A 57,671-nucleotide genomic window follows, 5' to 3' on the forward strand; every position below is an offset into this window, starting at 1 on the left:
AGTCTCTCCCGAGCGTCCAACCGTCTCTCCGGCCCGTCTCCGCCACCACCGTAGCGTCCCAGCAACCACCTCAGCAGCGCCGGTGAAGGGGTATTTACGGTTTGGGTCCGAGACCTGCAAGTGGAAAAAACATGAAACTCGATAAAAAACTGAAATTATTATTTATCCATTACTTATCAAAAACTTAGATCAAGACAAGTAATTCAGTCCTCATATCTTCGCCCCAACTACAAGCGATAGATCGCACCAAAACCTGCTTATTCACACATTTACCCACAGACTCGGCCCCGAGTCAGGCGGAGTCGACCTGCCGTAAGCGGATCAGAAAGGGCTGAATCGGCAGGCGCAGGGCCAACAAGCCCAGAATCGTCGTCAGATAGAGCAATGGTTCGATCTGAAAGCCTTTGGCCAGCATCACATAATGCAAAGCCCCCAGAATCGCGGCCACGTAGGTTAGACGATGCAGATTGCGCCAACGTGGACCGAGGCGGCGCACCGACCAGTTATTTGAGGTGATCGCAAGCGGCAGCATCAGAACAAATCCCGCCATCCCGACAGTGATATAGGGCCGTTTGATGATATCCGCCCAGATCTGGCTGGGGATTTGCACGTCCAGCACCAGCCAGACCAACAGATGCAGCGATACATAAGAAAACGTCAGGATACCGATCGCCCGGCGGAACTTCATCAGATTCAGCCCGACAAAGCGCCGCAAAGGCGAAATCGCCAGACCCAGAATCAGCAGCTGCAGCGCCAACTCGCCAAACTGATGCTCCAATGCCTCAATCGGTTCCACGCCGAGGCCTCCGGTCAGCCCCTGATAGAATAGCCACGGCGCAGGCAGAGCGCCCAGCATGTAAACGGCCCAGACAGGGACCCGGCGCAGGATGTCATTGAGGCGTTGCATGGTCTCAGTAGTATTTGGCCAAATCCATACCTTCGTAAAGGCTGGCGACCTCGTCCTCGTATCCGTTGAACATCAGGGTCGGTACGCGTTTGGCAAACAGGCCGCCCCCTACCTGCCGTTCCGACGCCTGAGACCAACGTGGGTGATCAACGTTCGGGTTCACGTTGCTGTAGAACCCGTACTCGCGCGGGCCCGCCATGTTCCAACTGGTGGGCGGCTGCGTGTCGGTCAAGGTGATGCGCACGATGGATTTGATCGATTTGAACCCGTATTTCCACGGCACCACCAACCGCAGCGGCGCACCGTTCTGGTTCGGGATCGTCCTGCCGTAAATGCCGGTGGCCATGATCGTCAGCGGGTGCATCGCCTCATCCAGACGCAGACCTTCACGATAGGGCCATTCAAGCACCGGGAAAGCAACCCCGGGCATTTCATCTGGGCGATAAGCCGTCTCGAAGGCGACGTATTTCGCACCCTCCTGGACGCCCGCCATATTCAGCAGATCAGCCAGTTCGAACCCATCCCATGGTATGACCATCGACCACGCCTCGACGCAGCGAAAGCGATAGATGCGCTCTTCAATGGTCATCTCGGACATGATGTCGTTAAAGTCATACTCTCCGGGGTTGTCGACCAGACCGTCGATGGTGACGCTCCAGGGCTCGGTCACCAGTGTGTGCGCGTACTTCGCCGGATCATCCTTACGGGTGCCGAATTCATAATAATTGTTATATGATGTGATCTCTTCCCACGTATTCGGCTCCAGCGTTTCCGCCGCTGCACCGGGTCGCGCCATCCCAGCCAGCCCGACACCTGCCAGCCCGGCCATCACTTGCCGCCGGTTCAGAAACGCCGCCCTTGGCGTGACGTCGGCATGTGTCAATGTGTTGGTCCAGCGGTGCGCCATGTAAGTCTCCGTAAACAGTCTGCCTCGGGGTAGAGGTAGTCCGCTCATAGCACAGAGCCAGGGAAACCGGCGTAACGATTGAGCGAAGAGACTGTAACGAAACGGGTGCGGCTTTCGCCCCTTGCAAGAGGAGACCATTGCTTGGCCTTCGCGAGGCTGCGGCCACACGCAATGGTTGCATCTCAAAGCACGGGTGCGGTCCCGTTCACCAATCGCTGCGCATCATCGTAGATTTCGTTGACAATGTCAGCCGCAGTCATAACGCGACGCACCTGCGCGACCCCCTGCCCGGCCCAAAGCGACATGGCCTCGATGTCGCCCGTAGTGCCGGTCAGCGGGGTGTAGCTTTGATAGCGCAGCACATCTTCTCCGGTCGGGCGGTGTCCGATAACCTGTCGCTCGTCAGGGCGTGTGCCGGTTTCAGGGCGACCCGCCTGCCGCCACCTGTCAGAGGTCGTGTTGGCCAGAGCGCGATGCGGCGCATCCGGCCAGCCGCCGTCATAGAGATCATGGTACCATTCGGTCTGGGCCTCGGAGGCCTGCAATATCCGGTCGAGATAGGTTTGATGGACCGTTGCCTCGCGGCTTGCCAGAAACCGCGTCCCGATCCAGACACCGGACGCGCCCAGCATCATCGCCGCCGCCATGCCTCGGCCATCGGCAATACCGCCAGCGGCGATCACCGGGACCTGCACCGCATCGGCAACGGCAGGGATCAGGGCCATCGTTGACACCTGCCCCCATACATGGCCTCCGGCCTCCCAACCCTGTGCCACAATCACATCGGCGCCCGCATCGGCGGCCACTTTGGCCTCTTCGGCGCTGCCAATGCTTGCCAGCACAACCAAACCGCCGGCTTTGGCAGTTTCGATCGCCGCAACGTCCATACCCCAGAACAACGAGACCGCATGGACCTGCCGGTCAATACAGGCCCGCAACTGGTCCTCATAGGGAAACGAGAGGTTCAGGTTGACCGCAAAATTGCGGTCCGTCAGCGCGCGGATTTGATCAATCCCGATGTGCACCTGATCGACCGGCCTGCCCCAAAGCGGGATTACGCCATATCCTCCCGCGTTCGAGACCGCCGCCACCAGCTCAGGCCCCGCCGCGCCTGCCATCGGGGCCGATAGAATGGGTTTTTCAGCATTCAGGATGTGGCGCAGCTTTGCGTTCAACAGTCTTCTCCCCAAGATCAGAGATGAGCATTGGCGGCAGGGAAACGCGCGTCAAGCTTATCTTCGGGCTCGCGTCACCAAAATCTGGGCAAGTCAGGAACTGCAGGCAAAAGAAAACCCCGCTCTGTGGGCGGGGTCTTCCGAGTATCACGTTTTAGTGTACCACAGCATCATCCGGACGTGGTCGGTCCGAGGTGCCCAGCCTGTCGCCGATGATCAGGCCATCTGGCCCGGCGGTCACGGGCACTGTCTCGCCGTCCCTAATCTCACCGGCAAGCAAGGCTTCGGCCAGCGGGTTCTGCAAGGCGCGCTGGATCACACGCTTGAGCGGGCGGGCACCGAAGACCGGGTCATAGCCTTCGTTCGCCAGCCATTCCTTGGCGCCATCGTCCAGCGCCAGCTCGATCTTGCGGGCGGCCAGACGTTTCTGCAGGCGTGCCATCTGGATATCGACGATCCCATCCATATCAGCCCTCTTGAGCCGGTCAAAGATGATGGTCTCGTCCAGACGGTTCAGGAACTCAGGCCGGAAATGTGCCCGGACCGCGTCCATCACATCCCGTCGCGCCTGTGCGCTGTCGGCCCCTTCGGGCAGTTGGCTTAGCGCCTGCGAGCCAAGATTCGACGTCAGGATGATCAGCGTCTGCTTGAAATCCACGGTGCGGCCCTGACCATCGGTCAGCACGCCATCGTCCAGAACCTGCAGCAGCACGTTGAACACGTCCGGGTGCGCCTTTTCAACCTCGTCAAACAGCACGACCTGATAGGGTCTGCGCCGCACCGCTTCGGTCAGCACACCGCCTTCGTCATAACCGACATAGCCCGGAGGGGCGCCGATCAGACGGGCAACCGCGTGTTTCTCCATGAACTCGGACATATCGATACGCACCATCGCGTTGTCGTCGTCGAACAGGAAGTTCGCCACAGCCTTGGTGAGCTCAGTTTTCCCGACGCCTGTCGGCCCGAGGAACAGGAAGCTGCCCAGCGGGCGGTTCTCGTCATTCAGGCCCGCGCGCGCACGGCGCACGGCGTTGGCAACGGCGGTCACCGCCGCATCCTGTCCGATCACGCGGGAATGCAGATCGTCTTCCATCCGCAGCAGTTTCTCACGCTCGCCTTCCAGCATTTTCGAGGTCGGGATACCCGTCCAGCGTTCGACCACCGAAGCGATCTGTTCCGGACGCACCGTTTCCTCGGCCATCATGGCGTTACTTTCGGCGTTTTCGGCCTCAGTCAGCTTTTTCTCAAGCTCGGGGATGACGCCATAGGACAGCTCGCCGGCTTTCGCCAGATTGCCCTCACGCTTGGCGATCTCCAGATCGGCACGCGCTTTGTCGAGCTGTTCTTTCAGATCACGCGCGCCCGCAAGCTTGTCACGTTCGGCCTGCCATTGGGCGGTCATCTCGGCGGATTGCTCCTGCAGGTCGGCCAGATCCTTTTGCAAGGTGTCCAGACGATCTTTCGATGCCGCATCATCTTCCAGCTTCAGCGCCTCTTCCTCGATCTGCATTTGCAGAATCTGGCGATCCAACTGATCGAGTTCCTCGGGCTTGGAATCCACCTCCATCCGCAGACGCGAAGCCGCCTCATCGACTAGGTCGATGGCTTTGTCGGGCAGGAACCGGTCGGTGATATAGCGATGCGACAAGGTCGCCGCCGAAACCAGTGCAGAATCCGAGATGCGAACGCCGTGGTGCAGCTCGTACTTTTCTTTAATGCCGCGCAGGATGCTGATCGTGTCCTCGACGGTTGGCTCGGCCACGACAACGGGCTGGAACCGGCGCGCAAGGGCTGCGTCTTTTTCGACGTATTTACGGTACTCATCCAGCGTGGTCGCGCCGATACAATGCAGCTCACCCCGGGCAAGCGCGGGCTTGATCAGGTTGGCGGCATCCATCGCGCCGTCGGACTTACCGGCGCCGACCAGCGTGTGCATCTCATCGATGAACAGGATGATCTCACCGGCGGCCTCGGTCACTTCGGTCAGAACAGCCTTCAGGCGTTCTTCGAACTCACCGCGGTATTTCGCGCCAGCGATCAGCGCGCCCATGTCGAGCGCCAACAGCTTTTTGTCCTTCAGCGATTCAGGCACGTCGCCGTTCACGATGCGCAGGGCCATGCCCTCGGCAATCGCGGTTTTACCGACGCCGGGTTCCCCGATCAGAACCGGGTTGTTCTTGGTACGGCGTGACAGAACCTGCATCGAGCGGCGGATTTCCTCGTCGCGCCCGATGATCGGGTCGATCTTACCCTCAGCCGCAGCCTCGGTCAGGTCGCGCGCGTATTTCTTGAGCGCGTCATAGCCTTCCTCTGCCGACGCGGTGTCAGCGGTGCGGCCCTTGCGGATATCGTTGATCGCCTCGTTCAGTTTCTGGGCGGATACGGCCCCGGCCTCCAAAGCGTCCTTGGCTTTGGATTTCACCATGCACAGCGCCATCAGCACCCGTTCGACCGGCACAAAGCTATCGCCCGCCTTGGTGGCGATCTTCTCGGCTTCGTCCAGAACCTTGGCGGTCTGGCCGTCCATGTAAATCTGGCTCGCGTCACCGCTGACCTTGGGGATCTTGCCCATCGCGGCATCCAGCGCCTCAACCACGCGGTTCGGCGCGCCGCCTGCGCGGGTGATCAGGTTGCTGGCCAGCCCCTGATCGTCATCCATCAATGCCTTGAGTATATGTGTGGGCTCCAATCTTTGGTGCCCTTCGCGCAGCGCAATGGTCTGCGCCGCCTGCACGAAGCCTCGTGCCCGCTCGGTGAACTTGTTCAAGTCCATATTATTCTCCTTTTCCAAGCGCCCTGAATTTGATGCGCCCGCTTGGCGGCACGCGTCGGTCTGGGCCTCACATTCAATCTGGGTAATATCGACGTGTATTCAAGAGTGTTTTGTCACAATTACGCAGTCAAAATTCCGCGCTTGCAAAACCCTAGCCGTTTGTCACAAAACAATGATAAGAACTCGGCTTCTAAAGCGGCACCCACTGATCTTGTTGACTGAACTCCGCACCTGTTTGACACAACAATGGTCGCCCACAATTGGCGATCCCAGCCTGATCGGATGGCTCACCGTTGCGGCCTATGCGATCGCCGCACTCTTGTGTCTAAGAGCCCTACGTTCTTCAGGTGCCCGCTGGTTCTGGCTGATCCTGTCGCTGCTGTTGTTTGCGCTCATGATCAATAAACAACTTGATCTGCAATCAGCCCTGACCGCAACAGCACGATGTCTGTCGCAGCTTCAGGGCTGGTACGACGATCGCCGCTCGGTCCAGATCGGCTTTATTATTGTCGTATTGTTCAGCGGGGCCTGGGCCGCACTTGTCAGCCTGTGGCTGCTTCGCAAGCATCTGCGCGAAGTGGGTATAGCGCTGATCGGGTTCATCATTCTGATCTGCTTCGTTCTCATTCGCGCAGCGGGGTTCCACAATTTCGACGCTCTGATCAGCGCCGAAATTCTATCGATCCGCATCAACTGGTTGCTGGAGCTGTCGGGCATCACCCTGATCGCGCTGAATGCCGCATGGGTTGCCCGGCGAACTTAGCCGCGCGGTATGGAATAGACGGAATAACCTCCGGTCTCAGCCATTTTCCGGGCGTCATACATCTCGACCAGCGATTGCTCGGCGCTGCTGCCGGTGGGGCACGAGACGAGATCGGCGGTGTGATCCAGGAAGTCGATGGTAAAGGCGCTTTCGCCGGTCAGCTGGCACCAGTCATCCTCGGACCGGTAACCGCCCGACAGCGGCAGGTTGTCATTGGTCGGGGCCGGGGCGGCGCTTGTTTCCGGCGGATCGCTTTCGGGGGCATCGTCGCAGGCGGCCAGCATCAGGGCTGCGCCGATCACAAATATCTTCTTCATCACTGTGTCCCTTGTTTTGAATGCTGCCAACATAACATAGCGGCGGAAATTATGCGTGACCTGCGTCACCCAGATGGACAGAGCACGCGGAACCCGTTAGGACGCAGACGTTTGCCAAAAAGGAGCCCGCCCATGTCCGATGATCGCCTGATCGTAGCCCTTGATGTTCCCAACGCCCTGCAGGGGCTGGCCATGGCCGAGCGGCTGGGGGATGCCGTATCCTTCTACAAGATCGGGCTGGGGATGCTGACGGGCGGCGGGCTGGCGCTGGCCAATGAGCTGAAGCAAGATCACGGCAAGCGCATCTTTCTGGACATGAAGCTGTTCGACATCGGCAACACGGTGGAAAACGCCGTGCGCGGGTTGGCGCAGTTCGATCTGGATTTCCTGACCGTGCATGGCGACCCGCATGTGGTGCGCGCGGCCAAGGAAGGGGCATCCGGCAAGGACCTGAGGATTCTGGCGGTGACCATCCTGACCTCGCTGAACCGTGACGATCTGGATGCCAGCCTGCTGAAAGCGGGCGACGTGCAGGAGCTGGTGGTCGAACGCGCAGCAAAGGCGTTCGAGGCCGGGGCCGATGGCGTCATCGCCAGCCCGCAAGAGGCCGCGCTGATCCGCGCCCTGCCTCAAGCCCAGGGCCGTTTGATCGTCACCCCCGGCGTGCGCCCGGCGGGCGCAGCCTTGGGCGATCAGAAACGCGTGGCAACCCCGGCCAGCGCCATTGGCGACGGCGCGGACCATATCGTCGTGGGCCGCCCAATCTATCAGGCAGACGATCCGAAAGCCGCAGCCGAGGCGGTTCTGAACGAGTTAAATTCCTTGACACGGCACTAACAGGCAGGGCGGAAGCAGGTGCAAACCACCGCAGCTCCGCCCTGCAAGCAGTTGACCTTAGGTCAGTTTCCGCTCGTTCTGCGCCAAATCGACCCTGTGCCCGAAAACACACATGAAACATTCGAGTTCCAGCAAGCAGCGCTTGCACCTATCGAAAACACCCAATTTGCGCGAGTCTCGGGGCAAGACACTCCCCAACGGGCCGTCTCTTCCTGAGGTCCGTTACCTTTCCCCCCGCCGATGCGGGGGGTTTTCTTGTCCAGAAACCAACCGCGCTTTTGCTCACCGACACACACTGGTATAAACATCGTCCCGACCAGAACCGAGTGGAGCGCGGAATACGGAATGCCCGGTCTTTGCCGAGATTGCCTGACCACCCTGACCGACGAGCGGCGGTGCCCGTCCTGCGGTAGCCCGCGCGTGAAACACCATCCTGAACTGTTTGACCTGACCATCGCGCATATGGATTGCGATGCATTCTACGCCTCGGTTGAAAAACGCGAAAACCCCGAGCTGGCCGATAAGCCTGTGATTATCGGCGGCGGCAAGCGCGGTGTGGTGTCCACCGCCTGTTATGTCGCGCGCATTCGCGGCGTGCGCTCGGCGATGCCAATGTTCAAGGCACTGGCTTTATGCCCCGATGCGGTGGTGATCAGGCCGCGTATGTCGCTGTATGCCAGCGTCTCGCGCGAGATCCGGGCGATGATGGATGAGCTGACGCCGGATGTGGAGCCCTTGTCGCTGGACGAGGCCTTCATGGACCTGTCGGGCACCCAGCGCCTGCACGGCGCGCCACCTGCGGTGATGCTGGCGCGGCTGGTCGAACGGATGAAGAATGAACTGGGGCTGACGGGCTCGATCGGGCTGAGTCATAACAAGTTTCTGGCCAAGGTAGCTTCGGACCTCGACAAGCCGCGCGGATTCTCGGTAATCGGCAAGGCCGAGACGGCGGAATTCCTGCACGACAAACCGGTGCGCCTGATTTGGGGCATCGGTCCGGCGGCGCAGGACACATTGGAACGGGCGGGCATTCGCACCTTCAGCGATCTGCTGCGCTGGGATCAAGAGGCGCTGACGGCGCGGTTCGGATCGATGGGGTACCGCCTGTGGCATCTCGCACGGGGGCAGGACAAACGCCGGGTCTCGGCCCATACGCCGATGAAGTCGATCAGCAACGAGACCACGTTTTTCGAAGATACCGCCAGCACCGATATTCTGGACGGGCACATCTGGCGCCTGTCCGAGAAGGTAGCCGATCGCGCCAAAGCCAGAGGGCTGGCCGGGCGTGTGGTGACGCTGAAGCTGAAGCGGGCCAATCACAAGATCATCACGCGCCGAGTATCCTTGCGGGATGCCACCCAGATCGCCGACCGGATTTACCGAACCGCCCGCAACCTGTTTGATCAGGTGGGCGATCAAGGGCCCTATCGACTGCTGGGCTGCGGCCTATCCGATCTATGCCCCGAGGATCAGGCGGATATCTCGGGCGATTTGCTTGACCCCGGTGCCGCGCAGCGGTCGCAAGCGGAACGCGCCACCGATGAAATCCGGCGGCGGTTCGGGACAGATGCCATCGTAAAGGGGCGCGCGTTGCGCTGATCTATTCAGCCGCCAGTTGCTGAGGTTCGGCCCCGATCGCCGCGATTTCCGCGGTCACCTGCCGAAGCAGATCCCGGAAGGCTTGGAAATTGCCGTTCGGCTGGATCGTCCCTTCATTCATATAGAGGGATCGGTCGATCTCGATCTGAATGGCGTGCTGATGGCGTGCAGGGCGCCCATAGCGTTGGGTGACATAGGCCCCGGCAAAGGGTGTATTGCGCACCACGTTCAAACCGGCCGAGGCGAAAGCTGCCTCGATCTGATCAACGATCACACCCGAGGCGGAGGCTCCGAATCGATCACCCAACACGATCTCGGGCCTAGAACTTCGGGCACCACTGGCCATGGCTACGGCCTCATGCGGCATCGAGTGGCAATCAATCAGAATCGCCTGCCCGAACGCCGCGTGCGATTCGCCCAGCAGTGACTTGAGACGCTGGTGATAGGGTCGCCAATAGGTGTCTATGCGCAGCCGCGCCTCGTCCATCGTCAGCTTGCCGTCATAGATCGCGCGCCCGTTCGCAACCACGCGGGGGATCACGCCCAGCCCGGACGCGACACGCGGGTTGTGCCCTTGCCGCCGCGCGCCTTGAATCAAGGCAGGGTCCAGCTCATCCGCGCTGCGGTTCAGGTCAAGATAGGCCCGTGGCATCGACGCCGCCAGCAACGGCGCGCCAAAGGCAGCGGCAGAATCGAACAGCTGGTCAACATAGGCATCTTCCGACGAGCGAATCGCATGCCGGTTCAGAACCGACCGCTGCAACAGAGACCCCGGATAGGTTCTGCCGCTGTGCGGAGAGGCAAATACCACGCAGGACGTGCGCTCGGCAGGCATATCCAATAGATAGGCAGCGTTGGATGCGGGTTTGGTCATGAGCTCTCCGTTATTCGCATTGAACATAGACCGGAAAATAGTTCTTCCAAACCCCTTGATCCCCCCAACGACTCCTTTTATAGACCCCGCTACCGGCGCGGGGTTCCGCGCCCCATTTCGTTATGGGGCAGGTCTTGCAACGGTTTCATGGGCGGTTAGCTCAGCGGTAGAGCACTTCGTTGACATCGAAGGGGTCACAAGTTCGATCCTTGTACCGCCCACCATGAATTCACTGTTCCGGACTTCCCGGGGCACCCGATTAACCCAGGCGCTGGCCACGTCTTTGATGAAGGCGCCGCAGATTGGAGACAGACCCATGAAGGTCAAGAACTCGCTCCGCTCGCTCAAGAACCGGCACCGTGATTGCCGGGTTGTGCGTCGCAAAGGCCGCGTCTACGTGATCAACAAGACGCAGCGCAAGTTCAAAGCACGCCAAGGCTGAGAACGGCACATTCCGAATAGAAAAACCGCGCTGACTCAGCGCGGTTTTTTTTGTTTTCGGCTGGTTCATGACCAGTCCCCGATCGCATCCCGATTTTCGAAACGTTCCCTTTCGCAGATACGCCCCGCCATCCACAGTGACAATTTGACCAACTAATTTTGTCGGAATTTCTTGCATCTTCCACGGAATCGTTTAATTGACCAAATCAGTCGGGTTATTGCCCGCAGCGTATTCTAATCTTGGGACACATCATGCTGAAATCCTCTACCTGTATCGCCGCCGCGCTGACGGCACTGATTGCGACTTCTGCAGCTGCCGAAGGTGAGCTGAACCTCTATTCCTCACGCCACTACGACACGGACGAACGTCTCTATTCCGACTTCGAAGAGGCCACCGGCATCACGATCAATCGCATTGAAGGCAAAGCTGACGAGCTGATCGCGCGCATGGGGGCCGAGGGCGCGAACTCTCCCGCTGACATTCTTCTGACCGTTGACACCTCGCGTCTGGCCCGTGCCAAGAATGCCGGCCTTCTGCAGGCCGTAGACAGCGCAACTCTGGAAGAGCGCATCCCGGCAAACCTGCAGGACGATGACAACCAGTGGTATGGCTTCTCGCAGCGCGCGCGGATTATCTTCTTCGATAAGGCCGAGGTGGCCAATCCGCCGACAACCTATCTGGATCTGGCTAAGCCCGAGTACAAAGGTCTGGTCTGCATCCGGTCGTCCAGCAACACCTATAACCAGACTCTGCTGGCCTCGATCATCACCAATCACGGGACCGAGGCCGCGAAGTCCTGGGCCGAAGGTGTCGTTGCCAACATGGCGCGTGACCCTCAGGGTGGTGACACCGATCAGCTGCGCGGCATCGTATCGGGCGAGTGCGAGATCGCCGTATCGAACTCTTACTACTTTGCGCGTGCGATCCGTAAGGATGTGAAAGGGCTCAGCGCCGACATCGATATGATAGGTGTGCAGTTCCCCGCACAGGATGCCGAGGGCGCGCATATGAACCTGTCGGGTGCAGGTGTGGCAGCGAACGCACCCAACAAGGACAACGCGGTCAAGTTCCTGGAATACCTGGCCAGCGATCAGGCGCAGGTTTATTTCTCAAACGGCAACGATGAATACCCCGCCGTAGAAGGCGCGGCGCTGGCCGAGAACGTGGCCGCGCTGGGTGAGTTCAAGGCCGACGAAGTGAACCTGTCCGAGGTTGCCAAGAACATCCCCGAAGCGCAGAAAATCTTTAACGAGGTTGGCTGGAAGTAAACTCCATCCCATTTGGACAATCGGAAGAGCGCGGCGCAAGCTGCGCTCTTTTTTTGTTTGCGTATGATTTTAATTTAACCAATAATCCCAAATATGATCATGATTCCCATATTTGCCCATGTTGGATGACCTTGCGCATCGTCTTGCCGCACGATTGAATGAGCTGCGGCAAGGTCGCGGCTGGTCGCTGGAGCAGCTGGCCGAACACAGCGGCATCAGCCGGGCGACCCTGTCGCGGATGGAAAAGGGCGAGGTCAGCCCGACGGCGGAAACGCTGGGCCGGTTATGTGCCGCCTATGGCCTGCCCATGTCGCGCCTGCTGATGATGGTCGAGGACAGTTTCGACCCCCGTGTACCCTTCGAACGCCAACCCGAATGGCGCGACCCCGAGACCGGTTTTACGCGCCGGTCGGTTTCGCCCCCGGCTTCTGGGCTGAGCGGCGAGGTGTTGGAGGGTCACCTGCCCCCCGGCACCGTGATCAGCTATGACACACCGCCCAAGCCGGGCCAGGAACATCATCTGATCCTGCTGGACGGCGGGCTGACGCTGACGGTGGATGGCACCGAACAAGTGCTGAGCGGCGGCGATTGCCTGCGCTATCACCTGTCAGGGCCCACCCGCTTCGAGACCGCACCCAACCGCGGCGCGCGGTATCTGTTGGTTCTGATATGATCACGCGCCTGAGCCCGACCTATTTTGAAGGCGCCCTGCCGGACCTGGCAAACATCCTGCACGCTTGCGTGCACACCGGGGCCAGCATCGGGTTCATCCTGCCGTTCTCGCAGGACGAAGCGCGCGCCTATTGGCAGGATCGCGTGTATCCAGACCTGCAATCTGAAACACTGGACCTGTTTGTCGCCTATGAGGCAGGGCGCATTCAAGGCACGGTGCAACTGATCCCCGCCGCCATGCCGAACCAACCCCATCGGGCGGATGTGGCCAAGCTGCTGGTCCATCCCGACGCCCGCCGTCGCGGGCTGGGCCGGGCCTTGATGACAACTCTGCAGGATCGCGCGGCTGAGCTGGGTAGAAGCACTTTGGTGCTGGATACGCGGAGCTCGGACCCATCGCGGCTGCTCTACCAATCGATGGGCTTTCAAATCGCCGGAGAAATCCCGAACTACTGCCGCAACCCGTTTGAGGATCGGCTGGAGCCCACCACCTACATGTACAAGGACCTGATCTAGCCGCCGGTTTTGCGCACATTGGCGGCAAAGCAATAACCAATTCCGTGAACGGTCTTGATAAAGGTCGGTGCAGCCGGATCGGGTTCAATCTTCTTGCGCAGGCGGGCAACGTGCACGTCGATGGTGCGGTCCCCAACGATGGTCTCGCGCCCGCGCGCCTTGTCCAGCAACTGATCGCGCGAGAACACCATATGCGGATTGGTGACAAAAGCTTGCAACACATCGAACTCTGTCGTGGTCAGGGCGGTGCTCTCCTCGGCGCCCTGCGCGATCAGGGTGCGCTCGTTTAGGTTCAGCACCCAGTCTCCGAAGGCGATCAGAGGCATCTCGGCCCCGTTGACCGGTTTGTCCTCGGGGCGGGCGCGGCGCAGAACGGTGCGGATACGGGCCAGAACCTCGCGCGCCTCGAAAGGTTTGGTGATGTAGTCATCTGCCCCGAATTCCAGCCCGACGACGCGGTCGAAGATCTCATCCCGACCGGACAGCACGATGATGGGAATGTTCGAACTGACCCTGAGTTCGCGCGTGATGTCGAACCCGTTGCGCCCGGGCAGGCCGATATCCAGCAGGATCAGATCAACCTCTTCCCGCGCAAGCACCGCATCCATGGCGGTGCCATCCGCCGCGCAAGAGACCTGACAGCCCTGCTTTTCCAGATAGCGCTGCAAGAAAGATGTGATCTGCGGATCGTCATCAACAACAAGGATATGTTCTTTGACCATACGGGCTTCCGAGCAGGCTGATTCAGCTGGCGCAAGAGTGTTGTAGCCGCAGGCGCTTTGACCTTGCAAGCGCTGGACAGAAAAGGTCATAGGGACAGCACCGCGTCAGAACCGGATAAAGTCCAGCGCCTCGCCGGCTGGCAGCGCCTGGGTCTCGGCGCGAATAACCGCCAGACCGTCCGCCTGCGCCAAGAGCGCAACCCGACCGCTATACGAAGCCGCCATCAGCCGTAGGCGCGGCGTGCCGTCGGGGGCGATCCCGTCGATGCGCACGGGGCGGTATTCCTGACGACCGGCACGACGCTCCAACGGCTCGGCCAGAACGGCGTGTTCCGGAGAGCGATCGGACCGGTGCAGACCGGCGCGGCGGGCCATCATTTGCGATCCGATGATCTGCCATGTGACATAGGCCGAAACCGGATTGCCGGGCAGGCCCACGTAAAGCGCATCGCCGCGACGGCCAAACATAATCGGTTTGCCGGGCTTCATGGCGACCTTCATCACATCGACCTCGCCGCCGATCTCGGCAAAGAGGCGTGGCATGTGATCTTCGTCGCCGACCGAGACGCCGCCGGTGGTGATGATCAGATCGGACGTCTCGCAAGCTTCGCGCAGGACCTGTTCCAGCAGCGCGGGCTTGTCCACAACGGGGCCACGGTCGGTCAGGTCGATCCACGGCTTGTCGAGCAGCGCCAGCAGCATATAGCGGTTCGAGTTGTAAATCTGACCCGGGCCGAGGTCTTCACCCGGCTGACGCAGTTCGCTGCCCGTCGAGAAGATGGTGACCTTGAGCTTGCGGTAGACTTTGACCTCTCCGTATCCCGACGAGGCCAGCGCGGCGGCTTCGCGCGCAGTGATCTCGCAACCACGCCGCAGGATGGGCGCACCGGCCTTCAGGTCTTCGCCCGCGCGGCGGATGTGCTGGCCGGGTTTGGGGCGGCGGCTAAAGCGGATGCGGTCCGGGGTCGCGTCACAGTCTTCCTGCATCAGCACCGCATCGAATTCGGGCGGCACCGGCGCGCCGGTGAAGATGCGCAGGGCGCTGCCTTGGGGCGCGTCATGTGCACCGCTATCTCCGGCGGCGATGCGCCCGGCGACGGGCAGTTCGAACAGCGGCCCCTCACCCAAATCGGCGGTTCGGAGCACATAGCCGTCCATCGCCGAATTATCAAAAGCGGGCATATCGACCTTGCTGGTGCAATCCTCGGCCAATACCCGACCGATGGCCTGCGTCAGCGGCAGCGTTTCGGTGTCCGTGAGGGGGTCAGCAACGGACAGCCCACGCCGCAGCGCGTCGTCAACGGTCAGGTACATATGGGCGTGGCGGTCGCAGGCGCATCCATCAGCCATTTTGGGCCTCCATATAGGCGAAGAGTTCTTCGAAACCGGCTTGCTCGGCCTCACCCAGCTTGGGCAGGTAGGCCTTGGCCTCTTCGAGGTTCGAGCTGGGGTCGCCAACGACCAGCAGCATCACCATGCCGTGGCGGCCATGCACACGGCAGCGGATGCCATAGACGCCCTCTTTCTCGAAGCTCACATCCATCTCGGGCTTGCCACGAATTTCAAAGCTGCGGGCACCAACGGGGATCATGCGGGTGATGGCGGTCACGGTATGCCGCCCGGTCGAGCCCTTGAAGCGCACGGTTGCCCCTGCGGGGACCTGCAGGAACCTGGGTTCGAACCGGAACGCATGGGCCGGGGTATCGGCGTTGAGGTCGATGATCTGATGCACCACCGCGACCTCGGGGATGTCGTCGGCCTGTGCGGCGGGGCCAAACGCGATGGCCCCCGCCAGGATCGCCGCAGTCAGTTTCAGCGATATGTTCATCGGTCCCTCCGGGGTTCACGCCGCCCGGGAGTCGGTCCCCAGCAGGTCGGCCAATGCACAGATCATCACCGGCCATTGCGCGCGGCGGCCTTCGTCGCGCAGTTCGGTCAGCAATTGGCGGCCAATGGACACCACCGCAGGCGCGCTGTCATTGACATAGGTCACAATCCGCTGCTCGGGGTTGGCCATCAGGAAGGGCACGATGGCCGCCCCCGCCTGATCGGGCGCGGTTTCCGACAAGAGCCGCATGGCCGCCTGCCGCACCGGGGCCGAGACATCATCCAACAGGCTGCGCGCCACGTCCGGGGTGCCGTCCCAGCGGGTCAGGATCTGCATTGCGTCGATGCGGAAGGCGGTATCTCCGGTTTTCACCATCGCCCGCAGCTTGCCGCGCAGGCTGTCCTGCGGCGGCAGATCGGCCTGTTGCAGCAGTTTCAGGGCCTGCAGCGAAAGGGACGAGTCGGTGTGCGACAGGCCCTTGGTAATCAGGTCCACCAGTTGATCCTGCTCCAGTTCCACACCGTTGCGGGTGACTGCGGCGGCCAGTGCCGAGAAGCCCTGTTGCGCGATCTCGGTCTCGGGGTCCTGCGCGATCTGGGCCAGCATGATCTGCATCCCCGGCACCTCACCCAGCAGACGGATGGCGGAGAGGCGGGTTTCCCACTCCAGCGCTTCGGCATTGTCGTCCAGCGCGACGCGGCGGCGTTTGGGGTGGCGGGTGGCCTTGGCCAGCAGCGCCTGTTCGCGGGGGGTCAGCGGTTGCACCTCATCCTCTTGCGCCTCCTGCGTCATTTCCGCCGCGATGGCGTCGTGACCGAGGATCGCGCCGAGGCTTGAGGTCGGGCCGTTCTCACCGCCTTCCGAGACATCCAGCCCGGCCTCTTCCAGCGCGGCGATGTCGGTTTGCGGGGTCTCTTCTTCCGGAGTTTCCTCGGCGGCCATGGGCATGGGGGCCAGCGCGAAGGACAGCAGCAATTCGCGGCCCTGTTGTTGGTTCACATGCGGGCGGTCCGTATCGGTGACGATCATCGCCAGAGATGCGATGGCCTTCAGCCGCACCGACCGGAAGGGCGCGCGGCAGGCGCGTTGCAGCCATTCCGCCGCCTCGCGCAAGGGCGAGGTCGCCAGCGCGTCGACGATGGCCCATTGGATACGCTCGGCCTTGAGGTCGTCCGCATCGACCGAAAACAGCGCGTTCAGCCGGTCGGCCACAAGGTCCGGGGCCAGCGCCGCCAGCAGGCCCAGCGCTTGCGCGGACACCTCGGGCTGTTGACCGGTGGCGAGGAAATCCAGCACCTGCCAGCGCAGGTCCTCTTGGTCGGCAATAGGCGTGTCGCGGTCCAGCCGATCCAGCAGCGCCAGCTGCACCTTGGCACCAGGGTCGCGCATCATGCGGTCCAGCAGTTCGGGTTCGGAGAAGCCGGACTGGTTCAGCGCCGCGATGCGAATATCTTCGACCGCATCCGTCAGCGCCTGTTCGACCAGCGCGGGATCGCCGGGCATCAGGGCCTCATAGGCGATCAGGCGCACGGCGCCGTCCTTGTCGGCGATGGCCTTGCGTAGGATCGCTTCGGCTTCGGCCCCGCCGATGGTGGCCAGCGTGCGCAAGGCGCGGTGGCGCAGGCGGCGGTTTTGGGATTGGGCGAACACGCCCAGCGTCGGCACAGCGGGCTGGCCGATCCGGCCCAGCGCCTCGCACGCCACATCGCCCAGCTCTTGCCCGTCTTCGTCCATCAGCGCCATGACGATGGGCTCAATGGCGGCAGCGTCGCCCATGCGACCCAGCGCCTTGATGGCTGCGATCTGGGTGTCCAGCCAGTCGTCCCATTCGTCTTGATGCAGCTCGTCCTCGTCCCACGTGATGTCCTCGCCGCGTCCAGTCACAAGGGTGCGCAGGTAGGGTGCGGCATCTTCGGACTTCAATTCGGCCAGAGCGGTCACGCAGGCCAGCTTCACCTCGCCGCAAGGATCGTGGATCAGGTTTTCCAGCAGTTGCGGTGCTGCGTCCTGAACGCCCAGCGCGCCCAGCGCCTGCGCCGCGTCCTGGCGCACGTCTTCGTCATCGTCCAGCAGCGCCTCGACCAGTGCGGGGCTGTTGGCGGCACCAATGGCGGTCAGGGCCTGAATGGCGCGCAGGCGGATCACGTCATAGTCGGATTTTGCGTAGTCCGAGAACAGGCTGATGGCCTCATCTCGCAGGGCGGTATCGGAATGCATGTTCATATCGGGTCTGCCATGTTTTGCGTTGGGAGAGGTTGGGTGAAAGTGGAAGGCAGGTTTCCCAACCGAAGCCTGCCTTCCATGTGGTCCCTTCTGCAGTGGGACCAGACCCGGGGGGCGGCATGGCGACCGCCCCCCGGAAAGACATCAGGCGATGTCGCGCGGTGCGAAGGACATCGTGCGGAACGAGGTCTTGTAGGGGCTCGGCCCCAGTTTCCGCAGCTTGGCAACGCCCATCTTGTAGTTGTAGTTGCCGCTGATCCAGTCGACGATCCGGCCCTCAAGCGCGTTTGCGGGCTGCTGCATGTGCAGGAAGTCCATGTAAACAACGCTTTTCTTGATGGCGGGCGTGACCATGGCCACGGCGGTGATCGCCGCTTTGGTCAGTTCGATATGCCCGTTCTCCATCAGTTTCGAGAACTGGAAGTCGTCGCCTTCCACACCCAGCAGCGTGGTCTTGTTGCCCGGAACACGTTCCGAATAGACCATCACATAGTCGCCGCTTTCGATGCCACGTTCAGCCGCATCATCGGGGTGAATCTCAACCCAGTTTTCCGGCCAGCGCTGCACGATATACGGGCGGCGACGGTCGTCAAAGCCGGACTGCCAGCGTTCGTTGATCCGACCGGAGGTCGCCCACAACTCGCCTTCTTCCTTGTTGGGTTTCAGCCATTCCCAATAGTCCGAGAACAGGTTCCACGGCGATTTCTGGATGTTGCACTTGCCGGTCTGACTGTTGAAATGCGTCAGCTTCTTGTTGAACACATCCGCACCAGCCGCACCGGTCTCGGGCAGTTCGCGGGTTGTGTCGTGCAGACGCTTGGTTTCAATCAGCGTGACGCCATCGGCATCCAGCATGACCGGGCATTGCACACCGTCGGTGCCGAACTCACGGACCTTCTGGTGCAGGGTCTTGCCCTCTTTCTTGGCCAGACGGTGCACCGCGTGGAAGTCCTTGCGCGACCCGCGGGTAAAGCGCACGGCCTCTTCCGCGACTTCGTTCGAGTTCTGCCAGTCGAACCCGTCAAAGCCCATCCGCTGTGCCAGTTGCGCAATGATCCACCAGTCGGGCTTCGCCGCACCGGGGGCATCATAGAACTTCTGGTACAGCCGCAGACGGCGTTCGCCGTTGGCGCGCAGGAAGTCTTCTTCGCCCCAGGTTGCTGCGGGGAACACGATGTCGGCGTAGCGGTTGCCGATCGGGTCCTGCAAATAGATGTCCTGGTTGATCACCACCATACCGCCGCTGTCGGCACGGGCCTTCAGCGTGTCGATCATCTCTTGCTTATCGAAGCTGGCGATCTGGTGCGGGTTGCGGACGGTCAGTTCCTCGAACTTGTCGGCCAGTTGCTGCGAACCACACATGGATTGGATCCATGTGGTGCCGATCACATGGGCCATACGGGTATGACCTGCGATCAGATACCGGTCGGTATCCATAGCGCGGCGACGGCGACCGGGCAGTTTCTCGGGCGATTTGTTGCGCGGGTATTTCCCGCCCTTCACGCCGCCCCGCTGGTGACCACCGGCCCGGCCAATGACCTGACCCGGACGACCGCCACAGCCACAGATGATACCCAGAGCCGAGATCGCCTGCGTGTTGCCGGTGTTGTTGGACCAGTAGAACCCTTTCTCGATCATGACCGAGGTTTTGGGTCGCGTGCCATCCGCCTTGGGTTTGGCCAGCCATTCGGCGGCAGTATAGATTTTCTGCACGTCGATTTCGGCCATGGCGGCAGCATTTTCAGGCGAGAACTCGTCTTGCGACAGCAGCCACTCTTTCCAGTCCTCAAACCCTGCGGTCTGGAACTTGCCCCAAGTCGTCCGCCACTGCCATGGCGTGTTGCGGGTGCCCTGACCAAAGCCGGACGAGCTCTCCCACTTGTTATTGACCCATTTCTTGATCCAGTCGCTGTCTTCCCAGCCATTTTCCACGATGACGCGGGCGATGGCGTTGACGACCAGCAGGTCGGTACCGGGCAGAACGTCGATATGCAGACCGCCCATTTTCTCAGCATGGGCCACACCGGCAGACCGGCGCGGGATCAGATAGATTTCCTTCTGACCGTTCTGCATCCCCTTCATCATCCACTGGGTATAGAGGATGGTCTTGGTCTCGTACGGGTCGGTGCCGCAGACCAGAAGGGTTTCCGCATCCCGCCAGTCTTCATACGACGGGCCGAAGTTGTCGAAACCCGCGTCCCGGAAACCGGGGGTTGAGGTCACGTCGGACGGCGTGTCGTGGAAGGTGAAGTTCGCGGTGTTGATATGACGCAGCGCGTATTTCGAGATCGCATAGGTGTTCTCGATGTACTGATAGCTGAAGGTTTTCACACCATAAGCATTGGTGCCGTGTTTGGCGATGACGTGGTTGCCCACCTCAGCCGCCACATCCAGCGCCAGATCCCACGGTACCGGCATCAGCGTGCCATAGATCCGCATCAGCGGTGTCTTCAGACGGTCACGAGTCGGTGTCTGCGGGTTATAGCATTTCTGCGCGATACACCCGCCCCGCAAGGAGCTGTCGCCGTCGGTGTTGACGTATTGCGTGTCCTTGTCAGGGATGATGACGACGTGGTGCGGCTGACCTTTGTGCAGAACGATGTTGTGCTGGTTCGGCGCGACCCATGCACCCAGCGGTGCAACGGGAAAATCCTCGCCAAAGGCGTTTTCGTCCGCAGTTGGGCCACCGGGTTTGGCCGTCACGGGCCAGCGGTAGACTTTGTAACCACAGGCCACGATGCAGTAGTCGCAGGCGGTCGAGATGACCTCGGCCCCTTTGGGCGGCAGCGGGACGTTGGTTTCGGGTACGTAATACGGGGTTGCCATGATTCCGTTTCCCTTATGCAATGAGGTTGTCGTAACGGCCGTAGATCAGGCCGAACATGCCAACGGCGTAGATATCGTCACCGTCCAGTTCCAAAAGGACCTGCGGCAGCGACTGATAGGCTTGCCCCGAGACGAGGATGCCGTGCCGTGTCACGTCATAGGTGGACAGGTGCAGCGGGCACGGGCCCAGCACCTTATGTTCAGGCTTGTAGCTGTCATACATCGACCCGCCCTGGTGGGTGCAGGTGAGGTTGAAGGCCACAACGTCCTTTTGCGGACCAATGCCGCCGCCGCTTTCCACGCCGGTCTTGACCAGGATCGAGTCCGAATAATCGCCCTCATCGGGGTAGTAGAACTCGACCGGGACATCCTGTTCCAGTTCGGACAGTTTGCCGATCAGCTTGCGCGGATAGGTCGATACAAGTGCGGGCACCTGTTCAGCCTGACCGTGACGTGTGGGCATGGCCACCATCACGGCAAAGGTTGTTGCGCCCGAGGCGAACAGGAACTGGCGGCGGTTCACGGTGCAGGCCTTTTTGGCCTCACCCGAACAGCTGCATCCGGTTGCGTTATGATCTTTCATGACGCTTACTCCTCTGCTGCCGCCGGAAGCGGCTGGTAATCCGGCAGATCAGGTTCTTCGACCAAGATCTCGTCTCCGGACAGGGATTTCAGGAAGGCCACCAGATCCGCTTTTTCCTGATCGTTCAGGCCAAGCGGCTGGATCAGATCGGATTTGGTTGCTGCGAATTCATTCTCGCCGCCGCCCTGGTTGTAGAACTCGACCACATCCTCGAGCGTCTCCAACATGCCGTTATGCATGTAGGGTTCGGTATAGAGGGTGTAGCGCAACGAAGGCGTGCGGAACTTGCCCAGATCAGCCTTTTCCTTGGTGCGGAAATAGAAGCCGGGGTCGTCCTTGGTGTGGCGATAGAAATCCTCGGTCGAGCCTTTTGAATAAAGCTCATACCGGAAGGTGATCTGCGCCAGACCGTCATCTTCCCAGCCGCTATAGGGCGGAACGCCGGTGTTGTAGTATTTCTCATCCGACAACAGCGCACCGTTGTGGCATTCGGAACATTGGGCCTTGCCGGTGAACAGCTCCAGCCCGCGTTTCTGTTCGTCGGTCAGCGCCGCATCATCCCCGCGCAGGTAGTTGTCGAAGGGCGTGTCGGTCTGAACGATGGTGCGTTCAAACGCGGCGATGGCCCGCCATGCGTTGCCGATGCGCGGCCACTGATCGCCGAAGACATCGTTAAAGCGTTCGACATATTCGGGGACAAAGGCCAGACGGGCCTCCATCATGTCGGCCTCGCCATTACCGGCAACCGCACCACCAGCGGCAGATTTGGCCTGGCTTTCAAGGCTTTTACTTGAACCCGCCCAGAACAGTTTTCCGTAATAGGCCGAGTTCACGATGGTCTGACTGTTGCGCCAGTGGGTCGTGCCGGGATAGCCGAACGAAATCGGTGCCTCGACGTCCCAGCCCACATCGGGCAGGTGACAGGCCGAACAGGGCGTTGTCTCATTCCCGCCCAGACGCGGATCGAAGAACAGCATTTTGCCCAGTTCGATCTTGGCCTCGGTCTGCGGGTTGTCCAGCGGAATTGGAGGCTCGCCCAGCGCCACCAGCGGCGCATCGGGGTCAGGGTCTGCCCCGCCGATACCGGCCTCAATCTCCATACTGTCCGCAGCAAACGCTTGCGAACCGATGGCGGCAAACAAGGCAGCGGTGGCGATTGTGCCTGAAAGGTAAGACTTAAGGTCTTTCATGGGTCCACTCCTCAGTTTGTCGTTTCGCGCCAGTTTTCGATCGGCGCATAATCCGTATCGATGTCCTCGGCGACGAAGTCAGGACCGGTCAGCGGCGCGCCGGACAGAGCCTTAAGGAAGGCCACCAGCTGTGCTTGTTCGGTCTCGTTGAGGCCAAGCGGCTTGATGCGCGGATCCTTGTTCTCATCATCACCGCCACCGGCGTTGTAGAAGGCCACCACGTCTTCGAGCGTTTCCATCGTGCCGTTGTGCATATACGGAGCGGTATAGGTCAGCTCACGCAGTGTGGGGGTCATGAAGGTGCCGAAAGTGTCGGCGGTGTGGGTGCGGATATAGGCACCGGGATCGGCACGCAGGTTCATGTAATTCTCGACGCCGAGGAATTTCATCATCGTCACGAAGGTGATGTGACGTGTCGGGTCCGCCCAGATGTCGGGATTGTCGCCAACGCCGATATTGTGCGGCAGGTCATCCGTGAACCGCTCGCCCGAGTGGCACGAATTACAGCCGCTGGCGTTGAACAGCTCATAGCCTGCCTTCGCCTCGTCCGACATCTCGCCTGAATCAAACGGTGCGCCGCGCGAGATCAGGGTTTTCAGATATTCCGGGATCGCGTTGCGGACACCACCGTTCGAAGGCTCGCCAAATCCGGCGGCTTCGAACATCTCGACATAGATCGGGTCCTGCTTGATGCGTTCCTGCATCAGACGCATGTCCATGTTCATCAGATAGGTCTCGGTGATGCTTTCGCGGGTCACGTCGTTGAGGTTGGTGCCTATGCGCCCGTCATGGAACCACGCGGCGCGCTTGGCGCTGTTGATCAGCGTCGGCACGTTGCGGAAATGCAGGTTGCCGGTATAGGCATCCGACAGGGCCTGCCCGTCGGTGAACCCGTTTTCCGGCTGGTGGCAACTGGCACAGGCCAGCGCGCCGTCGCCCGACAGGCGCGGATCAAAGAAAAGTCGTTTGCCAAGTGCCGCCTTGGCAGGATCGAACTCAATGGCTTCTACCGGGCCCGGCTCATCCGCCTGGGCCTGGTGAACCGGGAACGCGACGCCCATCGTCAGCAGCGAAACTGTCGAAAGCGCCGAGAACCATGTTCTGGCTTTGGTCATCATCTAAAAGCCCCTTTTTCGCTATTCCGATCACTCGGTTTGGACGAGGATCGGCTAAGCGAAACCTAAGGGGCAGATGTTTCGTGGTGATTTGATCAGGGTTAAAGACCGTGAAAAGATGTTAAGAAATGTAACGACGCCTAGCCAACCGAAGCCCGGATAAACCTTGCAAGCTGTTGTATTTCTATCGGTTTTTGCGCCATTATAAGATTATCGGCGTTTGACAACTTATCCATGTCATCGAAATAACTACTGATCAGAATCGCCGGAACATCACCGCGTGCATCCCGGGCCGAGTCGATCAGACCTGTCCCCATAAGCCCGGGCATTTTGAGGTCGGTCACAATCACATCATAGCTGTCAGGTGCCGCTTCAAACGCATCCTTTGCTTTCAGGGGGTCGGAATACGCCTCGACCCGATACCCGTAGCGGGTCAGTAAGGTGCGGGTTACGTAAAGTACGTTTTCGTCATCATCGACCAACAAGACCCGCTCTTGTCCGGTAATCGCCGCGACCTCGGCTTGTTCGGTCTGGTTGAGTGCAGGCATGAGCGGGTAGAACAGACTGAAGAGGGTGCCCTCGCCGGGTGCGGACTGTAGCTCGACCCGGCCATGACATTCTTCGACGCTGTTGCGAACGATGGTCAGGCCAAGACCGGTCCCTTTACCCACCGGCTTGGTCGAGAAAAATGGCTCGAATACCTGCTGCTGCAACTCGGCCGACATGCCGGGGCCGGTGTCCTGGACATCCAGGCGGATGACCCCGATGGCCTCGTCCGGAAGATCATCCAGCGCATCGCTTTCTGCCTTGGAGATGCGCAGCACAACTTCACCGGGTTGATCGCCCATCGCCTCGAAAGCATTGTGGCAAAGGTTCAGCAGGGTCTGGAAGAACAAGGTCCCGTCAAAATCCGAGAACGCCTGGTCGAGGTCGACGTCAAATCGCGTTTCGACATTTGGCGGCGCGGATACCGATATCAGATCCAGCGCCTCTTGCGTGGCCTTGACCATATCACCGCGCGTCGGGTTGCGCGGGCGCTGTCGGGCGAAAGTGAGCATCTTGCGCACCAAAGCCTGTGCCCGGCGTGCGGCGATGCGAATATGGTTGACCGACGTCTGGATGTCGGCGTTCTCATCTGCATCCATCTCGATCAGATCGGCGTTTCCGGTAATGCTCATGAGCACGTTGTTGAAATCATGCGCGACCGAGCCCGCCAGAATGCCAACGCCTTCCATTTTCTGGACTTGCGCAAATTGCTCGTTTGTACGGCGCGCCTCGGTCAGGTCCTCGCCGATGCCAATATAGTGCGTGATCGTCCCATCCTGCCCAACCAACGGAAAGATGGCTGTCGAGACCCAGTAGTGTGTTCCATCCTTGCGCAGGTTCCGAAAAACCCCGTACCAGCTCTGGCCATGCGCCAGACGCTCTTTCAGATCGCTATAGACGCCCTGCCCGGAATGGCCTGATTGAAGCATGCGCGGCGTATGGCCATACACTTCGTCCGAAGTATAACCGCTAAGCTCAAAGAACTTGCGGTTGGCGTACTCGATCTTCAGATCCGTGTCGGTGATCAGGATCGAAGCCGGGCTTTGTTCAACAGCGCGCGCCAGTTTGCGTTCCGCCAACTCGACCTGTTCGCGCAGCGCAAGCTCTGTCTGCAAGCGGTGATTGGTGCGCAGGATGTTCGCAATCAGCAAGGTCGTCAAAACCGCAATCACACCCACGACGACGATCAAACCGACCAGCAGGACCGAGAAGTTGCGCACCAGCCGTTCGCCATCGGAAAACGCGCGCACCATCCCGGTGAGGCTGCGATCGCGCTCGGCGATCCAGAGTTGCTCCAAAGTCGCCAGCGCCGCCAGCGCATCGCTGTCATCGACCCGGACAAGCGCATCAATTTCCTCGGCGTTCAGCCCTGCCGCAATGCCCGCTTCGATGCGGGGGACGTTGCCGATGTACTCATGAGCCACGTCCTCGATCCGCTTCAGGGCCTGCAACTCGCCGGCAGAGGGGTTCGCCGCGCGATAGGCTTCGATCGTGTCCAGCAGATTGTCAGATTGCTGCCGCAGGGTTGGGCCATATTCTGGGTCATGGCGCAGCACATAGTTCTTGAAGTTGTGAATCAGACCGCCATAGCCGAAATACTCGCGGATATCGGAAATCCAGTATCCGCGCGGTGTGGTTTCGGACGAATAGCTTTGCCAAGCTTGCCGCATATCCCCAATGCGCCCACCGGTCTCACGTGACATATACAGAAACGCTGACAGGATCACCAACAATGCCACGCCGATACCGAACGCAACCGCAAGCAGGCGTCTGAGGTAAGTCTTCGGCGATTCGGTCTCGTCGGTCATGTCTGCGCCAGCCTCGGGTTTGGACCTGCGTTCATGTGTTGACGCGTTGTGGCCGCCAGCGTGTTCTTTCGCAATATCCGGTCGCTGCGGCCCTTGCGCGCGGCCTAAACGTCGATATCCAGTGCCAGCGCGTGGATACGCGGCACGATATCGCCCAGTGCCTTATGTACGGACCGATGACGCGCCACGCGGGACTGCCCTGCAAAGGCCGCCGCACGAATACGCACGTTAAAGTGGCTTTCGCCGCCTTCCTGATAGCCAGCATGACCGCGATGGCTTTCGCTGTCATCAACCACCTCCAGCTCGCGCGGATCGAAGGCCACCTGCAGGCGATCATGGATTTCCTTGGTCACGCTCATTTTTGTGCTCAGCAGCAAATTAATTGCCGCCCCCCTCTTCTACTTTCGGCTCCTTAGATTAAACTGCTGCCTCCGAGTCGAAAAGATGCGTTCGTGAGGTTGAGCAGATGGTAAAGTCAGATCCCTTCGGATTCGATATGTCCGTGTCCAGCGCCAAGAAAAAGAAGCCGCGCGGGCGCCGGGGGATGTCGGGTGCGTCCGAAACCTCGACCCGAATCTGCGACCATGAGGGGTGCGAAGAGGCCGGAAAGTTCCGCGCGCCCAAGGCCCCGGATGTTCTGGATGACTTCTTCTGGTTCTGCCAGCAGCACGTGCGTGAATATAACCAGAAATGGAATTTCTTCGACGGCACCACCGAGGCCGAATTGAACGCGCAGCGATCCAAAGACAAGGTCTGGGAGCGTGAGACCAAACCCATGGGCGACCCCGAGGCCCGCGCCTGGGCCCGTCTGGGCATCGAGGACCCGCATCAGGTTCTGGGCGAGAACGCCACCAAGAACCCTGGCCGCGCCAATTCCGGCGGCCGCCGCCTGCCCCCCACCGAACGCCGCGCCATCGAGATCCTCGAGGCGCAGGACAGCTGGTCCAAAGCCGAGATCCGCAAGGCCTATAAGAAACTGATCAAGGTGCTGCACCCGGATATGAACGGCGGCGACCGGTCACAGGAAGAACAGCTGCAAGAGGTCGTCTGGGCCTGGGATCAGATCAAGGACAGCCGGAGCTTCAAGTAAGCCACCAGACTAGGCGTCTTGATCTGTCGGACCTTCGCCGGGACCCTCTTGTCTGGTGCCAAGCCCCACTGAATTCAACTTGCGGTCCCCTGAATTCGGGTCGATCATATAGTACAGGAACACCGGGTGCTCGTGGCGCAGGATGTCGTACCAATACGCGAAATCATCTGCCAGTATGCGGGCCCTCAGCGTGTCGTTGTGAACAGCTCCAATCGTGTCGGGGAACATAGCAGGGTAGAAGTGAATCCACCCTTCTGCGACGTCTCCATGTATCGGATTTCCTGTCAGATGCAGCTGAAACTTCGCTGCGCTGGGGTTTCGAAGGTTGGTGCTGGTAGAAACCCGGTATTTCTGAATACTCATAATGCTCATCGCTGTCCCCTTTCCCGGCGGATCCCGATCGGATCGTTTGTGCCAGTGCGTCATCACTTTTATGACAATAGCATATTGTCGGGCCTCGACCTCAGACCGGGCAAGGCGTCTGACCAAGGGCGGTGTTTGGCCTCGGCTCTCGAAACCACGCATCGCCGGAATGAAGTCGCCTCTTTCCCTTGCCCTTGCCCGCAATATGTTGCACCACACACGGGTTCAAACCCGGTGAACGGGCCAAAGGATAAGGACAAGGCGCATGGCTGACGGATCGATCGACATCAACGCAAAGCCGACCGAGGATATCTCGGTCCGTGACGTGTTCGGCATTGACAGCGACATGGCGGTCAAGGGCTTTGCCGAGCGCAGTGATCGTGTCCCGGCCATTGACCACACCTATAAGTTCGACCCCGAGACCACGCTGGCGATTCTGGCCGGGTTCACCCATAACCGCCGGGTGATGATCCAGGGCTATCACGGCACCGGGAAATCGACCCATATCGAACAGGTCGCCGCGCGACTGAACTGGCCTGCGGTGCGTGTGAACCTCGACAGCCATATCAGCCGGATCGATCTGATCGGTAAGGATGCAATCAAGCTGCGCGATGGCAAGCAAGTGACTGAATTCCACGAGGGCATTCTACCCTGGGCCCTGCGCAACCCGGTGGCCATCGTGTTCGACGAATATGATGCGGGCCGGGCGGATGTGATGTTCGTGATCCAGCGCGTGCTGGAGCATGACGGCAAGCTGACCCTGCTGGACCAGAACGAGATCATTACGCCGAACCCCAACTTCCGCCTGTTCGCCACCGCGAACACCGTGGGTCTGGGCGATACGACCGGCCTGTATCACGGGACGCAACAGATCAACCAGGCGCAGATGGACCGGTGGTCGCTGGTTTCGACGCTGAACTACCTCAGCCACGATGCCGAGACGATGATCGTTTTGTCGAAGGCACCGCATTACAACACCGAGAAGGGCCGCAAGACCGTCAGCCAGATGGTGACGGTGGCCGATCTGACTCGGACGGCGTTCATGAATGGTGATCTGTCGACGGTGATGAGCCCGCGGACCGTGATCAACTGGGCGCAGAATGCCGAGATTTTCCGCGATGTCGGCTACGCTTTCCGCCTGTCTTTCCTGAACAAATGTGACGAGTTGGAGCGCCAGACGGTCGCCGAGTTCTATCAGCGTTGTTTTGATGAGGAATTGCCTGAAAGTGCGGCGTCTGCGAGTTTGGGATAGCGCACTGAATTGCGCCCGTATCGGGCGCAATGCCTCCGGCGGGGATATTTTTGGCCAGATGAAGGGGGATCCGGTTTCACTTTGAGGCACCGGATCGCTGCAGCACAAAGGGCGTCTGAACATGGTGCAGAAGAACGACAATCCTGCTGATCCGTTCAAGAAGGCCTTGGCCGAGGCCACCAAGGTGATGGCCGATGACCCCGAGTTGAACGTGACCTATACGGTTGATCCGTCGGGCATGACGGGTGAGTCGATGCGACTGCCCCAGGTCTCGCGGCGGATGACGCGGGAAGAGGTTCTGCTTGCCCGCGGGACGGCGGATGCCTTGGCTTTGCAGCGCAAATACCATGATGACGCGACCCATGCGCGCTATGCGCCTCCGGGAGATATGGCGCGCGATTTGTATGAGGCCATGGAGGTGGCCCGGTGCGAGGCGATGGGTGCACGAGACATGCCAGGGACCGCGTCGAATATCGATGTCAAGATAGGGCATGAGGCGATCCGGCGTGGCTATGATCAATGCAAGCAGCCTGCTGATGCGCCTTTGGCCGTTGCCGCCGGTTACCTGATCCGGCATTTGGCGACGGGGCGGGACATGCCGCCTGCCGCCGAGAACGTCATGAATCTGTGGCGCGGGTTTATCGAAGAACAGGCCGGTGGTGTGTTGGAAAACCTCGACGAGGTGCTCTCGGATCAGGCCGAGTTTGCCAAGTTCGCGCGGCAGATGATCAAGGATCTGGGCTATGGCGACCAGCTGGGCGATGACCCCGATGAGTTGGATGACGAGCAGGAAGATCAGGCCGAGGACGACGCCGAGGAACAGCCGGACCCCGACAGCACCGGGCAGGATGATCAGGACGAACAAGACGCAGACGCGACGCCTGAGCAGACTCAGGAAGAGCAGCAGGATCAGTCTCAGGCCCAGGTCTCGATGGATGAGATGGCCGATGAGGAGATGGGTGAAGAGGCGGAGATGCCCGGAGGAGAAGCTCCGCTGGAACCCCCTGCCCCACCGCCAGCGTCCGAGGCCGATCCGGATTACAAGGTTTATCTGAACACCCATGACGAAGAGATCGCGGCTGAGGATCTTGCGGAACCGGCCGAGTTGGAGCGGTTGCGGGCCTATCTGGACCAGCAGCTGGAGCCGTTGAAAGGCGCAGTGAGTCGTCTGGCCAACAAGCTGCAACGCCGGTTGCAGGCGCAGCAGAACCGAAGCTGGGAATTCGACCGCGAGGAAGGCATTCTGGATGCCGGGCGTCTGGCGCGGGTTGTCGCCAACCCCACCACCCCGCTGAGCTTTAAGGTCGAAAAGGATACCGAGTTTCGCGACACAGTGGTGACCCTGCTGCTGGACAATTCGGGATCGATGCGAGGGCGTCCTATCTCAATTGCTGCGATCTGCGCCGATGTTCTGGCGCGCACGCTGGAACGCTGCAACGTGAAGGTCGAAATTCTGGGCTTTACCACGCGGGCGTGGAAGGGCGGACAGGCGCGTGAAGCGTGGCTTAACGATGGGCGCCCGCAACAGCCGGGGCGTCTGAACGATCTACGCCACATCATCTACAAGGGCGCGGACGCGCCTTGGCGGCGGGCCCGGGACAATCTGGGTCTGATGATGAAAGAAGGGCTGCTGAAGGAAAACATCGACGGCGAGGCGCTGGAATGGGCACATCGGCGGATGCTGGCCCGGCGTGAACAGCGCAAGATACTGATGGTGATTTCGGATGGCGCTCCGGTCGATGATTCAACGTTGAGCGTGAACCCCGCGAATTATCTTGAGAAACATCTGCGCGACGTGATTGCGATGGTGGAAAAGCGCAAGATGGTTGAGCTGCTGGCTATCGGGATTGGCCATGATGTGACGCGGTATTATGACCGTGCGGTAACGATCACCGACGTGGAACAGCTGGCCGGAGCCATGACCGAGCAACTGGCGGCGTTGTTCGACAGTGATCCACGGGCGCGCGCACGGGTTATGGGAATGAAGCGGGCCAGTTGACGACTCGTCTTTGGGGATGAACGCTTAGAAGCATCTTTTTCCGACGCGAGATTGATCGATGGCTGCACGCTGTCTAGGGCCGCAGCGCTGCCTCGACGGGCTGAAACATCGGCCGTTCTGTTGTCTTTTTTGTGGATTGTATAGCGGTGACATGCGGCGCGATTGAACGCGCTAGGCAGATAATTGACGAAACGCGACCCTCTAAGACTGTTCTGTCGCAACGCTGCCGATGTCGCCTCAATCGCGCATTCATTGTGGGATGAGGATGCCTATCGCGCGCGCCTTCAGATACCGCATGGCGTTCCGGTAAGCGACGACCAACAGAGCATCTGGACGCTGGACATTTCTTGGCGCAGGCCGCAGGTTTGCGCGCAGCAAGACCGACGCATGAGGCCCCTTGATGTTCCAGAGTTTCGAAGTGACTGCGCGCCCTGAACAGGGCCCGCCGCGGCTGGCCGCATTGCGGGCCGAGATGGCACGTGAAGGTTTGGATGGTTTCCTGATTCCCCGTGCCGATGCACATCAGGGTGAGTATGTGGCGCCTCGGGACGAACGACTGGCATGGCTGACCGGCTTTACCGGGTCTGCAGGGTTTTGCGCTGCGTTGACCCATGTCGCTGGTGTTTTCATCGATGGCCGCTATCGCACTCAGGTGAAGGCGCAAGTTGCCGCAGACTACACTCCGGTCCCGTGGCCGGATGTCAGCCTGAGCGCATGGTTGAAAGAACAGTTACCAAATGGCGGCAAGGTTGGCTTTGATCCCTGGCTGCACGCCCAAGGACAGATCGCCAGCGCACAGAAGGATCTTGAAGGCAGCGGCATCACCTTGGTGCGATGCGAAAATCTGGTCGACCGGGTTTGGGGCGATCAGCCCGCCCCGCCCATGAACCCTGCAAAAGCCCACCCGCTTGAGTTCGCTGGGGAAAGTGCGGACAGCAAGATCAACCGTCTGGCCAAGGTTCTGGCAGCCGCCGGTCGATCCGCGGCAGTGATCACGTTACCGGACTCGATCATGTGGCTGCTGAACATCCGTGGCTCGGACATCGCTTACAATCCGGTCGCCCATGGGTTTGTCATTCTGCACAGCGATGGGCGTGTCGACCTGTTCATGGCCGCTGTCAAACTGTCCGAAGTGGCGGATCACCTGGGATCTCAGGTGACGCAGCACGAACCCGAAGCGTTTCTTGCGGCCGTTGAGGCGCTGGAGGGCGCAGTTCAGGTTGATCCGAACACCGTGCCGCAGATCGTCGCCGATGCGCTGGGGGATCGAATGGTCGATGGCGGCGATCCCTGCGCCCTGCCCAAGGCTTGCAAAAACCCCGCCGAGATCGCCGGAAGCGCCGAGGCACATCTGCGCGATGCGGCTGCCGTCATCGAACTGCTCTGCTGGCTCGACGCGCAAACACCGGGCAGCCTGACCGAAACGCAGGTCGTGTCGTGCCTGGAAGAGAGCCGCCGCCGGGACAATGCGCTGCAGGATATCTCGTTCGATACGATTGCGGGCACCGGACCGAATGGTGCCATCATGCATTATCGCGTGACCGACGAAACCGACAGCCGGCTGGAGGATGGTCATCTGCTCGTGCTGGACAGTGGCGGGCAGTATCTGGATGGCACCACGGATATCACTCGGACCATCGCCATCGGTGAGGTAGGCGACGAAGAAAAGACCTGTTTCACCCGCGTGCTGAAAGGCATGATCGCCATGTCGATGCTGCGCTGGCCCGTCGGTATGGCCGGGCGCGATATCGAATGCGTGGCCCGCCTCCCGCTCTGGTTGGCGGGACAGGATTTCAATCACGGGGTGGGACATGGCGTGGGCGCTTACCTCAGCGTGCACGAGGGCCCTCAGCGTCTGTCACGGGTCAGCCATGTGCCGCTTGAGCCGGGTATGATCCTGTCCAATGAACCCGGATACTACCGCGAGGGCGCGTTTGGCATTCGTCTGGAAAACCTCGTGGTGGTGGAAGAGGCCCCTGCATTGCCCGGTGGCGATGACGAGCGGGCCATGTTGCAGTGGCGGACGTTGACTTACGTGCCTGTCGACCGGCGTTTGATCGTGGTCGATATGCTGACCCGCGAAGAACGCGCGTGGCTGAACGCCTATCATCAAGACGTTGCGGAAAAGATCCGCCCACGGCTGGGCGAAGCCGCTCAACTGTGGTTGGATGCCGCAACTGTACCGGTCTGACACCAGATTGTTACATAAACTGGGCAAGGGGTAAGCCCGCACAAGACCAGGGAAGGAGTAGACATGACCAATCAGATCACGATCCGCAAAGCAGCAGGCAAATGGAGCGTCCGGTCAGGCGGTGCCATTCTGGGCGAGACCAACGCCGCACTTGAGCTGCTGGACGGAGATAAAGACCCTGTGATCTACTTTCCCCGGTCCGACATCGCCATGGCCTTTTTGGACCAGACCGACAAGGTGACCCACTGCCCCGGGAAAGGCGATGCCACTCATTTCTCGATCGTGAACAAGTCGTCGGTGACCGAAAACGCTGCGTGGAGCTACGAGAACCCGGTCGATGCGGTCGCCGAGATCAAGGACCATCTGGCCTTCTACCCCGAAGACTCGATCAAGGTAGAGCAGCTTTGACACACAGCTCGCGCGACCTGCGCGATTAACAGAACCAAAAAGATCAGATAGGCTGCGGGCATTGCTTAGAGTGTTTTGCCCGAGGGTCTGCTTTGAAAAAAATCGTAATATGCTGTGATGGCACCGGCAATGAGATCAAGGAAAACCAATCCAATGTTCTCAAGTTCTACCGCGTCCTGAAGGAAAGCGATGACCAGATCGGCTTTTACGATCCGGGCGTCGGAACAATTTCCAACAGCGGCGCATGGAGCCGGTTCAAAAACCAGATCAAGGGCGTCTTCGGGCTGGCCACCGGTTATGGGCTGGATAACAACGTGCTGGATGCCTACAGGTTTCTGCTGCGCCACTACGAAGACGGTGACGAGATCTATCTGTTCGGCTTTTCACGCGGCGCGCATACGGTGCGCGTGCTGGCCGGGTTCATCAACATGGTTGGCCTACTGCATGCGCATCAGCAACATCTGTGCTCGTACGCGCTGACCGCTTACAAACAATCGGCAGCTCAGGACAGATTTGATCTGGCATGGCGCGTGCAAGAGGTTTTGGGCACCCGGCGCGTGACGATCCGTTTCATGGGGTGTTGGGACACTGTCGCCTCGGTCATCGTGCCCCGCCCGGATCGGATGTACCTGCCTTCGCTCGAGTCGCTGCCCTATACACACACCAATCCCTGCGTACAGGTGTTTCGCCATGCCTGTGCCATTGATGAGCGACGGCGCATGTTCCGTCTGTCGCGCTGGACCGAACCGCAATTGTTCAAGGTTCATCCTTTCGTGGATGATGAAGATGCAGCACAGCAAGACATTCAGCAGGTCTGGTTCGCGGGCGTGCACGGTGACAACGGCAGCGGCTATCCTGAACAGGACAGTGGCGCGGCGAAATACCCTTTGGGCTGGATGGTTGATGAGGCCCGCACCCACGGTTTGGAATTTCGTGAAACCATGGTCAACCGCCTTGTTCAGGGCGAGACCCCGAAGCATATCAAACCCGGCAGCAAGCGCGACTATGCCGCGCCGAGTGCTGAGGCAATGCTGCACGACTCGATGACCTTCTGGTGGCGGATCATCGAATATCTGCCAAAGCGCAAGAAGTGGCATGATGATCCTGAAATCCGCAAAGAACGCGGCTTCTACCTTCCGATGAAAGAGCCACGCTTTATCCCGAAAGGGGCCTTGATCCATTCATCCGTGCACGAGAGGATGAAGTTGAACCCAGGCTACGCGCCCGAGAATCTGCCCAAGGACGAACCGAACTCTGCGAGGGACATATGATAAAGTCGACGATCATATTCATAACACTTGTGGCCCTGTCACCTGCGGTCGCGCTGGCCAATACTGGTCTGGCCAATCCTGCAGCGACCTACTGCATCGCGCAGGGCGGGCTTTACGGCATACAGGACCAGGGCGACGGTCAAACCGGAATATGCCAGTTGTCAGACGGCACCAAAATCGATGCCTGGACCTATTTTCGTGAAAACCACACGGGTCACACAAGTGAAGGCTTCGCCCGGCTCGCCAACCCTGCAGCGACATACTGCATCGAGATCGGTGGCAGTTACCGGATTGAGGATACCGAAGACGGTCAGGTGGGCATTTGCACAAAACCCGATGGAACGTCGCAGGATGCGTGGGCTTTGTTTCGCGCCGACAACCCGCAAGCCAACTGAATGCCCGCGGCCCTAGACCGAGAACAGTCGTCGCTTTGATGCACGAATTTCGCGCGCCTGTTGTTCTTGTCCTTTGCGAAACGAGCTTTCGACAAAATCCATATGTTCGCGGGCGGCCTTTTCGGCGCGCTCGGGCTCGCCATCCAGAATGGCCTGCGCGATCTCTTTGTGTTGCGCCAGCAGCCGTTCACCCGATCCGTCCATCGTTCTGAGAAACCGGCGATTGTAAAAGACACCCTGGCGCGTGAGGTCGTAAACCGAAGCCATCATGTGGATCAAAGTGGTGTTCTGGCTGGCATCCACTACAGCCCCATGAAGCCGAATATCGGCCTCTTCGCTGGCGTCAGCATCGTCGAGTTCCCACGCCCTTTGCATCGCTTCCATGATCTCGGAAATGCGATCCTTGTCCGATTGCGTGGCCCGCTGCGCCGCCAGCCGACTTGCAAACGCTTCCTGCTCGCGCCGGTATTCCAGATAGTCATAGAACGCCCTGCCGTGCCGGGCATAAAGCGACAAAAGCGCTGGCGACATTGCCCGCCCCGTCAGCGATGCAATGAACGTGCCTTCACCATGACGCACCGTAACCAGCCCCCGCTTTTCGAGCACATGCAGCGCCTCGCGCAGCTTGGGGCGCGAGACTGACATCGCCTCGGCCAGATCCCGTTCCGAGGGCAACCTGCGGCCTTCCTTCAGTATGCCATCGACGATCATTGTCTCGATCTGCTCGACCACCGCATCCGCGATTGATTCGTGCCCTACAGGCTCAAAAGGACTGTTCTTGGTCATCTCGACCCCGCTGCGTTACAGATATCTGTACTTTTTTAGTTGTATATAAAATTTACCACTTAATCGGAGCATTGCAAGAAAAAATACCCAGAATTACGGATACTCGATAGTCACCTATCCCATTGTTAAATATCAATTAGGCAAAATGATACCTTAATTTCTCGATTTCGAACGCCCCCGCAAATCGGATCGATAACTCGGGAATGAGGCAGACAGTGGTAAATAAAGTTGTTGACTATTTAGCATGGTAAAAAATATTTACCTCTTCGTATCACCGCAATCGCGGAGAGTATGTCCGCCGATCCCATGGCTGACGCATATCTGGAGGAGAACCCATGAAAACCACCCTGACATCGCTCGCCGTTGCAGCCTCTTTGCTGGCCGCCCCGGTTGCCCACGCCGCCGACAAGATGCTGCTGAAAACCCCGATTGCGTTTTCGACCGCCCTGCCCGGCCTGGGCTCGCCGATCCCGCGCGTGGCTGAACAGCTGGACCTGATGTCCGGCGGCACGCTGAAGATGAAGGTTTATGAACCCGGCAAGCTGGTTCCGCCGTTTGAAATTCTGGATGCCGTGTCCTCGGGCAAGATCAACTCGGGCTACACCACCGCCGGTTACTGGGCGGGCAAGATCCCGGCTGCGCCGTTGTTCTCGGCTGTGCCCTTTGGCCCAGAGGCGGGCGAATACATGGCGTGGCTGTATTACGGCAACGGCATGAGCCTGTATCAGGAGATGTATGATCAGGCGGGCTTCAACGTCCATGTCCTGCCCTGCGCGATCATCGCCCCCGAAACCTCGGGCTGGTTCGCCAACGAGATCAACAGCCCCGAAGACCTGAACGGCCTGAAGATGCGCTTCTTCGGTCTGGGTGGTGAAGTGATGCAGAAGCTGGGTGTTGCCACCTCGCTGCTGCCCGGTGGTGAGATCTTCCCGGCGCTGGAAAAAGGCGCGATTGACGCGACCGAATTCTCGATGCCCGCCATCGACGCGCGCCTCGGCTTCCACAAGCTGGTCAAGTACAACTACTTCCCCGGCTGGCACCAGCAAGCGACTGTGTTCGAGCTGATGATCAACAAGGACGTCTGGAACGAAGCCAGCGACCAGCACAAGGCGATCATCGAGAACGCTTGTAAGGCATCGATGGCCGACAGCTTTGCCGAAGGCGAAGCGATCCAGCACGCCGCCCTGTTGGACAACGTTGAAAACAACGGCGTTCAGATCAAACAGTGGAACGACGAGATGCTGGCCACCTTCCGCGCCACTTGGGAAGAAGTTGCCGCCGAGCAGGCTGCCAACGATGAATTCTTCGCCAAGGTTCTGACCGACATGAACGAATTCCGCGACGGCTATGCCGTGTGGAAAGAGAACGCGTTCCTCCCGCGCAAGTGATCTGATCCCTTGCGCTGATCTGGGGGCGGCATCCTTCCACCGCCCCCAGACCCCTCTGATTTTCGACCTTTTCCGAACACTACCGGGCGCATTCACGTCCCCACCGCCTAACTCTCGAGGAGGAGACAATGGCCGAGACCCAGCGTCATCAGGACGACCCGATTGAAGTCTATGAAAGCATCCTTGAGCATGGCGAACCCGATCGCCAGAAACTGGCCGTTGCCATCGACAATGGCGTCAAGGCGGTCGGCCATGTGGTCATGTGGGCCAACCTGCTGCTGGTCACCGCCATCGTGTCGCAAGTGGCGATGCGCTATCTGCTGAACCAGAACTATCCCAAGCTGGACGAGATTCAGTGGCATTTCTACGGGCTGGTAACGATGATCGGCATCTCGTATGCGCTGGTCACCGACAGCCATGTGCGGGTCGATTTGTTGCATATGCAGCTCAGCCAGCGGGCGCGCCGGATCATCGAGATCATCGGGATCTTCACCCTGCTGGTGCCGTTCATCTATCTGATGATCGATCAGGGGTATGATTATTTCTACGAAAGCTGGCGGGTGAATGAATCCTCGGACAGCCCCACCGGTCTGCCTGCCCGCTGGGCGCTGAAAGGCGTGATCCCGGCCAGCTTTATCCTGCTGGCGCTGGCAGCGGGCGCGCGGCTGATCCACGATTTCCACGCCCTGTTCGCCAATCTGGACGAAGAACGTCAGGGCAAGGGCCTGCGTCTGATCATCTGGGCGCTGCTGGGCTTTGCCGTGGTGGCAACCGCGCTGACCTTCCTGGTGGAAACGACCGAGGAAAAGCTGGTCATCGCCATGTTCCTGACCTTCATCGCGCTGCTGTTCACCGGCTTCCCGGTCGCGTGGACGCTGGCGGGTGTCGGCGTGGCCTATTGCGGGCTGGCCTATCTGTTCGACAACGGCATGATGAACTGGACCGGGCTTGAGGAAACGCTGACCGGTCTGGATTACCTGACGCTGGGCGCGGTGGTGAACCGGGTCTATGCCACCATGTCCAACGCCGTTCTGGTCGCCCTGCCGATGTTCATCTTCATGGGCCTGATGCTGGACGAATCCGGTGTGGCCGAGCGTCTGATGACCTCGATGCAGCGCCTGTTCGGCACGGTGCGCGGCGGGCTGGCCATTACCGTGACGATGATCGGTATCATTCTGGCCGCCTCGACCGGCATCATCGGAGCCTCGGTCGTGCTGCTGGGCGTGCTGTCGCTGCCCTCGATGATGGAGCAGAAATACAGCCCCTCGCTGGCCGCTGGTGTGGTCAGCGCCTCGGGCACGCTGGGCATTCTTATCCCGCCCTCGATCATGCTGGTGATCATGGCCGACCAGATGGCCCTGTCGGTGGGTGACCTGTTCATGGCCGCCGTCTTCCCCGGCGTGATCATCGGCGCGCTGTACCTGACTTATATCTTCGTGATCGCCCTGATCAAACGCGACGTGGCCCCGGTGCCCGAGGGCGCAAAGCGCCCCGATTGGGCCGCTGTCAAGGACGTGCTGATTGCCGTTCTGCCGACGCTGGCGCTGATCCTGGCGGTGCTGGGTTCGATCTTTGCGGGCCTGACCACACCGACCGAAGCCTCAGGCGTGGGTGCCCTGGGCGCGACCCTGCTGGCGCTGGGGTATCGCAAGCTGACGCTGGCGAAACTGGTGAACGTGCTGAAAGCCACGTTCAACACCACCGCCTATATCTTTGCGATCTTCCTTGGCGCGACCGTATTCTCCTACGTCCTGCGCGAACTGGGCGGAGATGCTCTGATCGAAGAGATGATCCAGGGCACGGGGTTCGGCCCGAACGGCACCGTCTTCATGATCCTGTTCATCGTCTTCCTGCTGGGCTTCGTGCTGGACTGGATCGAGATCACGCTGATCGTCTTGCCCCTGATGCGCCCGATCGTGAACGGGCTGGGTCTGGATATCGAAGGCTTCGGCGTCATGGATGAGCCCGCGCTGGTGTGGTTCGTGATCCTTGTGGCGGTGACTTTGCAAACGTCATTCCTGACACCTCCCGTTGGATTTGCGCTATTCTACCTGAAAGGGGTCTGCCCGCCCGAGATCAAGCTGACCGATATCTACAAAGGGATCATCCCGTTCGTGATCCTGCAGCTGACCGGTCTGTTCTTTGTCTTCCTCTGGCCGCAACTGGCCACGTGGCTGCCCTCGGTCGCGTATTAAGGAGGGCTTCGGGATGACCGATACCGATCTGATCCAACGTCTTGGGGCCATTTGCGGGCGGCGGCATGTGCTGACCTCGGCCCGCAGCACCCGGCGGTTTCGCCGGGGGTTCAGATCGGGCGAAGGCGATGCGCTGGCGGTGGTGCAACCCGCCACGCTGCTGGAGCAATGGCAGGTGCTACAGGCCTGTGTTGCCGCCAACAAGATCGTCATCATGCAGGCCGCCAATACTGGCCTGACCGAGGGATCGACCCCCAAGGGCCGCTATGACCGCGACGTGGTGCTGATCAACACGCGGCGGATGGATGATCTGCACCTGATCAATGACGGCAAGCAGGTCATCAGCTTTCCGGGCAGCACCCTGTTTGCGCTGGAAAAGCTGCTGGACCCGATAGGGCGGCAGCCGCATTCGGTGATCGGGTCTTCGTGCATCGGGGCCTCGGTTGTGGGCGGGGTGTGTAACAATTCGGGCGGGTCGCTGGTCGAACGCGGCCCGTCTTATACCGAATTGTCGCTGCATGCCCGCATCACGCAGGACGGCCAGCTGGAGCTGGTCAACCATCTGGGGATCAATCTGGGCAACAGCCCCGAAGACATCCTGACCCGCCTGCAGAACGGCGATTTCAGCGCAGCGGATATCGAGACCGACAACCGCAAAGCCTCGGATACCGACTATGCCAGGCGGGTGCGCAATGTGGATGCCGATACGCCCGCGCGTTTCAACGCCGACAAGTCCCGCCTTTACGAGGCTGCGGGATGTGCCGGGAAGCTGGCCGTTTTTGCCGTCCGGCTGGACACTTACCCCAAGAACGATGCCGAGCGGACGTTCTATATCGGGGCCGAAGATACCAGCGCCCTGACCGAACTGCGCCGCCGCATCCTGTCAGGCTTCAAGACCCTGCCCGTCAGCGCCGAGTACATGCACGAAGAGGTCTTCGACATCTCGGACCGCTACGGCAAGGACACGATGGTAATGATCGACAAGCTGGGCACCGACCGGCTGCCGACATTCTTTGCGCTGAAAGGCGCGGTGGATGCGCGGCTGGATGGCATCCCCGGCCTGTCGAATTTCACCGACCGGTTCATGCAGTTCGCCATGCGCTTTTGGCCCGATATTCTGCCCCGGCGGATGCGGGCCTATCGCGAACGCTATCCACACCACCTGATCCTGAAAATGCGCGACGGCGGCATTGACGAGGCCCGTGCGTTGTTGCGCGAGATGGTGGATGACGAACAGCTGGATTTCTTCGAATGCGACCCGCGCGAGGCCAAGATCGCCGGTCTGCACCGCTTTGCCGCCGCCGGTGCCGCGATCCGCTATATGAAAGTGCACGCGCATGAGGTCGAAGACATCATCGCGCTGGACATCGCCCTGCGCCGCAATGATGTGGACTGGTTCGAAGAGCTGCCTGCCGAACTGACCGATCAACTGGTCGGCAAGCTGTATTACGGGCATTTCATGTGCCACGTTCTGCATCAGGATTACATCGTGAAAAAGGGCGCAGACCCCAAGGCGCTCAAGACAGCGATGCTGAAAATTCTGGATCAGCGTGGTGCCGAATACCCTGCAGAACATAATGTGGGCCATCTGTATGCCGCCAAACCGGATCTGGCCGCGTTCTACAAATCGGTCGATCCAACCAACAGCATGAACCCCGGCATCGGGAAGATGTCGCGAAACAAGCATTATAGCTGACGCACTTTTGGACGACGAAAGACTCGACTCTGCATCTGTGGAAACCTAAAAAGAACAAATGTAGAACATTTGGTTTCCGACATGCTCGATGGCACCCGACGGCGTATCGTTTCACTGTGGTTTCCCCGGCTGGCAAGCGACCGGGCTTTGCGACTGCGCCCTGTGGGTGGGCCGTTTGTTCTGACGCTGAAACAGAACAATGCAAACCGGGTGTATTGCCTGAATGTGCAGGCCCAGCGGCAGGGGCTGGATCGCGGCATGCCCTATTCCGATGCCCGCGCCTTTTGCCCCGATCTGCAAAGCCGACCCGCAGACCCTCAAGGGGATCATCGGTTTCTGCACGCCCTGCGCCGCTGGGCGACACGCTATTGCCCCTGGGTCGGGTTGGAAGGCGCAGACGGGCTGGTTCTGGACATCACCGGGTCGGCGCACCTTGCAGGCGGGGAAGAGGCGATGCTGACCGATATGCGCAGGCGTCTGGCCCGCGCCGGGCTGGCGGTACAGATCGGCCTTGCCCCGACACGCGGGGCGGCCTGGGCCCTGGCGCATTATGGCGAGGGGGTCGCGGGCGCGGACACGCTGAACGCCATCCGCACCCTGCCGGTGGCCGCGCTGCGGCTGGATGAGGACACCTCGATCGCGCTGCAACGGCTAGGCTTGCGGCGGATTGGCGAGCTGGCCCAAACCCCGCGCGCGCCGCTGACACGCCGGTTTGGCCCCGAGGTGCTGATGCGGCTGGATCAGGCGCTGGGGAACCAGCCCGAACAGATCACGCCGCTGGCCGATCCGCCCCATTACGGCGTGCGTATGACCCTGCCCGAGCCCATTGGCCTGCTGTCTGACATGATGGCCGGGGCGGAACGGCTGCTGGAACGTCTCTGCGACAAGCTGAAAGCGCAGGAGATGGGCGCGCGCAAGCTGTGCATGACCTTGCGCCGGGTGGATCAGGATCACCAACAGGTCGAGCTGCGTCTGGCCCGTGCCTTACGCGATCCGCATCGCATCCTGCCCCTGTTCGAACGCGGGCTGGCCGAGGTCGAGGCGGGTTTCGGAGTCGATCAGCTCCGGCTGGAGGCGACGCTGGTTGAGCCCCTGCCGGTGCGCCAGATCAGTCGCGTTGCAAGTCAGGACACGAATCAGCTGGACGACCTGATCACCCGCATCGGGACACGGATCGGGTTGGAGCAAGTGCGGCGCCTGTTACCCGCGCAAAGCCACATCCCCGAACGCAGCTTCATCATCTCGCCCGCCGCCTATTCCGACCCCGCGGGTGGATGGGTCGCCCTGCGCCCCCGCCCTCTGCAGCTGTTTCCACCAGAACCCATCGCAGGTTCAGGCCCGCACCCGCCGCGCCGCTTTCGCTGGCGGCGGATATCCTTGACCACAGGCCGCTCGACCGGGCCCGAACGCATCTGCCCCGAATGGTGGCTGGAAGATGAGAACTGGCGCACGGGCCTGCGCGATTACTGGCAGGTTGAAACCCGGCAAGGGCGGCGGTTGTGGCTGTTTCATACCCCGCAAAATCCGGGATGGTTCGTGCATGGGGAATTCGCATGAGCAAACCGACCCCGCCCAGCTCGCACGCGCAGGCCCCTGGCTATGCCGAGCTGTGCGTGACCACCAATTTCACCTTCCTGACCGGGGCCTCGCACCCAGAAGAGCTGGTGACCCGCGCGGCAGAACTGGGCCTGAAGGCTATCGCGCTCACCGACCGGAACTCATTGGCCGGGGTGGTCAGGGGCTGGAGCGCGTTGAAAGAACTGCGGCGCGAGGCGGAAGGCGCGATTCAGATCCGCTCGCAACACCGGGTGGATTCCTCATCCCGGCAAGAGGTGGGGCATGTGCAACCACTCGACAAACCGGACGTGCCCGTCCTGCCCAAGCTGATCGTCGGCTGCCGTCTGGTGCTGCGCGACAGCGCGGTGCACTGGTTGGCCCTGCCCCGCGACCGCGCCGCGTATGAACGGCTGACCCGCCTTCTGACGCTGGGCAAACGGCGGGCTGAGAAAGGAGAATGTCATCTGGACATGCAGGACATGCTGGCGGCCTGTCAGGGGATGATCCTGATCGCGCTGCCGCAGGCTGGGGTGCAACAGGCCATCCCGGATATTCAAAGGATCAGGCGGCAATTTCCCAACGCGGTCTTTCTGGGTGCTGCACCACGCTATGACGGCAGCGACCGGTCTTATCTGGCAGCTTGCGCGCAGGCCTCACAAAAGGCCTCGGCCCCCATGGTGGCGGTGGGGGATGTGCTGATGCACCGCGCCAGCCGCCGCCAACTGGCCGATGTGCTGACCTGCATGCGCGAACACATCACGATTGACCAGATCGGCACCCGCGCCCTGCCCAACGCAGAACGACGGCTGAAAGGCCATGCCGATATGGCCCGGCTGTTTCAGGACCATCCCGGCGCGCTGCGCCGCACACTGGAAATCGCAGACCGCTGCAGCTTTGACCTGAGTGAACTGTCCTACGAATACCCCGACGAGATCGCCAGCGCCGAAACCCCGCAGGCGCGGCTGGAACGGCTGGCTAACGAAGGGTTGAAACGACGCTATCCCGATGGGCCGACTGAAAAGGCCATCAGCCTGATGAAAAAGGAACTGGCACTGGTCGCGGAACTGGACTTCCCGGCCTATTTCCTCACCGTGCACGACATTGTGCAATTCGCCCGCTCGCAGGGCATTCTGTGTCAGGGGCGCGGATCAGCCGCTAATTCGATCCTGTGTTATCTGCTGGGCATCACCGATGTCAGCCCCGACATGATCGCGATGGTGTTCGAGCGTTTTGTCTCAAAATACCGGGGTGAGCCGCCGGATATCGACGTGGATTTCGAACACGAGCGGCGCGAAGAGGTGATCCAGTGGATTTACGAGAAATATGGCCGCCACCGCGCGGGCCTGTGTGCTACGGTCATCCATTTCCGGTCCCGCGCGGCAATCCGTGAGGTGGGCAAGGTGATGGGCCTGTCTCAAGACGTCACCGCAGGCCTGTCCGGCCAGATCTGGGGGATGAGCAACGGCGGCGTTGACGCCGAAAGGCTGCAGGAACTGGGCCTCGACCTCAAGGACCGGCGCCTGATGCAAACGGTCCGCCTGATCGGCGAGATCATCGGCTTCCCGCGCCACCTGTCGCAGCATGTGGGCGGGTTCGTCATCACCAAGCAGCGGCTGGATGAGCTGTGCCCGATCGAAAACGCCGCGATGGAAGACCGCACCGTGATCGAATGGGACAAGGACGACATCGATGCGCTTGGCATTCTCAAGGTCGATGTTCTGGGGTTGGGGATGCTCAGCTGCCTGCGCAAGACGTTTGATCTTATGCAACAGCACGAAGGCCGGACCCTTAGCATCGCCACCATCCCGCAAGAGGATAAAGCGACCTATGACATGCTGTGCGCCGCTGATGCGGTGGGGGTGTTTCAGGTCGAAAGCCGGGCGCAGATGAACTTTCTGCCCCGGATGAGGCCGCGTGAATTCTACGACCTGGTGATCGAGGTCGCCATCGTCCGCCCCGGCCCCATTCAGGGCGATATGGTGCAGCCCTATATCCGGCGGCGCAACGGGCTGGAAAAATCCGAACCTTTCGGCCCCGCTTTGGAGGAGGTGACACGGCGCACGCTGGGCGTGCCGCTGTTTCAGGAACAGGCCCTGCAGATCGCCGTGGTTGGCGCAGGGTTTTCAGCGGAAGAGGCCGACCACCTGCGCCGCTCGCTGGCCTCGTTCCGGCGCATGGGGACCATTGGCACCTATCGCGACAAGTTCATAACGGGGATGCTGGACAATGGCTATTCCCCCGAGGTCGCCGACCGCTGCTTTGGCCAGATCGAAGGCTTTGCCGATTACGGCTTTCCCGAAAGCCATGCCGCAGCCTTTGCCATGCTGGTCTATGTCTCGGCCTGGATGAAATGCCACCACCCGGCGATTTTCGCCTGCGCGCTGCTGAACTCGCAGCCTATGGGGTTTTATGCCCCGGCCCAGATCGTGCGGGACGCGCGCGAGCATGGGGTCGAGATTCGTCCGGTCTGCGTCAATGCCTCGGAATGGGACAATCTGCTGGAACGCCGCGCCGATGGGGCGCTGGCCCTGCGGCTAGGCTTTCGCCAGATCAAAGGGTTCAAGCAGGACGACGCGGATTGGATCGTGGCCGCGCGCGGCAATGGGTATCCGGACCCCGAAACGCTGTGGCTGCGCGCAGGGTTGCGCCCCGATGTGCTGACCCGTCTGGCCGAGGCGGATGCGTTCTCCGGCATGGACCTGACCCGGCGCGACGCCCTGTGGCATGTCAAAGCCATCCGCAGCCGGGCCACCCTGCCGCTGTTCAATGACCCGATCGATGGTGAAAGCATCAATGAGCCGCAGGTAACCCTGCCCGCCATGCATCTGGGCGAGGAAGTGGTCGAAGATTACGTCTCGACCCGCCTGACCCTGCGCGCGCACCCGATGGAGCTGTTGCGCCCGTCCATGCCCGGCCTTGTGCCGCATGCCACGCTGCAGGACATCCCGCTGGGCCGCTACAGCGTCTGTGGGCTGGTGATCACGCGGCAACGGCCGGGAACCGCCTCGGGCGTGATCTTTCTGACGCTTGAGGATGAAACCGGGGTCAGCAATGTGGTTGTCTGGCCCAAGGTCTATGAGCGTTTCCGTCGGATCGTAATGGGCGGGCGATTGCTGCAGGTGCGCGGTTATCTGCAACGCGAAGGGATTGTCGTGCATCTGATCGCGCAAGAGATCACCGATATGTCGCACAAACTGTCCGAACTTGGGCATCCGATGGACGAAGCCGTCGGCATCACCCAACCGCAAGCGGATGACACTCCGCGGCCCCGGCAGACCGCATCCAGTGCCCGCCATCCGCGCGAGCAGGCTAAGCGGCTGTTCCCGAGCCGGGATTTTCACTAAGGTGCCTAGCCCTCGATTACCTTGCGGGCCACGCGGAAGCACTCCAGCGCCTGCGGCACACCGCAATAGATGCCGATCACGTGGATGATGGCGCGGATTTCTTCGGTGGTGACGCCGTTGTTGATGGCACCCCGGCAGTGGATCTCCCATTCATGCATCTTGCCCAGCGCGCCGATCATCGACAAGTTCATCATCGACCGCGTCTTGGCGTCAATCACGTCGTCGCCCCAGCCGAAGCCCCAACACCACGCCGTCATCGCCTCTTGAAACGGGCGGGTGAAATCGTCGGCAGCTGCGAGGTTCTTTTCCACGTATTCCGCGCCCAGCGTTGCCTTGCGCTGTTCCAGACCTTTCAGGAACAGGTCTTCGTCAAATGTACTCATGATCCGGTCCTCTGAGGTTGTTCGTCGATGGCTTCGCGCATCCATTTCTGCAAGTGCATAACGGGGTGTTCCGAGTTTACGCCGCCCTTGGGGTCAATCACCAGCGGACCGGGGCGATAGCCGCGTGAATGCAGGCCGCGCTGTACGGATTCGACCAGCCGGATATCCTCTTCCACCGTGGTTGCCCGATCCTGCGCGGCAAGTTGCCGTATCTTTTGATCGTCCACGCCACCCACCGAATACCAGCCGCGCCAGACCACCACATGATCGGCATCCACAGCGCGCCAGTGATAGGTGTTCAGCACGTTCCCCGGATAGACTTGGAATGAGAACATCGGCCAGAGGAACCAACTGGAATATTCGTCGAAATGCTTGAAACCTGACTGAATATCATAGGTCATATTCTCAAGACTCTGGCATTCGGTCGTGTGACGCAGGCACATGCCCTGAGGTTGGATGTCATAGGTTTCAGGCTTCACCACTCCGTTCGCAAAGGTCGGGTGGTTGAGCGAGCAGTGATAGCATTCCGAGTAGTTCTCGACCGAGACCTTCCAGTTGCAAAGCTCCGGTATTTCGACCCATTCCAGCGGCTTCAGATCGGCCCAGTTGGGCACCCATTCCTCGAGCTCGGAGCGCGCGTTCGGGAACCAGTCGTCCATGGGTGCGGCGTCGGGGTCGAGGTTGACGAAGACAAATCCCAGAAACTCTTCGCTTCGCACCTCGTTCAGGCAGACCGAGGATTTGTCGAACCCTTCAACCGCCTTCAGGTTCGGCCCGGCGCGCAGCTCTCCGGTCAGTTCGTAGGTCCAGGCGTGGTAAGGGCAGACAACGACGCGCGTTGTTCCGGTGCCTTCGACCAGTTGGTGCGCGCGGTGTTGGCAGACATTGTAGAATACGCGGATCTTGTCATCGCGGCCCCGGATGGCGAACAAGTCCTGTCCGGCGACTTCGAACGCCACGTATGCGCCCGGCTCGGCCAGTTCCGAGGCGTGGCAACCGAACTGCCATGTGCGTGCCAGCAGACCGTCTGTTTCCATGCGAAAGATGGCTGGGTCTGTGTAATACCGGGCTGCGAGGGATTGGATGGGGGCTGTCACGATTCCTCCGCGTGGTAAAGGCCAAGCTGATGGCGGCGTTTGTGAAAGGTCTCGACCCGCTCGACGATCTCATCGCTGGCAACGGCGATCACGAAGGACAGCAGCGTTTCCAGTAGGGCAACCGTGCTGACCGAGGATGGGAAGAATTGCGGCGTATCAGCCGAGATGACAAAGCCATGATCCGCCGCGCGCAGGATCGGGCTGGCCGGGCTGTCCGATAGGCCGACGATCTTTAACCCCTGTTCGCGCGCAACCTGCACCGCCTCGACCACCTCGTTGCGATACGGTTTGCAGGTCATGGCGATCAGCACGTCACGCTTGTCCGCCCAAGCCAGATCATCGATCGGGTTTGATCCGGGTCGCGGGATGGCGTGGAACTGGACCATCCCGGTTGATGCCAGATAGACAAAGTTCCGCGCGTTCGAGTTGTTCACGCCCACACCCAGCACGAACACATTGCGCGAGTTCCAGATATCCTCGGCGGCAGCTTTCAACTGTTCGGAGGAGATATTGGCAAAGGTCTCTTCGACATTGCGCAGGGCGTCCTGAACCATATCGGCATAAAGCCCGCCCATGTTGCCGGACTTGCGAATGTCCTGCAGCCAACGGGCGCGGTCGGGAAAATCGGCCTGTCCGCGCCGGATCGCGTCGCGGAAGGGCACGCGGAAATCCTCATAGCCTTCGAACCCCACCTGCCGCGCCATGCGGACGATGGTGTTGGGCTTCACATTCGCGGCCTCAGCAATCTCGCGCACGGTAGAAACCCCCACGTCACGGGGGTTTTCCAGCACATAAGTCGCGGCTTTGCGCGCCTCGGGCGTCAGCTCGGACAGTTCATCCGCCAACCGTTCGAGAATCGTATTTGATACATTTGTCCCATTCATGATTGACGATGGTACTTTTGTTTGCTTACGCTGTCGAGACAAAATCGACTCAGAGGAATAATCCGATGGCATCTGATTTCCCGACCCACGCACGCGTGGTTATTGTGGGTGGCGGAGTGATGGGCGTAGGCCTTGCCTACCACCTTGGGCACGAAGGCTGGGGCGCAGAGACCGTGCTGCTGGAAAAGGCCGAACTGACCAGCGGCAGCACCTGGCACGCGGCTGGGCAGATCACCCATTCGACCTCGAGCTTTGGTCTGGGAAAATGCGTCGATTATAATATCGGGCTCTATTCCGGTGCCTTGGAGGCCGAGACCGGGCAGGCGGTGACATGGCATGGCTGCGGCTCGTTCCGGCTCGCCTATACCGAGGATGAAATGGACTGGCTGCGCCACACGCTGTCCGTGGGCCGCTCGCTGGGTTTCAACATAGAGCTTGTCGGCCCGGACCGAGTGGCCGAGTTGCATCCGTTTTACAATCTGGAGGACGTGCTGGGCGCGCTGCACACGCCTGATGATGGTCATGTGGACCCGACCAATGTGACCATGGCGATGGCTGCGGGCGCGCGTCGGAAAGGCGTCCGGATCATCCGGCATTGTCAGGCGACCAACATAACACAGGCCGAAAACGGCGAATGGGTTGTTGAAACACCCAAAGGGCCGATCACCTGCGAACACGTGGTCAACGCGGGCGGCACCTATGCGCGGCAAATGGGCGAATGGTCCGGCCTGCAGTTGCCTATGACATCGATGACGCACCATTATTTTGTGACCGAGCCGGTGCCTCAGTTCGAAGCATTGGACAAAGAACTGCCGGTGATCCGCGACGACAAGAAAGTGTCGGGCTACATACGGATGGAACAAAAACGTGGCCTGATCGGGATTTACGAGAAAGAGAACCCCAATTCGGTCTGGCACGACCATTGCCCGTGGGACTATGAGAACTGGCTGTTCGATGCGGATTACGACCGGGTGATGCCGTGGCTTGAGGAAAGCCTGAACCGGATGCCGATCTTCGCCGAGCTTGGCATTCAGCGCGAAGTACACGGCGCAATCAGCCATCCCCCGGACGGCAACCCGCTGATCGGACCTGCGCCCGGCGTCCGGAATTACTGGTGCTGCTGCGGTACGCAGATCGGGATCGGCTGGGGGCCGGGTCTGACGCGCGAGTTGGCGCGATGGATGGTGCATGGCGCTGCCGATATCTCAATGCGCGAATATGATCCGCGCCGCTTTGGCAGCTACGCCACGAAAGACTGGCAGGTTATCAAGGCCGAGGAAGATTATTGCCTGCGTCACGAAATCCCTTTCCCGCATTTCAACCGGTTGGCAGGTCGCCCGATCAAACCGTCTCCGCTGCATGAGGTACTGAAATCGAAGGGCGCGGTGCATGAAGAAGTCTATGGCTTTGAACGCCCGCGCTGGTTCGCCCGCGATGGCGTGGCGCAGCAGGATCACTACTCTTTCCGCCGAACGCCAGCCGACGTCATGGTCGCGCACGAGGTCAAAGCGGTGCGCGAACGGGTCGGCGTCATGGACCTCACCGCCTTCACCAAGGTCGAGGTTTCAGGCCCGGGTGCCTATGACTTGCTGGATCGTCTGACCGCGAACCGGATGCCGCAGAAGGATGGCTCAATCACCCTGACCCATATGTTGAACCGCCGGGGTCGGATTGAGTTGGAAACAACCATCGTGCGCATGGCTCACGATCGCTATTACCTCGTCTGTGCAGCATTCTTCGAACAACGCCTGCTGGATCATCTGGCGCAACAGCGTAACGAAGAAGAAGTCACGATCACCGCGCTTTCCGCCGATTGGTCGGCCTTGTCCCTGAACGGGCCAAGGTCGCGCGATGTGTTGGGCGCTTGCACAGATGCTGACCTTAGCAATGCCGGTTTTCGCTGGCTTTCAGCACAGCAGATTAAGATCGCGGGTCACGACGTTTGGGCCTTCCGCATGTCCTATGCCGGAGAGCTTGGCTGGGAACTGCACATGCCCAATGCCGCCTGTCTGGACGTCTACAACGCGCTCTGGGCTGCAGGAGAAACCCATGGGATCACCGATTACGGCAGCTTCGCGATGAATGTGATGCGCATGGAGAAAGGCTTCAAGGGAGCCGGAGAGCTGACCAACGAGGTGACACTGGCCGAGGCCGATGTGTTGCGTTTTGCACGAACAGACAAGGAGTATCTGGGCAAGGACAAAACCCTGAACACCGACTTGCCTTGGATCTGCGCCTATCTCGAAATCGAACCGGACGGAGAGATCGACGGACATGGCGGCGAAGCCGTATTGCTGGACGGGCGCGTAGTGGGCTCGACCGCATCCGTGGCTTATGGGCACACAGTCGGCAAAATCCTCGCCTTTGCTTACATCAAACCCGAAGCCGCCGCAGCAGGCACCGAACTGCAGGTCATCATCCACGGCACCCCGCGTACCGCGCGCGTCTTGTCCGAACCTGCATATGACCCGCAAAGTCTGCTGCCGCGCACCGATGCTGCGCTGGAAGCCGCGCAATGACGCAGCCAGCCACCATGCAAGCCATGGTCACGATGGGCCACGGTGATCTGGATCAGATGGTCTGGCACGAGAACTGGCCCTGCCCCACCCCCGCCCCGGGCGAAGTATTGATCCGGGTCGGGGCCTGTGGGTTGAACAATACCGACGTGAACACGCGATCCGGCTGGTATTCGAAAACCGTGAGCGATGCCACGACCGGAGGCGCCTTCGACGACGTGGGCAAGGATGACCCGACATGGGGCGGCGCGCCTCTGGTTTTCCCGCGCATTCAGGGCGCGGATGTCTGCGGCCAGATCGTGGCCATTGGCGAAAGCGTCGATCCAAACCGCATCGGTGAGCGGGTGATCACAGATTGCTGGATACGCGATCCGGCGGACCCACAGAACAAGGACAAGACCGGCTATTTCGGCTCGGAACGCGACGGCGGATTCGCGCAATACACCACTATCCCTGCACGCAACGCCATTTCGATCCAATCCCCACTGTCCGATGCCGAGCTGGCCACATTCTCTTGCTCATACTCCACCGCCGAAGGAATGCTGACCCGCGCAAATGCTTCCGAACGTGACACGGTTCTGGTCCCCGGCGCGTCGGGTGGCGTGGGCGGCGCATTGGTGCAACTGGCCAAACGCCGCGGCGCACGGGTGATCGCCATGGCGTCCGAGGCCAAACACGCCGACGTTGCCAAGCTCGGCCCCGACCGCATCCTGCCCCGGGCACCCGATGACCTGCGCACCGCGTTGGGCGATGAAAAGATCACCGTCCTCGCGGATGTGGTGGGCGGGCCCTGTTGGCCTAAACTCATAGACATCCTCGAGCGCGGCGGGCGCTATACCTGCTCGGGCGCGATCGCAGGTCCGATGGTCGACTTTGACCTGCGCACCTTCTATCTGCGCGATCTGACCTTCACCGGCTCGACCGTGATCGACCCCGAGGTCATGCAGAACCTCGTGCGATACATCGAGGCGGGCGAGGTCAAACCCGCCCTCGCCGCGACCTATCCGCTGCGCGATCTGCACCAAGCGCAATCCGCGTTCATCGCCAAGAAACACACCGGTAACATCGTGGTCATCCCATGAAAATCACCCGTATCCGCATCTACCAGACCGGGCTGCCTTATGTGGGCGGCGCGTATGTCTGGGGCGCGGGGAATGCGATAGAAACGGCGACGGCCTCGGTCGTGGTCATCGACACCGATGCAGGGCTGCAAGGCTGTGGCGAGTTCACGCCCTGCGGTGAAAACTACATGATCGCCCACTCTCAGGGCGTTCCGGCACTGGCAAAACTGATCGCCCCCGACCTGCTGGGCGAAGACCCGCGACAGGTCGGACGGATCGAGCAGCTGATGGATCATCTGGTGCAAGGCCACGGCTACGCCAAGGCTCCGTTTGATGCGGCATGCTGGGATATCCTCGGGCAGGCTTGCGACCAGCCGGTTTGGATGCTTTTGGGAGGGAAGCTGACCGATGGCGCGCCGATGTATAGGGTCGCGCCGCAGAAAGCGACGGATGAAACCATCGCCGAGATGAATGCCTATCGCGATCAGGGCTATCGCCAGTTCCAGATCAAGGTCGGCAACGATTGGGCCACCGACATCGACAGGATACGCGCAACCGTACCCCTGCTGAAGGCCGAGGAAACGGCGATGGCGGATGCCAATCAGGGCTGGCGCGTCGACAATGCAATCCGGGTGGCGCGGGCGACAAACGATCTGGACTTCATCCTCGAACAGCCTTGTCGAACCTATGAAGAATGCCAGCAGGTCCGCCGCGTCGCGGATCAGCCCATGAAGCTGGACGAATGCCTGACCGGAATGCGCATGGCCCAACGGATCGTCGCGGATCGCGGTGCCGAAATATGCTGCCTGAAAATCTCAAACCTCGGCGGGCTCAGCAAAGCGCGGCGGGTACGCGATTACCTGATCGAAAACCGCATCCCAGTGGTCGCCGAGGACACATGGGGCGGTGAAATCGCCACCGCCTCCATCGCCCACTTCGCCACCTCAACCCCGCCCGAGTATCTGCAGAACACCACAGACCTGATGAATTACAATACGCGCTCTACCGGGAGCGGCGGCGCGGTGGCACGGAATGGCAAACTCTATGCTACCGACACACCCGGGATGGGCGTCACGCCTGACTTCGACAGCCTCGGCACTCCTATCGCAACTTACGAGGCCCCGTGATGATCCGCCCCTTCATCTGGCCAAAAATATCCCGGGGAGTGAATTGGCCAAAGGCCAAGAGAGGGGCTGGCCCCTCTGCTCCCGCCGCAGCCAAATCCGACTGGTGGTTAATATGAAGATCACAAAACTCTCTCTCTGGTCCATCGACCTGACCAGCCACGAAACCTACTACATGGCCGACGGCAAGACCTGTGCCACGGTCGAAACCCATGTGCTGTGTCTGGAAACCGATACGGGCCTGAAAGGCTGGGGCGAGGTCTGCCCGATTCCGCATTACCTGCCTGCCTTCGCAAAAGGCGTCCCAAGCGCGGTGGCCGAGATGGCACCCGAGATCCTCGGCATGTCTCCGTTTGGCGTCGATGCGCCAATGCGGAAACTGGATGGCGTTCTGCAAGGTCATGCCCACGCCAAGTCGATCGTCGATATCGCTTTGTGGGACCTGTTCGGGAAAGCCACGGGGCAACCGGTTTACGCCCTTTTGGGCGGGCGGGCCCAAAAGGACATGCCGCTTTATCACTCCATTACCTGCGTCGCCCCGGATGAGATGGCGCGGATCGCCCAGGCCGCCTATCAAACTGGTATCCGACAGTTTCAGGTCAAGCTGGGGGTCGAAGGCGACTGGCAGGCCGACGCAGAAAGACTAGCCAAAGTGCGCGAGGCTGTGGATAACGGCCCTCTGGTCTATGGCGACTGGAACTGCGGGGCCTCGCGCCTGCAGGCCACCCGCACCGGTCGTGCTGTGGCGCATCTGGACGTGATGCTGGAACAACCCTGCAAAACACTTGAGGATTGCGCCGCCGTGCGTCAGGCCACTGGGCTGCCGATGAAAATCGACGAAAACGCGCATGATCTGGCGTCATTGCTGCGCGCTTCTGAACTGGGCTGCATGGATGCGGTTGCGCTGAAACTGTCGAAGTTCGGTGGCCTGTCGGCCATGCGCCGCGCCCGCGATCTGACCGTGCATCTGGGGGCCGAAATATGTGCCGAATGCACTTGGGGGTCGGACATTGTGACCGCTGCCTCGTTGCATTTTGCCGCCTCCACACCGCATGGCTCACTGTTGAACACCTGCGATCTGTCCGCTTACGTGTCACCACGTCTGTGCCCGGATGCGCCGGTGCGCACAGATGGCCGGATTGCACCGCCCGACGGTCCGGGGCTGGGCGTAGCGCCCGACCCCGACCTCCTTGGAACCCCGATTTTGGAAATGGCCTGACAGATGCTGAAACTTCACACTCAATCCGAATGGATCGCCCGCGCCGAACAGGTTCTGCCCGCCGGAGGGTTCGGCAATTTTGACCCCGGTATCCTGATCGCGCGTGGGGAAGGCAGCCGCGTCTGGGATGAAGATGGCAAGGAGTATGTTGATTACCTGATCGGTTCCGGCCCGATGCTGCTGGGCCACGGCCACCCCGAGGTGATGGAGGCCGTGCTGGAACAACTGCCGAAGGGCATGACCTTTTTCGCCAATAACAGCAAAGGCGTGGAACTGGCCGAAGCCATCGTCAACGCCGTGCCGTGCTGTGAACAAGTGCGCTTCGTCGCCTCGGGCGGTGAGGCCGATATGTACGCGATCCGTCTGGCGCGCGCTTATACCGGCAAGGACAAGATCCTGAAATTCGAAGGCGGCTATCACGGCATGAGCGCCGAGGCACAGATGAGCCTCGCCCCCGCGAAACGGGTGAATTTCCCGCAAGCGGTGCCCGACAGTGCCGGTATCCCACAAGGTGTCGCGGATCAGATGCTGATCGCCCCTTACAACGACCTTGAGGCCGTCGCAGCGCTGCTAAACGAACATGACGACGTGGCCGCAATCATGGTCGAGCCTTTGCAACGGATTATCCCGCCCGCGCCGGGCTATCTGCAGGGGTTGCGCGATCTTTCTAACAAACACGGCGTGTTGCTGATCTTTGATGAGATCGTTACCGGCTTCCGCCTCGCCTATGGCGGCGCACAAGAATGTTACGGTGTGGTGCCCGACATCTGCACTCTGGGCAAGATCATCGGCGGGGGCTTTCCTCTTGCAGCGCTTGGGGCCAGCGCCGAAATCATGCAGCATTTCGACAAGGACAAGGTCGGAGCCGAAGGTTGGCTGATGCAGCTTGGTACCCTGTCGGGCAACCCGGTCGCCGCCGCTGCAGGTTTGAAAACCATGGAGATTCTGACCCGCGACGGCGCCTACGACCACCTGCGCGAAATCGGGCGCAAACTGCAGATGATGCAATCCGACGCTTTGACCAAAGCCGGAATTGCGCATCAGATTTGCGGAGATGAGACGCTGTTCGACATCTATTTCACAGAACAGACCTGTCGCGACTATCGCAGTGCGACCCACGATGATCCCGCTCGGAACGCGCGCTATAACGCCGTGTTGCGCGAAAAGGGCGTGTTCAAGTCTCCGGGCAAACTCTACCCGTCGCTGGCCGTAACACAGACAGATTTGGACCTGACACAAGAGGCGGTAAACGCCGCCGTTGCGGCGATATCTAGCCCCTAGCGTCGCATCGACTGGCCATTGTGGAACAAATGCACTTTCTCGGGGGCCGCCGTGACAGACACACTCTGACCGCGCAGATTGCGCTGAACGCCCGGTAATTTGGCGATCACAGCCTCGCGGTCTTCAGGGGTCGCGAAGTAAAGCAACGTGACCTCACCCAGCGCCTCGGTGAAATCGACCACGCCAGAGTAGATACCCTCGCCGTCCGTCATCACCATATCCTCTGGTCGGACACCGATATTGACCTTTTTTCCTTCATCTGCCGCTTCGGTCCGGATCGAAGACACAGCGACCCCGCCATCCTCAAGAACCACGGTAGTGTTCTCTCCGGTTCCGGTGATGGTACCCGGCAGCAGGTTCATGGCGGGTGAGCCGATGAACTGAGCGACGAACTCGTTGTCGGGCGTTTCATACAGTTCCAGCGGCGTGCCGACCTGCGCGATGCCCTTGTTGGCCAGAACCACAATGCGGCTGGCCAGCGTCATCGCCTCGACCTGATCATGGGTGACGTAGATCATCGTGCTGTCGGGCATTGCCTCTTTCAGGCGCGCGATCTCGATCCGGGTGGCCACGCGCAGAGCGGCATCAAGGTTCGAGAGCGGCTCGTCGAACAGATAGACCTTGGGGTCGCGCACGATGGCGCGGCCGATGGCGACCCGCTGACGCTGCCCGCCTGACAGCGCCTTGGGCAAGCGATCCAGCAGCGGTTCAAGCTGCAGGATCTGGGCGGCGCGTTCCACGGCCGCATCGACCTCGGCGCTTGGCATCTTGGCGATCTTGAGCGCGAAGGCCATATTCTCGCGCACCGTCATATGCGGATAAAGCGCGTAAGACTGGAACACCATCGCGATGCCCCGCTGCGCGGGCGGCACATCGTTGACCACCAGCCCCTCGATCTCGAGCGTGCCACCGGTGATCTTTTCAAGGCCCGCGATCATCCGCAGCAAGGTGGATTTGCCACAGCCCGAGGGGCCGACGAACACGATCAGTTCGCCCTGCTCGATCTCGAGGTCGATATGTTTCAGGACATCGACCGGGCCATAAGATTTGGCCACATCCGTGAGCTTGAGTTCCGACATGGTTTACCTCTTTTCCCGGGCCAGCAGACAGAATTGAGCGGCGTTCAGCACGACCGTGCCGTCCCCGTGAACGCCGCCCAACTCCTCCCCGATCACGTGCCAGTCACCGCTGGGCAGGGTCACCTCGGCGGAGTCTGATCCCAGATTGAAGGCGCAGAACACCTGTTGCGCGGCATCTTCGCGAGTGAAACTCAGCACCGATCCGGACTGCGCCATCCCCGACTGCGCCCCGGACATCAGCGCGGAATGCGCGTGGCGCAGCGCGATGGCGCGGCGGTAATGGTGCAGCATCGATGCCGGGTCCTGCTCCAGCCGGTCCACCGCCCGCTCGGCCTGAGGCGAGCTGACCGGCAACCACGGACGGCCTGTGCTGAACCCGGATTGTTCGTCCTGCGCGGCCCAGACCATCGGTGTGCGGCACCCGTCGCGGCCCTTGAATTCCGGCCAGAATTCAATGCCATAGGGGTCCTGCAGATCCTCGAACGCCACATCGGCCTCGGGCAGGCCCAATTCCTCACCCTGATAGAGGCACGCGGACCCGCGCAGGCACATCATCAGAACCGCGTGCTGCCGGATCGCCGCCTCATCCAGCCCCCAGCGCGAGGCGTGACGCTGTACGTCATGGTTCGAGAACGCCCAGCAAGGCCATGCGTCGCCCGCTTTATCCTCAAGCTGATCGAAAACCTGCTTGGCATAGGCCGCCGTCAGGGCGCGCTTTTCAAGGAATTCGAACGCGTAGCACATATGCATCCGCTTATCGCCGGTGGTGTATTCGCCCATGATCTCAAGCCCGCGCTGCGCATCGCCGACCTCACCCAGACAGGCGCGGCCTTCGTATTCGTCGGTCAGGGCGCGCAGGCGTTCGAGGAAGGCGATATTCTCGGGCTGACTTTTGGAATACAGGTGATCCTGATGGTTATAGGGGTTCACCATCGGCGCGATCGAGGCATTGCGCTGATCCATCGGCAGGCCGGGATTGTCGCGCAGCTGCGCGTCGTGGAAATAGAAGTTGATCGTGTCCAGACGGAACCCGTCGACCCCCAGATCCAGCCAGAACCGGGCCACATCCAGCAGCGCATCCTGCACGTCGGGGCAATGGAAGTTCAGGTCCGGCTGCGAGGTCAGGAAGTTGTGCAGGTAATATTGCAGCCGCCGCGCATCCCATTGCCAGGCCGAGCCGCCAAAGATTGACAGCCAGTTG

47 protein-coding genes and 1 tRNA gene (1 of these 48 running past the window's edge) are annotated in these 57,671 nt (G+C 60.6%); 25 read left to right on the forward strand and 23 right to left on the reverse strand.

What is annotated here, in order from left to right:
- Positions 1–292 precede the first annotated feature (292 nt).
- From msrQ to clpB, 4 genes are all read right to left on the reverse strand, one after another.
- On the reverse strand, positions 293–907 hold the full coding sequence (gene msrQ / locus ACR0KM_RS19375) for a protein-methionine-sulfoxide reductase heme-binding subunit MsrQ (RefSeq protein ID WP_480825142.1): 615 nt from the start codon (positions 905–907) through the stop codon (positions 293–295).
- Between the two features lie 4 nt (positions 908–911).
- Positions 912–1,814 (reverse strand): protein-methionine-sulfoxide reductase catalytic subunit MsrP, encoded by a 903-nt coding sequence (gene msrP, locus ACR0KM_RS19380; RefSeq protein ID WP_480861340.1) that lies wholly within the window; start codon positions 1,812–1,814, stop codon positions 912–914.
- A 182-nt stretch (positions 1,815–1,996) separates the two neighbouring features.
- Positions 1,997–2,989: an NAD(P)H-dependent flavin oxidoreductase gene (locus ACR0KM_RS19385; protein WP_480861339.1), complete on the reverse strand. Its 993-nt coding sequence runs from the start codon at positions 2,987–2,989 to the stop codon at positions 1,997–1,999.
- Positions 2,990–3,143: 154 nt separating this feature from the next.
- Complete coding sequence (gene clpB / locus ACR0KM_RS19390) at positions 3,144–5,762, reverse strand: ATP-dependent chaperone ClpB (protein ID WP_480861338.1); 2,619 nt, start codon at positions 5,760–5,762, stop codon at positions 3,144–3,146.
- Positions 5,763–5,997: 235 nt separating this feature from the next.
- Between clpB and ACR0KM_RS19395 the strand changes: the two genes are divergently transcribed.
- Positions 5,998–6,525, forward strand: coding sequence for an isopropylmalate isomerase (locus ACR0KM_RS19395; RefSeq protein ID WP_480861337.1), 528 nt, complete (start codon positions 5,998–6,000; stop codon positions 6,523–6,525).
- On the opposite strand, the gene ACR0KM_RS19400 is transcribed toward ACR0KM_RS19395, so the two are convergent.
- Positions 6,522–6,842, reverse strand: coding sequence for a hypothetical protein (locus ACR0KM_RS19400; RefSeq protein ID WP_480861336.1), 321 nt, complete (start codon positions 6,840–6,842; stop codon positions 6,522–6,524). The genes ACR0KM_RS19395 and ACR0KM_RS19400 overlap by 4 nt on opposite strands.
- A gap of 132 nt (positions 6,843–6,974) precedes the next feature.
- Here ACR0KM_RS19400 and pyrF point away from each other — a divergent pair, with 132 nt between their 5' ends.
- Positions 6,975–7,679, forward strand: a complete 705-nt coding sequence (pyrF, locus tag ACR0KM_RS19405) for an orotidine-5'-phosphate decarboxylase (RefSeq protein ID WP_480861335.1) — start codon at positions 6,975–6,977, stop codon at positions 7,677–7,679.
- A 345-nt stretch (positions 7,680–8,024) separates the two neighbouring features.
- The gene (locus ACR0KM_RS19410; protein WP_480861334.1) at positions 8,025–9,278 is read left to right on the forward strand and encodes a DNA polymerase IV; all 1,254 of its coding nucleotides are present in this window, start codon (positions 8,025–8,027) and stop codon (positions 9,276–9,278) included.
- A gap of 1 nt (position 9,279) precedes the next feature.
- Here the strand turns inward: ACR0KM_RS19410 and ACR0KM_RS19415 are convergent, their stop codons facing one another.
- Positions 9,280–10,152: an N-formylglutamate amidohydrolase gene (locus tag ACR0KM_RS19415; protein ID WP_480861333.1), complete on the reverse strand. Its 873-nt coding sequence runs from the start codon at positions 10,150–10,152 to the stop codon at positions 9,280–9,282.
- Positions 10,153–10,301: 149 nt separating this feature from the next.
- Between ACR0KM_RS19415 and ACR0KM_RS19420 the strand changes: the two genes are divergently transcribed.
- The 5 genes from ACR0KM_RS19420 (at position 10,302) to ACR0KM_RS19440 (ending at position 13,050) form a co-directional block, all read left to right on the forward strand.
- A tRNA-Val gene (locus ACR0KM_RS19420) sits at positions 10,302–10,376 on the forward strand.
- A gap of 92 nt (positions 10,377–10,468) precedes the next feature.
- A complete protein-coding gene (ykgO, locus tag ACR0KM_RS19425) occupies positions 10,469–10,594 on the forward strand; it encodes a type B 50S ribosomal protein L36 (protein WP_005648635.1) in 126 nt (41 codons plus the stop codon).
- 251 nt (positions 10,595–10,845) lie between these two features.
- Positions 10,846–11,862, forward strand: a complete 1,017-nt coding sequence (locus ACR0KM_RS19430) for a Fe(3+) ABC transporter substrate-binding protein (protein WP_480861332.1) — start codon at positions 10,846–10,848, stop codon at positions 11,860–11,862.
- A 118-nt stretch (positions 11,863–11,980) separates the two neighbouring features.
- Positions 11,981–12,535 (forward strand): helix-turn-helix domain-containing protein, encoded by a 555-nt coding sequence (locus tag ACR0KM_RS19435; RefSeq protein ID WP_480861331.1) that lies wholly within the window; start codon positions 11,981–11,983, stop codon positions 12,533–12,535.
- Positions 12,532–13,050, forward strand: coding sequence for an N-acetyltransferase family protein (locus tag ACR0KM_RS19440; RefSeq protein WP_480861330.1), 519 nt, complete (start codon positions 12,532–12,534; stop codon positions 13,048–13,050). Before ACR0KM_RS19435 ends, ACR0KM_RS19440 begins: the two co-directional genes overlap by 4 nt.
- On the opposite strand, the gene ACR0KM_RS19445 is transcribed toward ACR0KM_RS19440, so the two are convergent.
- From ACR0KM_RS19445 to ACR0KM_RS19490, 10 genes are all read right to left on the reverse strand, one after another.
- Positions 13,047–13,772: a response regulator gene (locus tag ACR0KM_RS19445; RefSeq protein WP_480861329.1), complete on the reverse strand. Its 726-nt coding sequence runs from the start codon at positions 13,770–13,772 to the stop codon at positions 13,047–13,049. The genes ACR0KM_RS19440 and ACR0KM_RS19445 overlap by 4 nt on opposite strands.
- A gap of 105 nt (positions 13,773–13,877) precedes the next feature.
- Positions 13,878–15,122 (reverse strand): molybdopterin molybdotransferase MoeA, encoded by a 1,245-nt coding sequence (locus ACR0KM_RS19450; protein ID WP_480861328.1) that lies wholly within the window; start codon positions 15,120–15,122, stop codon positions 13,878–13,880.
- The gene (locus ACR0KM_RS19455; RefSeq protein WP_480861327.1) at positions 15,115–15,600 is read right to left on the reverse strand and encodes a plastocyanin/azurin family copper-binding protein; all 486 of its coding nucleotides are present in this window, start codon (positions 15,598–15,600) and stop codon (positions 15,115–15,117) included. The genes ACR0KM_RS19450 and ACR0KM_RS19455 overlap by 8 nt, the downstream gene beginning before the upstream one ends.
- A gap of 15 nt (positions 15,601–15,615) precedes the next feature.
- A complete protein-coding gene (locus ACR0KM_RS19460) occupies positions 15,616–17,823 on the reverse strand; it encodes a HEAT repeat domain-containing protein (RefSeq protein ID WP_480861326.1) in 2,208 nt (735 codons plus the stop codon).
- Between the two features lie 144 nt (positions 17,824–17,967).
- On the reverse strand, positions 17,968–20,649 hold the full coding sequence (locus tag ACR0KM_RS19465) for an arsenate reductase (azurin) large subunit (RefSeq protein WP_480861325.1): 2,682 nt from the start codon (positions 20,647–20,649) through the stop codon (positions 17,968–17,970).
- A 13-nt stretch (positions 20,650–20,662) separates the two neighbouring features.
- Complete coding sequence (locus tag ACR0KM_RS19470; protein ID WP_170724694.1) at positions 20,663–21,232, reverse strand: arsenate reductase (azurin) small subunit; 570 nt, start codon at positions 21,230–21,232, stop codon at positions 20,663–20,665.
- 5 nt (positions 21,233–21,237) lie between these two features.
- Positions 21,238–22,422, reverse strand: a complete 1,185-nt coding sequence (locus ACR0KM_RS19475) for a cytochrome-c peroxidase (RefSeq protein ID WP_480861324.1) — start codon at positions 22,420–22,422, stop codon at positions 21,238–21,240.
- 11 nt (positions 22,423–22,433) lie between these two features.
- Positions 22,434–23,540, reverse strand: coding sequence for a cytochrome-c peroxidase (locus tag ACR0KM_RS19480; RefSeq protein WP_480861323.1), 1,107 nt, complete (start codon positions 23,538–23,540; stop codon positions 22,434–22,436).
- Positions 23,541–23,677: 137 nt separating this feature from the next.
- Positions 23,678–25,891 (reverse strand): ATP-binding protein, encoded by a 2,214-nt coding sequence (locus tag ACR0KM_RS19485; protein WP_480861322.1) that lies wholly within the window; start codon positions 25,889–25,891, stop codon positions 23,678–23,680.
- Positions 25,892–25,995: 104 nt separating this feature from the next.
- Positions 25,996–26,250: a BolA family protein gene (locus ACR0KM_RS19490; protein WP_480825179.1), complete on the reverse strand. Its 255-nt coding sequence runs from the start codon at positions 26,248–26,250 to the stop codon at positions 25,996–25,998.
- Positions 26,251–26,357: 107 nt separating this feature from the next.
- Between ACR0KM_RS19490 and ACR0KM_RS19495 the strand changes: the two genes are divergently transcribed.
- Positions 26,358–26,981: a DnaJ domain-containing protein gene (locus tag ACR0KM_RS19495; RefSeq protein ID WP_170716335.1), complete on the forward strand. Its 624-nt coding sequence runs from the start codon at positions 26,358–26,360 to the stop codon at positions 26,979–26,981.
- A gap of 9 nt (positions 26,982–26,990) precedes the next feature.
- Here the strand turns inward: ACR0KM_RS19495 and ACR0KM_RS19500 are convergent, their stop codons facing one another.
- Entirely contained in the window at positions 26,991–27,353 is a 363-nt protein-coding gene (locus ACR0KM_RS19500; protein WP_480825181.1) for a hypothetical protein, read from the reverse strand.
- 256 nt (positions 27,354–27,609) lie between these two features.
- Here ACR0KM_RS19500 and cobS point away from each other — a divergent pair, with 256 nt between their 5' ends.
- The 6 genes from cobS to ACR0KM_RS19530 all read left to right on the forward strand — a co-directional run bounded on the left by cobS (position 27,610) and on the right by ACR0KM_RS19530 (position 34,860).
- Positions 27,610–28,596: a cobaltochelatase subunit CobS gene (gene cobS, locus ACR0KM_RS19505; protein WP_480861321.1), complete on the forward strand. Its 987-nt coding sequence runs from the start codon at positions 27,610–27,612 to the stop codon at positions 28,594–28,596.
- A 121-nt stretch (positions 28,597–28,717) separates the two neighbouring features.
- Positions 28,718–30,595, forward strand: a complete 1,878-nt coding sequence (cobT, locus tag ACR0KM_RS19510) for a cobaltochelatase subunit CobT (RefSeq protein ID WP_480861320.1) — start codon at positions 28,718–28,720, stop codon at positions 30,593–30,595.
- A 400-nt stretch (positions 30,596–30,995) separates the two neighbouring features.
- Positions 30,996–32,786, forward strand: coding sequence for an aminopeptidase P family protein (locus ACR0KM_RS19515; RefSeq protein WP_480861319.1), 1,791 nt, complete (start codon positions 30,996–30,998; stop codon positions 32,784–32,786).
- Positions 32,787–32,849: 63 nt separating this feature from the next.
- Positions 32,850–33,194 (forward strand): DUF427 domain-containing protein, encoded by a 345-nt coding sequence (locus tag ACR0KM_RS19520; protein ID WP_480825189.1) that lies wholly within the window; start codon positions 32,850–32,852, stop codon positions 33,192–33,194.
- Between the two features lie 92 nt (positions 33,195–33,286).
- The gene (locus tag ACR0KM_RS19525) at positions 33,287–34,465 is read left to right on the forward strand and encodes a DUF2235 domain-containing protein (protein ID WP_480861318.1); all 1,179 of its coding nucleotides are present in this window, start codon (positions 33,287–33,289) and stop codon (positions 34,463–34,465) included.
- Complete coding sequence (locus ACR0KM_RS19530) at positions 34,462–34,860, forward strand: putative hemolysin (protein WP_480861317.1); 399 nt, start codon at positions 34,462–34,464, stop codon at positions 34,858–34,860. Before ACR0KM_RS19525 ends, ACR0KM_RS19530 begins: the two co-directional genes overlap by 4 nt.
- Positions 34,861–34,872: 12 nt before the next feature.
- Here ACR0KM_RS19530 and ACR0KM_RS19535 read toward each other — a convergent pair whose 3' ends face one another.
- Positions 34,873–35,646 carry a FadR/GntR family transcriptional regulator gene (locus ACR0KM_RS19535; RefSeq protein WP_480825195.1) on the reverse strand — a complete coding sequence of 258 codons (774 nt, stop codon included), beginning with the start codon at positions 35,644–35,646 and terminating at the stop codon, positions 34,873–34,875.
- A 335-nt stretch (positions 35,647–35,981) separates the two neighbouring features.
- On the opposite strand from ACR0KM_RS19535, the gene ACR0KM_RS19540 reads away from it, so the two are divergent.
- From ACR0KM_RS19540 to ACR0KM_RS19560, 5 genes are all read left to right on the forward strand, one after another.
- Positions 35,982–37,034: a TRAP transporter substrate-binding protein gene (locus ACR0KM_RS19540; protein WP_480861316.1), complete on the forward strand. Its 1,053-nt coding sequence runs from the start codon at positions 35,982–35,984 to the stop codon at positions 37,032–37,034.
- A 128-nt stretch (positions 37,035–37,162) separates the two neighbouring features.
- Entirely contained in the window at positions 37,163–39,229 is a 2,067-nt protein-coding gene (locus tag ACR0KM_RS19545; protein WP_480861315.1) for a TRAP transporter large permease subunit, read from the forward strand.
- Positions 39,230–39,242: 13 nt separating this feature from the next.
- Positions 39,243–40,925, forward strand: coding sequence for a D-lactate dehydrogenase (dld, locus tag ACR0KM_RS19550; protein WP_480861314.1), 1,683 nt, complete (start codon positions 39,243–39,245; stop codon positions 40,923–40,925).
- An 81-nt stretch (positions 40,926–41,006) separates the two neighbouring features.
- Positions 41,007–42,482, forward strand: coding sequence for a Y-family DNA polymerase (locus ACR0KM_RS19555; protein ID WP_480861313.1), 1,476 nt, complete (start codon positions 41,007–41,009; stop codon positions 42,480–42,482).
- On the forward strand, positions 42,479–45,826 hold the full coding sequence (locus ACR0KM_RS19560) for an error-prone DNA polymerase (protein ID WP_480861312.1): 3,348 nt from the start codon (positions 42,479–42,481) through the stop codon (positions 45,824–45,826). The genes ACR0KM_RS19555 and ACR0KM_RS19560 overlap by 4 nt, the downstream gene beginning before the upstream one ends.
- Before the next feature lie 5 nt (positions 45,827–45,831).
- On the opposite strand, the gene ACR0KM_RS19565 is transcribed toward ACR0KM_RS19560, so the two are convergent.
- The 3 genes from ACR0KM_RS19565 to ACR0KM_RS19575 are packed head-to-tail and all read right to left on the reverse strand — an operon-like array spanning position 45,832 to position 48,190.
- The gene (locus ACR0KM_RS19565; protein ID WP_480470619.1) at positions 45,832–46,209 is read right to left on the reverse strand and encodes a carboxymuconolactone decarboxylase family protein; all 378 of its coding nucleotides are present in this window, start codon (positions 46,207–46,209) and stop codon (positions 45,832–45,834) included.
- Positions 46,206–47,306, reverse strand: coding sequence for an aromatic ring-hydroxylating oxygenase subunit alpha (locus ACR0KM_RS19570; RefSeq protein WP_480861311.1), 1,101 nt, complete (start codon positions 47,304–47,306; stop codon positions 46,206–46,208). Before ACR0KM_RS19570 ends, ACR0KM_RS19565 begins: the two co-directional genes overlap by 4 nt.
- Positions 47,303–48,190 (reverse strand): MurR/RpiR family transcriptional regulator, encoded by an 888-nt coding sequence (locus ACR0KM_RS19575; RefSeq protein ID WP_480861310.1) that lies wholly within the window; start codon positions 48,188–48,190, stop codon positions 47,303–47,305. The genes ACR0KM_RS19570 and ACR0KM_RS19575 overlap by 4 nt, the downstream gene beginning before the upstream one ends.
- A 65-nt stretch (positions 48,191–48,255) precedes the next feature.
- Here ACR0KM_RS19575 and ACR0KM_RS19580 point away from each other — a divergent pair, with 65 nt between their 5' ends.
- From ACR0KM_RS19580 to ACR0KM_RS19600, 5 genes are all read left to right on the forward strand, one after another.
- Complete coding sequence (locus ACR0KM_RS19580) at positions 48,256–50,709, forward strand: FAD-dependent oxidoreductase (RefSeq protein ID WP_480861309.1); 2,454 nt, start codon at positions 48,256–48,258, stop codon at positions 50,707–50,709.
- A complete protein-coding gene (locus tag ACR0KM_RS19585; RefSeq protein WP_480861308.1) occupies positions 50,706–51,788 on the forward strand; it encodes an alcohol dehydrogenase family protein in 1,083 nt (360 codons plus the stop codon). The genes ACR0KM_RS19580 and ACR0KM_RS19585 overlap by 4 nt, the downstream gene beginning before the upstream one ends.
- Positions 51,785–52,894, forward strand: coding sequence for a mandelate racemase/muconate lactonizing enzyme family protein (locus ACR0KM_RS19590; protein ID WP_480861307.1), 1,110 nt, complete (start codon positions 51,785–51,787; stop codon positions 52,892–52,894). Before ACR0KM_RS19585 ends, ACR0KM_RS19590 begins: the two co-directional genes overlap by 4 nt.
- Positions 52,895–53,006: 112 nt before the next feature.
- Positions 53,007–54,110 (forward strand): mandelate racemase/muconate lactonizing enzyme family protein, encoded by a 1,104-nt coding sequence (locus ACR0KM_RS19595; protein WP_480861306.1) that lies wholly within the window; start codon positions 53,007–53,009, stop codon positions 54,108–54,110.
- 3 nt (positions 54,111–54,113) lie between these two features.
- Positions 54,114–55,391: an aspartate aminotransferase family protein gene (locus ACR0KM_RS19600; RefSeq protein WP_480861305.1), complete on the forward strand. Its 1,278-nt coding sequence runs from the start codon at positions 54,114–54,116 to the stop codon at positions 55,389–55,391.
- On the opposite strand, the gene ACR0KM_RS19605 is transcribed toward ACR0KM_RS19600, so the two are convergent.
- Together ACR0KM_RS19605 and ACR0KM_RS19610 are read right to left on the reverse strand one after the other, a co-directional pair.
- Complete coding sequence (locus tag ACR0KM_RS19605; protein WP_480861304.1) at positions 55,388–56,470, reverse strand: ABC transporter ATP-binding protein; 1,083 nt, start codon at positions 56,468–56,470, stop codon at positions 55,388–55,390. The genes ACR0KM_RS19600 and ACR0KM_RS19605 overlap by 4 nt on opposite strands.
- Positions 56,471–56,473: 3 nt before the next feature.
- On the reverse strand, positions 56,474–57,671 hold the 3' portion of the coding sequence (locus ACR0KM_RS19610) for an alpha-amylase family glycosyl hydrolase (RefSeq protein ID WP_480861303.1). It continues 452 nt past the right edge of the window; 1,198 of the gene's 1,650 nt are visible here — the last part of the coding sequence; its start codon lies beyond the right edge, outside the window; the stop codon is at positions 56,474–56,476.

The sequence above is a fragment of the Ruegeria sp. G10 genome (genome assembly GCF_056533645.1).

Excerpts from the sequence above, each read along its gene's own strand:
- ACR0KM_RS19600 (WP_480861305.1), top strand. The coding sequence starts at position 54,114 with ATGCTGAAACTTCACACTCAATCCGAATGGATCGCCCGCGCCGAACAG.
- ACR0KM_RS19410 (WP_480861334.1), top strand. The coding sequence starts at position 8,025 with ATGCCCGGTCTTTGCCGAGATTGCCTGACCACCCTGACCGACGAGCGG.
- ACR0KM_RS19520 (WP_480825189.1), top strand. The coding sequence starts at position 32,850 with ATGACCAATCAGATCACGATCCGCAAAGCAGCAGGCAAATGGAGCGTC.
- ACR0KM_RS19445 (WP_480861329.1), bottom strand. The coding sequence starts at position 13,772 with ATGGTCAAAGAACATATCCTTGTTGTTGATGACGATCCGCAGATCACA.
- ACR0KM_RS19500 (WP_480825181.1), bottom strand. The coding sequence starts at position 27,353 with ATGAGCATTATGAGTATTCAGAAATACCGGGTTTCTACCAGCACCAAC.
- ACR0KM_RS19415 (WP_480861333.1), bottom strand. The coding sequence starts at position 10,152 with ATGACCAAACCCGCATCCAACGCTGCCTATCTATTGGATATGCCTGCC.
- ACR0KM_RS19455 (WP_480861327.1), bottom strand. The coding sequence starts at position 15,600 with ATGAACATATCGCTGAAACTGACTGCGGCGATCCTGGCGGGGGCCATC.
- clpB (WP_480861338.1), bottom strand. The coding sequence starts at position 5,762 with ATGGACTTGAACAAGTTCACCGAGCGGGCACGAGGCTTCGTGCAGGCG.
- ACR0KM_RS19490 (WP_480825179.1), bottom strand. The coding sequence starts at position 26,250 with ATGAGCGTGACCAAGGAAATCCATGATCGCCTGCAGGTGGCCTTCGAT.
- ACR0KM_RS19590 (WP_480861307.1), top strand. The coding sequence starts at position 51,785 with ATGAAAATCACCCGTATCCGCATCTACCAGACCGGGCTGCCTTATGTG.
- ACR0KM_RS19585 (WP_480861308.1), top strand. The coding sequence starts at position 50,706 with ATGACGCAGCCAGCCACCATGCAAGCCATGGTCACGATGGGCCACGGT.
- ACR0KM_RS19595 (WP_480861306.1), top strand. The coding sequence starts at position 53,007 with ATGAAGATCACAAAACTCTCTCTCTGGTCCATCGACCTGACCAGCCAC.
- ACR0KM_RS19575 (WP_480861310.1), bottom strand. The coding sequence starts at position 48,190 with ATGAATGGGACAAATGTATCAAATACGATTCTCGAACGGTTGGCGGAT.
- ACR0KM_RS19535 (WP_480825195.1), bottom strand. The coding sequence starts at position 35,646 with ATGACCAAGAACAGTCCTTTTGAGCCTGTAGGGCACGAATCAATCGCG.
- cobT (WP_480861320.1), top strand. The coding sequence starts at position 28,718 with ATGGTGCAGAAGAACGACAATCCTGCTGATCCGTTCAAGAAGGCCTTG.
- dld (WP_480861314.1), top strand. The coding sequence starts at position 39,243 with ATGACCGATACCGATCTGATCCAACGTCTTGGGGCCATTTGCGGGCGG.
- ACR0KM_RS19450 (WP_480861328.1), bottom strand. The coding sequence starts at position 15,122 with ATGGCTGATGGATGCGCCTGCGACCGCCACGCCCATATGTACCTGACC.
- ACR0KM_RS19495 (WP_170716335.1), top strand. The coding sequence starts at position 26,358 with ATGGTAAAGTCAGATCCCTTCGGATTCGATATGTCCGTGTCCAGCGCC.
- ACR0KM_RS19430 (WP_480861332.1), top strand. The coding sequence starts at position 10,846 with ATGCTGAAATCCTCTACCTGTATCGCCGCCGCGCTGACGGCACTGATT.
- ACR0KM_RS19470 (WP_170724694.1), bottom strand. The coding sequence starts at position 21,232 with ATGAAAGATCATAACGCAACCGGATGCAGCTGTTCGGGTGAGGCCAAA.
- ACR0KM_RS19435 (WP_480861331.1), top strand. The coding sequence starts at position 11,981 with ATGTTGGATGACCTTGCGCATCGTCTTGCCGCACGATTGAATGAGCTG.
- ACR0KM_RS19560 (WP_480861312.1), top strand. The coding sequence starts at position 42,479 with ATGAGCAAACCGACCCCGCCCAGCTCGCACGCGCAGGCCCCTGGCTAT.
- ACR0KM_RS19485 (WP_480861322.1), bottom strand. The coding sequence starts at position 25,891 with ATGACCGACGAGACCGAATCGCCGAAGACTTACCTCAGACGCCTGCTT.
- ACR0KM_RS19475 (WP_480861324.1), bottom strand. The coding sequence starts at position 22,422 with ATGAAAGACCTTAAGTCTTACCTTTCAGGCACAATCGCCACCGCTGCC.
- ACR0KM_RS19605 (WP_480861304.1), bottom strand. The coding sequence starts at position 56,470 with ATGTCGGAACTCAAGCTCACGGATGTGGCCAAATCTTATGGCCCGGTC.
- ACR0KM_RS19530 (WP_480861317.1), top strand. The coding sequence starts at position 34,462 with ATGATAAAGTCGACGATCATATTCATAACACTTGTGGCCCTGTCACCT.
- ACR0KM_RS19540 (WP_480861316.1), top strand. The coding sequence starts at position 35,982 with ATGAAAACCACCCTGACATCGCTCGCCGTTGCAGCCTCTTTGCTGGCC.
- ACR0KM_RS19480 (WP_480861323.1), bottom strand. The coding sequence starts at position 23,540 with ATGATGACCAAAGCCAGAACATGGTTCTCGGCGCTTTCGACAGTTTCG.
- ACR0KM_RS19565 (WP_480470619.1), bottom strand. The coding sequence starts at position 46,209 with ATGAGTACATTTGACGAAGACCTGTTCCTGAAAGGTCTGGAACAGCGC.
- ACR0KM_RS19400 (WP_480861336.1), bottom strand. The coding sequence starts at position 6,842 with ATGAAGAAGATATTTGTGATCGGCGCAGCCCTGATGCTGGCCGCCTGC.
- ykgO (WP_005648635.1), top strand. The coding sequence starts at position 10,469 with ATGAAGGTCAAGAACTCGCTCCGCTCGCTCAAGAACCGGCACCGTGAT.
- ACR0KM_RS19545 (WP_480861315.1), top strand. The coding sequence starts at position 37,163 with ATGGCCGAGACCCAGCGTCATCAGGACGACCCGATTGAAGTCTATGAA.
- pyrF (WP_480861335.1), top strand. The coding sequence starts at position 6,975 with ATGTCCGATGATCGCCTGATCGTAGCCCTTGATGTTCCCAACGCCCTG.
- msrP (WP_480861340.1), bottom strand. The coding sequence starts at position 1,814 with ATGGCGCACCGCTGGACCAACACATTGACACATGCCGACGTCACGCCA.
- ACR0KM_RS19555 (WP_480861313.1), top strand. The coding sequence starts at position 41,007 with ATGCTCGATGGCACCCGACGGCGTATCGTTTCACTGTGGTTTCCCCGG.
- ACR0KM_RS19515 (WP_480861319.1), top strand. The coding sequence starts at position 30,996 with ATGTTCCAGAGTTTCGAAGTGACTGCGCGCCCTGAACAGGGCCCGCCG.
- ACR0KM_RS19440 (WP_480861330.1), top strand. The coding sequence starts at position 12,532 with ATGATCACGCGCCTGAGCCCGACCTATTTTGAAGGCGCCCTGCCGGAC.
- msrQ (WP_480825142.1), bottom strand. The coding sequence starts at position 907 with ATGCAACGCCTCAATGACATCCTGCGCCGGGTCCCTGTCTGGGCCGTT.
- ACR0KM_RS19460 (WP_480861326.1), bottom strand. The coding sequence starts at position 17,823 with ATGAACATGCATTCCGATACCGCCCTGCGAGATGAGGCCATCAGCCTG.
- ACR0KM_RS19580 (WP_480861309.1), top strand. The coding sequence starts at position 48,256 with ATGGCATCTGATTTCCCGACCCACGCACGCGTGGTTATTGTGGGTGGC.
- cobS (WP_480861321.1), top strand. The coding sequence starts at position 27,610 with ATGGCTGACGGATCGATCGACATCAACGCAAAGCCGACCGAGGATATC.
- ACR0KM_RS19465 (WP_480861325.1), bottom strand. The coding sequence starts at position 20,649 with ATGGCAACCCCGTATTACGTACCCGAAACCAACGTCCCGCTGCCGCCC.